The organism is Paenibacillus oceani, from assembly GCF_014705615.1.
Lineage (GTDB): Bacteria > Bacillota > Bacilli > Paenibacillales > NBRC-103111 > Paenibacillus_AB > Paenibacillus_AB oceani.
In genome coordinates this window covers 1-45,774 of sequence record NZ_JACXJA010000012.1, presented here as the reverse complement: position 1 = coordinate 45,774, position 45,774 = coordinate 1, and the positions used below count along the sequence as shown (strand labels likewise).

General features: G+C 46.3%; 36 protein-coding genes and 1 pseudogene. 27 read left to right on the top strand and 10 right to left on the bottom strand.

What is annotated here, in order from left to right; genetic code table 11:
• The coding region (locus IDH45_RS10960) for a hypothetical protein (RefSeq protein WP_223836550.1) at positions 1–552 on the bottom strand (552 nt) is incomplete at its 3' end.
• Between the two features lie 713 nt (positions 553–1,265).
• Between IDH45_RS10960 and IDH45_RS10955 the strand changes: the two genes are divergently transcribed.
• From IDH45_RS10955 to IDH45_RS10925, 7 genes are all read left to right on the top strand, one after another.
• The gene (locus IDH45_RS10955) at positions 1,266–2,771 is read left to right on the top strand and encodes a TROVE domain-containing protein (protein ID WP_190927478.1); all 1,506 of its coding nucleotides are present in this window, start codon (positions 1,266–1,268) and stop codon (positions 2,769–2,771) included.
• Between the two features lie 60 nt (positions 2,772–2,831).
• Positions 2,832–4,058 carry an RtcB family protein gene (locus IDH45_RS10950; RefSeq protein ID WP_190927476.1) on the top strand — a complete coding sequence of 409 codons (1,227 nt, stop codon included), beginning with the start codon at positions 2,832–2,834 and terminating at the stop codon, positions 4,056–4,058.
• Positions 4,059–4,282: 224 nt separating this feature from the next.
• Positions 4,283–4,837 carry a sigma-70 family RNA polymerase sigma factor gene (locus IDH45_RS10945; RefSeq protein WP_190927475.1) on the top strand — a complete coding sequence of 185 codons (555 nt, stop codon included), beginning with the start codon at positions 4,283–4,285 and terminating at the stop codon, positions 4,835–4,837.
• The gene (locus IDH45_RS10940) at positions 4,830–5,888 is read left to right on the top strand and encodes a DUF4179 domain-containing protein (protein WP_190927473.1); all 1,059 of its coding nucleotides are present in this window, start codon (positions 4,830–4,832) and stop codon (positions 5,886–5,888) included. Before IDH45_RS10945 ends, IDH45_RS10940 begins: the two co-directional genes overlap by 8 nt.
• 300 nt (positions 5,889–6,188) lie before the next feature.
• A complete protein-coding gene (locus tag IDH45_RS10935) occupies positions 6,189–8,114 on the top strand; it encodes a 3'-5' exonuclease (protein ID WP_190927471.1) in 1,926 nt (641 codons plus the stop codon).
• Complete coding sequence (locus tag IDH45_RS10930; RefSeq protein WP_190927470.1) at positions 8,114–8,830, top strand: restriction endonuclease; 717 nt, start codon at positions 8,114–8,116, stop codon at positions 8,828–8,830. Before IDH45_RS10935 ends, IDH45_RS10930 begins: the two co-directional genes overlap by 1 nt.
• Positions 8,831–8,834: 4 nt before the next feature.
• The gene (locus tag IDH45_RS10925) at positions 8,835–9,215 is read left to right on the top strand and encodes a hypothetical protein (protein ID WP_190927469.1); all 381 of its coding nucleotides are present in this window, start codon (positions 8,835–8,837) and stop codon (positions 9,213–9,215) included.
• A 296-nt stretch (positions 9,216–9,511) separates the two neighbouring features.
• Here the strand turns inward: IDH45_RS10925 and IDH45_RS10920 are convergent, their stop codons facing one another.
• Complete coding sequence (locus tag IDH45_RS10920; protein ID WP_190927468.1) at positions 9,512–10,771, bottom strand: chymotrypsin family serine protease; 1,260 nt, start codon at positions 10,769–10,771, stop codon at positions 9,512–9,514.
• A gap of 452 nt (positions 10,772–11,223) precedes the next feature.
• On the opposite strand from IDH45_RS10920, the gene IDH45_RS10915 reads away from it, so the two are divergent.
• Together IDH45_RS10915 and IDH45_RS10910 are read left to right on the top strand one after the other, a co-directional pair.
• The gene (locus tag IDH45_RS10915) at positions 11,224–13,986 is read left to right on the top strand and encodes an MrcB family domain-containing protein (protein ID WP_223836555.1); all 2,763 of its coding nucleotides are present in this window, start codon (positions 11,224–11,226) and stop codon (positions 13,984–13,986) included.
• Positions 13,987–14,062: 76 nt separating this feature from the next.
• Positions 14,063–16,255 (top strand): restriction endonuclease-like protein, encoded by a 2,193-nt coding sequence (locus IDH45_RS10910; RefSeq protein WP_317891187.1) that lies wholly within the window; start codon positions 14,063–14,065, stop codon positions 16,253–16,255.
• A gap of 581 nt (positions 16,256–16,836) precedes the next feature.
• Here IDH45_RS10910 and IDH45_RS35250 read toward each other — a convergent pair.
• Positions 16,837–17,259, bottom strand: a complete 423-nt coding sequence (locus IDH45_RS35250) for a recombinase family protein (RefSeq protein ID WP_190927483.1) — start codon at positions 17,257–17,259, stop codon at positions 16,837–16,839.
• Between the two features lie 517 nt (positions 17,260–17,776).
• Between IDH45_RS35250 and IDH45_RS10900 the strand changes: the two genes are divergently transcribed.
• From IDH45_RS10900 to IDH45_RS10875, 6 genes and pseudogenes are all read left to right on the top strand, one after another.
• Entirely contained in the window at positions 17,777–20,965 is a 3,189-nt protein-coding gene (locus IDH45_RS10900) for a helicase-related protein (protein WP_190927465.1), read from the top strand.
• Positions 20,966–20,967: 2 nt separating this feature from the next.
• Positions 20,968–21,732: a DUF4391 domain-containing protein gene (locus tag IDH45_RS10895; protein WP_190927464.1), complete on the top strand. Its 765-nt coding sequence runs from the start codon at positions 20,968–20,970 to the stop codon at positions 21,730–21,732.
• 13 nt (positions 21,733–21,745) lie between these two features.
• Positions 21,746–23,824, top strand: coding sequence for a site-specific DNA-methyltransferase (locus tag IDH45_RS10890; RefSeq protein ID WP_190927463.1), 2,079 nt, complete (start codon positions 21,746–21,748; stop codon positions 23,822–23,824).
• Positions 23,825–23,836: 12 nt separating this feature from the next.
• Complete coding sequence (locus IDH45_RS10885; RefSeq protein ID WP_190927462.1) at positions 23,837–26,830, top strand: type III restriction-modification system endonuclease; 2,994 nt, start codon at positions 23,837–23,839, stop codon at positions 26,828–26,830.
• A 107-nt stretch (positions 26,831–26,937) separates the two neighbouring features.
• A pseudogene (locus IDH45_RS35245) lies at positions 26,938–27,057 on the top strand (hypothetical protein); the annotation flags it as partial.
• A gap of 98 nt (positions 27,058–27,155) precedes the next feature.
• Positions 27,156–27,407 (top strand): hypothetical protein, encoded by a 252-nt coding sequence (locus IDH45_RS10875; RefSeq protein ID WP_190927461.1) that lies wholly within the window; start codon positions 27,156–27,158, stop codon positions 27,405–27,407.
• A 1,887-nt stretch (positions 27,408–29,294) separates the two neighbouring features.
• On the opposite strand, the gene IDH45_RS10870 is transcribed toward IDH45_RS10875, so the two are convergent.
• The 4 genes from IDH45_RS10870 to IDH45_RS10855 form a co-directional block, all read right to left on the bottom strand.
• Positions 29,295–29,480, bottom strand: a complete 186-nt coding sequence (locus tag IDH45_RS10870; RefSeq protein WP_190927460.1) for a hypothetical protein — start codon at positions 29,478–29,480, stop codon at positions 29,295–29,297.
• Positions 29,481–29,528: 48 nt separating this feature from the next.
• A complete protein-coding gene (locus tag IDH45_RS10865; RefSeq protein ID WP_190927459.1) occupies positions 29,529–30,572 on the bottom strand; it encodes a serine/threonine-protein kinase in 1,044 nt (347 codons plus the stop codon).
• Between the two features lie 12 nt (positions 30,573–30,584).
• Positions 30,585–31,055 (bottom strand): hypothetical protein, encoded by a 471-nt coding sequence (locus tag IDH45_RS10860; protein ID WP_190927458.1) that lies wholly within the window; start codon positions 31,053–31,055, stop codon positions 30,585–30,587.
• An 876-nt stretch (positions 31,056–31,931) separates the two neighbouring features.
• The gene (locus IDH45_RS10855; RefSeq protein WP_190927457.1) at positions 31,932–32,276 is read right to left on the bottom strand and encodes a helix-turn-helix domain-containing protein; all 345 of its coding nucleotides are present in this window, start codon (positions 32,274–32,276) and stop codon (positions 31,932–31,934) included.
• Positions 32,277–32,467: 191 nt separating this feature from the next.
• Here IDH45_RS10855 and IDH45_RS10850 point away from each other — a divergent pair, with 191 nt between their 5' ends.
• The 6 genes from IDH45_RS10850 to IDH45_RS10825 all read left to right on the top strand — a co-directional run bounded on the left by IDH45_RS10850 (position 32,468) and on the right by IDH45_RS10825 (position 36,853).
• Positions 32,468–32,674: a hypothetical protein gene (locus IDH45_RS10850; RefSeq protein WP_190927456.1), complete on the top strand. Its 207-nt coding sequence runs from the start codon at positions 32,468–32,470 to the stop codon at positions 32,672–32,674.
• A 57-nt stretch (positions 32,675–32,731) separates the two neighbouring features.
• Positions 32,732–32,938: a hypothetical protein gene (locus tag IDH45_RS10845; protein WP_190927455.1), complete on the top strand. Its 207-nt coding sequence runs from the start codon at positions 32,732–32,734 to the stop codon at positions 32,936–32,938.
• A 266-nt stretch (positions 32,939–33,204) separates the two neighbouring features.
• Positions 33,205–34,566: an ABC transporter substrate-binding protein gene (locus IDH45_RS10840; protein WP_190927454.1), complete on the top strand. Its 1,362-nt coding sequence runs from the start codon at positions 33,205–33,207 to the stop codon at positions 34,564–34,566.
• A gap of 34 nt (positions 34,567–34,600) precedes the next feature.
• Complete coding sequence (locus tag IDH45_RS10835) at positions 34,601–35,935, top strand: ABC transporter substrate-binding protein (protein WP_190927453.1); 1,335 nt, start codon at positions 34,601–34,603, stop codon at positions 35,933–35,935.
• Between the two features lie 61 nt (positions 35,936–35,996).
• Complete coding sequence (locus tag IDH45_RS10830) at positions 35,997–36,251, top strand: hypothetical protein (RefSeq protein WP_190927452.1); 255 nt, start codon at positions 35,997–35,999, stop codon at positions 36,249–36,251.
• Positions 36,252–36,574: 323 nt separating this feature from the next.
• The gene (locus IDH45_RS10825; protein WP_190927451.1) at positions 36,575–36,853 is read left to right on the top strand and encodes a hypothetical protein; all 279 of its coding nucleotides are present in this window, start codon (positions 36,575–36,577) and stop codon (positions 36,851–36,853) included.
• Positions 36,854–37,208: 355 nt separating this feature from the next.
• Here the strand turns inward: IDH45_RS10825 and IDH45_RS10820 are convergent, their stop codons facing one another.
• On the bottom strand, positions 37,209–37,937 hold the full coding sequence (locus tag IDH45_RS10820) for a hypothetical protein (protein ID WP_190927450.1): 729 nt from the start codon (positions 37,935–37,937) through the stop codon (positions 37,209–37,211).
• An 802-nt stretch (positions 37,938–38,739) separates the two neighbouring features.
• A complete protein-coding gene (locus tag IDH45_RS10815) occupies positions 38,740–40,041 on the bottom strand; it encodes an IS1380 family transposase (RefSeq protein WP_190927448.1) in 1,302 nt (433 codons plus the stop codon).
• A 735-nt stretch (positions 40,042–40,776) separates the two neighbouring features.
• Between IDH45_RS10815 and IDH45_RS10810 the strand changes: the two genes are divergently transcribed.
• On the top strand, positions 40,777–42,924 hold the full coding sequence (locus IDH45_RS10810; RefSeq protein ID WP_190927446.1) for an ATP-binding protein: 2,148 nt from the start codon (positions 40,777–40,779) through the stop codon (positions 42,922–42,924).
• A 4-nt stretch (positions 42,925–42,928) separates the two neighbouring features.
• On the top strand, positions 42,929–43,636 hold the full coding sequence (locus tag IDH45_RS10805) for a response regulator transcription factor (RefSeq protein ID WP_317891186.1): 708 nt from the start codon (positions 42,929–42,931) through the stop codon (positions 43,634–43,636).
• Positions 43,637–43,709: 73 nt separating this feature from the next.
• On the opposite strand, the gene IDH45_RS10800 is transcribed toward IDH45_RS10805, so the two are convergent.
• On the bottom strand, positions 43,710–44,255 hold the full coding sequence (locus tag IDH45_RS10800) for an S-layer homology domain-containing protein (protein WP_190927444.1): 546 nt from the start codon (positions 44,253–44,255) through the stop codon (positions 43,710–43,712).
• A 220-nt stretch (positions 44,256–44,475) separates the two neighbouring features.
• Between IDH45_RS10800 and IDH45_RS10795 the strand changes: the two genes are divergently transcribed.
• From IDH45_RS10795 to IDH45_RS10780, 4 genes are all read left to right on the top strand, one after another.
• The gene (locus IDH45_RS10795; protein ID WP_190927442.1) at positions 44,476–44,907 is read left to right on the top strand and encodes a hypothetical protein; all 432 of its coding nucleotides are present in this window, start codon (positions 44,476–44,478) and stop codon (positions 44,905–44,907) included.
• A 78-nt stretch (positions 44,908–44,985) separates the two neighbouring features.
• Positions 44,986–45,174: a hypothetical protein gene (locus tag IDH45_RS10790; protein WP_190927440.1), complete on the top strand. Its 189-nt coding sequence runs from the start codon at positions 44,986–44,988 to the stop codon at positions 45,172–45,174.
• A gap of 107 nt (positions 45,175–45,281) precedes the next feature.
• Positions 45,282–45,446: an ATP-binding protein gene (locus tag IDH45_RS10785; RefSeq protein WP_317891188.1), complete on the top strand. Its 165-nt coding sequence runs from the start codon at positions 45,282–45,284 to the stop codon at positions 45,444–45,446.
• Between the two features lie 4 nt (positions 45,447–45,450).
• A partial coding sequence (locus tag IDH45_RS10780; RefSeq protein WP_317891185.1) for a response regulator occupies positions 45,451–45,774 on the top strand: 324 nt, incomplete at its 3' end.

Below are 45,774 nucleotides of genomic sequence, written 5' to 3'. Positions count from 1 at the left end.
ACGCAGCATGAGCAGCATTTGCTTGGCTAGATCGATTTTAGTTAGACCTTCTCCTTTCGTTTCGGGCTTGTGCCAGATCCGGTACAACAACGGATACTCCAATCCACTTTTCAGAACGGCCTGCAGGACCACTAGATTCGTTGCCCAAACATAGGCTTTGGTGGAGTGGTCATAGAGCCAGCTCAGAAACGGAAGCCGTTTGGCAAAAGGATGTGCGCTGTGGGTGTCATCGAGATTCACGACATCCCCACCGGCAAGCACAGTCAAAGGATCTTGCTGCAAGCGCTCGACACGTTTTTGGGCAAACGTCGTCCATGCAAAGCCCTTCGTAAAAAAGCGGCTTAAGGTGTACTGTGCAAGTTTCCAAGGCTGGAACATCGCCTTCAGCAAAGCGTCTTTGTCGGCCAACTGCGCCATCTGAACGACGGAGGAGCAATTGGAAACGAGACCGACAACATAGAGGAAGCAAAGTAACCATGAAGGAGTGCCATTGCGCTTCATAATGCCGGATTGAGTAAGCAGCAGAGAGAAGTCGAGCTCCGGCGCATTCACTGTGATTCAATTCTTTGAATCTCGGTTTTTGCAACGCTGACATTGGATAATCACCTATAATCTTGTAGATATACCCTATGAAAAGGTATTCTCGGCGATTATGGTGGTGTTTCGGAAAAGTGCATGACTATGATTACCAGTTACTGACTTGAACTGCATAAGTTATGCTGGGAATATCAACGGGGTAATTTGTGAAAGTGGCACAACGAGCCGCATGAGCAGAAACAGCACCAGACGGTCACGGAACCCGATCATATGCACCACAACCCGATCGGGATGTACAACGAGCGCAGATTCCCGAATTTCGGCCATCATGACTTGTATACCATCATGGAAACGATTCTTGTCGTTAAGGAAATTGGATCATACAAACAGGCTGGAAAGCCCAAGTAATTGTTGGGGGATTTCGTGAATAACCCCATCCACCTAAGCGGCTGCCATCAGGCAGTCGCTTTCTGCTCTGTTCGGGCAGGAAAAAATATGCCCGTCGTAATACTTCCGCCATGTTCGCGTGCCCCCAAATAAGCGATGATGGTACCAGAAGGCCGACGCCAACCGGCGAAAGCCGAAACGGAATCTTCGAGGCGCAGGGATGGGTTACTTCGAGCTAATCGACCAAAGTAAATACCCGGAGCAGTACGGCAGGTTCGACTCCTGCAGCAAACCTATCCCGCCTTTTCCTCGCCGGTGTTCGTTAAGGAGGTTTACAAAACATGAGTATCGCGAAAAAGCTTTTTGGTGGTTCCCAAGGAGCGAAGGTGTTCAACAAAGACCATTATCCGGCCTATACGCGCTCTGCCGAGGAGCAATATGTGCAGACGCTTCTGACGAATACGATGAGCCATACGTTTTATGCGAGTCAACACGAGCTGATGGACGAAGCGGCCCAGCTCCATCACGAGATGGCGGCCGCCCGGCCGGACTTTATGGCGAAGGCGATCGTGTTTGCCCGGGGAGAAGGCTTGATGAGACTGCAGCCGCTGTTTGGGCTGGCGATTCTGTCGATCTACCGTCCGGATCTGTTCGCGTTAATCTTCCTGCAGGTCGTGCGGATTCCTTCCGATCTGTCGGACTTCCTGACGATCCTGAAGGGACTGGGGCGCGGGGAGGGAGGGCGTGCCGTCAAACGTCAGGTGAACCGGTTCCTTTCCGGGGTGTCCGAATATTGGGCCGTCAAATACAACGGGCGCGGACGCGGCTACAGTCTGGGCGATGCGATCGCTACGGCGCACCCGAAGCCGGAGGAGCTCAAGCAGCAAGCGCTGTTCCGCTATTTGCGGGGACAGGAGGCGAATCTGGCTTTGCTGCCGCAGGTGGAAGCTCTGGAGCAGTTGAAGGCGGCGCAAACTGAGGAGGAGCGAATTGCCTGCATCGAACGCGGCAAGCTGCCGTACGAGACCGTTACCGGGGCGATCAAACCATCGAAGGCGGTCTGGGAAGCGCTGTTGGTCCAGATGCCGACGTTTGCGCTGCTTCGTCATATGAACGCTTTGCATAGAGCCGGAGTGCTGGAGGAGAAGCGGAACCTGGAGTACGTCGTGAACCGGATGACCGACCAGCAGGCGCTGCGCAAGGCGAAAATCTTGCCGTTCCGTCTGGCGACGGCATTTCGTCAGGTCGATCATCCGGAGCTTCGCGACGCTTTGCGGGAAGCGGTGGAGCTTACGTTCGACAACCTGCCCGAGCTCGGGGAACGTACGGCGATCTTCCTCGATATATCCGGTTCGATGAACGGCTCGTATTTGGAGACCGGTGCCGTCTTTGCGCTGGCGTTATATAAAAAGACACAAGGAAGCTCGCTGTTCTGGCTGTTCGATACGAACGTCTACGATGCGAAGCCTTCCCGTCACGACAGCATCCTCACCCAAGCGGAGCGAATCCGCGCCGTCGGAGGAACCGATACGGGAGCCCCGGTACGCAAGCTGATCGAGGAACGGAAAGTCGTGGACCAGATCATCATCATCACCGATGAGCAGCAAAACAGCGGCAGCCCGTTCTACCAGCAGCTGAAGCGATACCGTTCGAAGGTGAATCGCGAAACGAAAGCATTCATCGTCGATCTGGCTCCTTACCGGCATGCGATGGTTCCGGATCAAGATCCGAGGTCCTTCTACATCTACGGCTGGAGCGACACCGTGCTTAGCTATATCGCGCAGTCGGTGCAAGGATATCGCTCGATGACGGAGCGGGTAGCCGGAATGGACTTGAACGCTTTATAATAAGGGAAAAATCCGGCCATAGACGCTCGGTCTGTGGCTGCTTACTGGAGTTGAACGAGAGTGGCTTATCAAACGATACAAGGCGTGCGCGTCTGGGGGAAGCCCGACGAAGGTGCGCTGTCGCAAGCAATCACATGCGCGGAGAACGGCAGCGTCGTCCAAACGCTGCTGATGGCCGACCATCACAAAGGATACAGCCAGCCGATCGGCGGCGTCGTCGTGTACGACGGGCAAATCTCTCCATCCGGCGTAGGCTACGATATCGGATGCGGGAACAAGGCGGTACGGACGAATTTGCAGGCGGACGAGGTGCTGCCGAGACTTCCGGCGATCATGGACGAAATCGGGCGGAGAATCTCGTTCGGAGTGGGCCGTGTGAATAACCAGAAAGTCGATCATGAGCTGTTTGACGATCCGGACTGGGAGGTCTACAAGACGATCGGCACCCAGGAGCACGATAAATTGAAAGCACTGGCCCGCGACCAGCTCGGCACCGTCGGCAGCGGCAACCATTTCGTCGATCTGTTCGTGGAAGCGGAGACGGGGCGGCTGTGGATCGGCAACCATTTCGGAAGCCGCGGCTTCGGGCACAAGACGGCCAGCGGCTTCATGAACCTGCAGGCGAACCGGGCCTTCCTGGCGAACGCCCCGGGCGAGAAGATGGAGCAGCCTCCGATCCTGTTCGATCTGAGCAGCGAGCTCGGCGACATGTACTACCGCGCCATGAATCTCGCCGGCCGTTATGCCTACGCCGGACGCGATTATGTGATCCAGCAAGTGTTGTCCATCCTGGGAGCGGAAGCGGACCTCGAAGTGCATAACCACCACAACTACGCGTGGAAAGAGACGCATGGCGGCAAAGAGGTCATCGTCGTCCGAAAAGGAGCGACCCCATCCGCGCCGGGCCAGATCGGTTTTATCGGGGGCAGCATGGGCGACATCTCCGTCATCGTGAGAGGCAAAGATACGGCGGAGAACCGCGACGCCTACTACAGCACCGTCCACGGAGCCGGACGCATCATGAGCCGCACCCAAGCCGCCGGCAAAATGAACTGGAAGACGCGTACGCGGAGCGGGGGGTTAATTACCGCCAAGCAGATGCAGGAAGCCGTGAGGACTTTCGGCGTCGAGCTCCGCGGCGCCGGAACGGACGAAAGCCCGTTTGTGTATCGCAAGCTACAAGAAGTGCTGGATGCGCACTCGGAGACGGTTGAGGTGCTGCATGTGTTGAAGCCGATCGGGGTTTGTATGGCGGGGGCGGATGAGTTTGATCCTTATAAGGATTGATTTTGGAAAATAAGAACTGAATAAATAAGGTTAGAAATTCAGGCCAACTCCGTGTTATGTGAGTTGGCTTTTGTTTTGTCAGAACATGTTCGGGATGCTGCTGCTGCATTTCGCTCGAAGTTTCAAGATTCTGGTAGTATCGAATAGCGATCGATCTCAAAAATTTAGTTCCCAAATGACCCCTTTTGCCGTACTTAAAGCGTATTAGATAGGGAGGTGAGGGGATGTTCCATTCCAAGCTGGCCATAGATGCAAAAATGAAATCCGCAGAGCGCGGAGGCGATGCCTTGATCGAGCATTTAATATCGGAGTATCAAAGCGAGCTGCTTCACCTGGCTATGTCTTATTTAAATGATTACCAGCTTGCGCAAGACTGTGTTCAGGAGATTTTTGTGACGGCTTATCATAAAGTCGATCCCGATAAGGATCAGTCTGCTCTGCGCAAATGGCTCAAAGTATGTACAGTTAACCGCTGCAAAAGCATGCTCAGGTCTGCCTTTTGGCGAAGAATTGTGCTCTGGGAGCACGATCGGATGAAATCCGTATTGGCAGCAACAAAGGATGAGTATTCCAAACTGGATGATACCGGAGTTCTTGACAAGGTGATGCGGCTGCCTGTTAAGTACCGCGAGATGATTGTGCTTCACTACTATCAGGATATGACTTTGCAGGACATTTCCGCTGTGTTGAAAATAAGCCATGAAGCCGTTAAATCGCGTCTCCGCCGGGCTAAGGAACAGTTGAAGGTCATGCTGGAAGGAGAGGATGGTCATGAGTAACCAGCTTGATGAGCTTTTGAAACAAAGTGCCGGTAGATTGAACCGACACAGGCTCGTATTGGAGGAAAAGCCGCGAACCCTAGCACCTGTAGGGAGACGTTACCCAAAACGGATGGTCATGACTTGCATGTTGCTGTTCATTTGTTTCGCAACGTTGATGCTCCCTTTATCATCCAAAGTGTTGGCTTATGTAGTCAATCTGTTGCGAATAGAGGGGTTTCAGCAGGTCGTGGAAAAGGGTTTAAGCACCCCTGTCGGACAAGAGTCGCTTCAACAAGGCATCAAACTCAGTGTGGAAAACATATATGCGGATCAAGGCGAACTTGTTTTCGATATGGTGCAGTCGTTTACAAAAGATGCGGCTTCTAGATCCATGTTGAACACGAACGACGTTCAATTGTTTATCGACGGAAAAAAACTGGCCTTTCACTCCGGAGGCGAATTTCAGGATCTCCAGGATGGCCGGTACGGGGGGATTATTTATTATCACAGTAACTATGGATATGAGGAGGGGCCGGGTGGCCTGCTGCCTGAGCAATTTCGGTTAACGATTAAGGTAAGTCGGGTTGGAGACATCCAAGGAAATTGGTCCCTCGAGCTGCCGGTGTCCCGTGAACTTTCGGATCAGGCGACCCGAACCTTTGAACCTGGGATCTCTCATGAGGTAAACGGGATTATCATCAACGTAGCACGCGTTGTGATGACACCGCTCAGTACGACGATCGACTACGAAATGACCGTGCCCGAGAATTACTCGTTTACTGACCCGTCTGCTATCAGCAGTATTCAAGTGCAGGATGAAAAGGGCTATATTATGGGGATGGGCTTTGTTGGCGGCGAAGGCGAAGCGGTTGAAGGTGATCGAAAGAAATATCGGTTTACAGACGAACATTTACGCACGCCAAAGGAAACGCCGGAGGAACTCGTTATAATCCCTCAGCGCAGAGTAATGGAAAGACAGGATGAATGGGGTACCTATTTCCGGGGAGAAGCGCTTGAGCCATACGTGTTTCGTGTTCCTTTATTAAGCGGTGCAGAAAAGCGGGAGTAACTAGTGTCTTTTCCTTTGGCTGCTTTCATTTATACGGATATCCGAAGAAGAAAGGCGTGGAAAACCACGCACAACGTCTCGGAGAGAAAGTTCTCCCGACAGCGGCTAGTGTGGAGGCAAAAATACCGCGGAGAACCACGACGTGTACTATAATAACAGAAGCATTGAGACTGGCTCTAGGTAGGGCTGGTCTTTTTTTGTTTTGCATAATCTATCGAAATTTGTCAAATTCCTATGTCTAACGGAAGGGATTGGAAGTATAATGAGGGAGTAGGAAAATAGAACCAGGAGAGATGGACTATGGCTTATATGGTGCCGGAAAGCATCCCGCGCCTGGCGACAACCGGGGAGCGGCTGCTCTTCCACACGCTACGGGATCATTTGCCGGACGACTACGTTGTTTACTACGAGCCGGAAATTCACGGACGCAGGCCCGATTTCGTTGTGATAGGGCCGGATTTAGGACTGGTTGTGCTGGAAGTCAAGGATTACACACGCAATACGCTTCATGCGCTGAACAAAGACGAATGGGTCCTGCATACGGCAGCGGGTCAACTGGAAACGGTAAAAAATCCGTTTAAACAAGCCCGTGATAATGTCCGCAGGATCGCGGATCAATTAAAGAAGGACAAGCAGCTGATTTTACATGACGGTCCCTATCAAGGGAATCTGAAATTTCCGTACGGATTCGGCACCGTATTTACGCGATTAAAGCAGGAAGACTTCGTCCGCCATAACTTATATCATATTATCGAGCCGCAGTTTGTGCTTTGCAGGGATGAAATCGATCCCGAAGACGATAGTTTTACCGCTGATATTTTACTGGAGAAGATTCAAGGTATGTTTACCGTGTGGAGTCAGCGGAAGTATACGCTCTCCGATCAGGATATTAGTGCGATCCGCTTTCATCTGTTCCCTGAAGTTCGAATTAGTGCGGAGTTCCGGGCGCCGGTACTCGTCCAGGATCAGCTTCTTCTCTCCATGCACAACATCAAGACAATGGATCTTCATCAAGAGAACTTGGCTAAGCAATTGGGAGATAAGCACCGTCTCATACGCGGAGTAGCGGGCAGCGGGAAAACTTTGGTTCTGGCCAGTCGTGCCAAGATGCTGGCGCGATCCCACCCGGAGTGGCGCATACTCGTCCTTTGTTACGGTATACCGTTGTCGAGAAGTTTGAAGCAGATGATTATTCGGATGATGGAAGAGCCGGAAGATTTATTCGATCTTATTCAAGATACGGAACAACAGAAAATGTGCCCCACTGGCAACGTGGAGATTTATAACTTCCATGAGTGGCTGCGCCATTCGATTGGTATGAAGGATCAGGACATCCCGGCTTTACTTGATAAGCTGGAGGCCAAGGAAGCGATCGTGCCTCATTATGACGCCATATTAATAGACGAAGGTCAGGATTTCGAGCCGGAGTGGCTTAAGCTGCTCAGTTATTGCCTGAATCCGGATACGCAGTCGCTCTTGCTCGTAGAGGATCGCGCTCAATCGATTTTTAAACGAAAAGCCAGTCTCATGCAAGACACCGGGCTCGACTTCCGCGGACGATCCAAGATTATGAGCATCAACTACCGGAATACGGCCCAGATTGTTCAATTTGCCTGGGACTTCTACCGGAAGCATTCCGAGCTGCAAGATAAAGTAAAGCAAGGCTCGTTCGAAGGAATTGATATTATTCCGCCTCAAAGCACGAAAAGAAAAGGGCCGCATCCCGTTATCCGAAGATGTTCCGGCCTGGAGGAAGAAATGGCTTTCGTTGCTGAGCAGATTTTCCGGCTTCAAGCGGAGCATCGCATTCCGCTGTCCGAAATTGCCGTTTTATACCGTGTGAAAAGCCGGTTCGATACCTCGTACATAGACATTATTCGCAAAGGACTTGAAAGCCGACAGTTATCCTATACCTGGGTAACCGAAAACTTTGAAACCAAACGAAGCTTCGACCGCAGTGACGAGTCTATCAAAATCTCTACGATTGATAGTGCGAAAGGGCTCGATTTCCGCGCCGTCTTCCTAGTAAATATAGAGAGCATGCCGCATCCGCTCGAGGAAATGGAAGAACGTGAAGTGTCGCTGTTCTACATCGGGATGACGAGGGCGCTGGAATGGCTGTTTTTATCGTATAGCGGTGACTCCAAGTACACGCGTTATTTGGACGAAGTAGACGAGGAGAAGACCAATGCGCCTATGGAACGCAAGAGGATGGGGGGAGCATAATGGCTAGAACGTACACGGCAGAAGGAAGACAAGTCGCTTATTTTTTCAGAGGGATTTTTATTTTGTCAGGACTTTCTCTTTTCTTCTTTACAGAGCTGAAACAGATCTGGTGGCTCTTCTTTGTTATTTTATTTGGCAGTGTTATTGTGGCGGAAATACTAGGAACGATGTGGGTCCGTAAAAGAAGAAACGACAAAAAGGGGCAAAAAAGCAGCGCTCCAGCCAAAACGACGAAAGCGACAGTGCAAAAAGCGTCAAAGGAAAGCACAGGCAAGCCAAAGATAATGACAGAGCAAGAGCTGCTAGAGGCCGATGTGCGGACATTATCGGGAACGGACTTTGAGAAGCTGATGGAGCTGTACTATCGGGAGCAAGGGTATCAGGTTGAACGTATCGGCGGTTCCGGGGACCATGAGGTGGATCTGGTCCTGAAAGGGAAGGAAGGCTACAAGATAGCTGTCCAGTGCAAGCGATGGAAGCAGGATGTCGGCAATGATATCGTCCTCCGGCTGAAAGCTGGCAAGCAGGTGCATGGATGCTACGACGCCTGGATCGTAACCACAAGCAACTTTACAAAGGCGGCCCGTGAGGCGGCGGAACGGCTTAATATTAAGCTGATTAATGGTCTGATTCTTGAAGATAAGTTGAAGAAGTGGAAAAAGGAGCGGGGTGGCAAAATGCGGACACGGTCAAGTACGTCAAGGTCGGGAGGATAATTGAATGGCACGGAGACAAAAGCAGTCTATCTCTATGTTCTTGGTAAGTGCACTTGGGTTAATGGCAGGAATAAAGGCGTTTCTATGGGTGCTAGAAACCCAGTATTTTAAATTTAAAGTTGATGTTCCTTACCTTAATGCGGCCATAGGTGTTGCTATTGCGCTATTGGTGATTCGGGTAACTTGGGTTCTTTGGAGGGCGAGAGCGAAAAAGAAAGCGCTGCAGGGGGAAGTGGCGGCGACCTCTGAAGTGTCCTCGCCTGAGGCAGATACTTATCGTTGTGCCCAGTGTGGTAAAGGGGTTAGCGAGAAGGTTCGGAACTATTGTCTGGGGCGACCGGAACGGTTTCAGAATCGGGTTTATTGTTATGAACATCAACGATGAAAGAATCAAACGATTTCGAATAAGCTCTATATATAATAAGAAGAATAAGCCATGCGAGTTTATGCTACTGACGAAATGATAGAAATCGGTGGGCTGAAAAAGATAAATTTAATTGATGGAATTATATACAAGAGGAATATAGCGTATGTTAAAAGATTACCGCTGGAGTGATTTCCAGCGGTTTTCTCTTCTCAAGTAAGATGTACATTCCCCAGTCGTCTACTGGAATTAATATATACCCAGGCAGAAACTTCTTCTTCTAGCATTTTCTATCAAAGGGATGCAGATGTTAGTATTTAGTAGTTAGGATCGACAAAAACTCCATTTAACCCCAATCCATTATATACATTGGCAAATTTGCTGAAAGAAGCGCCAACAATTTGACCATTGTTTTGGTCTCTCACCGTGCCCGTATGAATTCCTTCAATTACCGCATAGTTTTTTCCATCCTTATTAATAATTCGATACCAAAGTCCTCCGCTATCTCCTTCAACGTTGCCAACGTGGCTAGTCAAGACCAGATCTGTTTCTTCGCCTGGAACAGAGATACTGCTATTCTGAATAGTGCTAGAGCCTAAACTTGTTCCACCTCCACTTCTAGCATGTAGATAGACGGTAGTACCTTGGGCTTGTCCTGAGCCGTTCCAATCGAATGTACCTATTGTTAATGTGTTGCCACTCAGATAAGGGCTGGTTAGTGCAGAACTATTTAATACAATAAAACCTGCATCATAGTTGAAACCGAAACCAAATGTTGCATTGCTCATCGTACCAATAGACCCAGTTTGATCTGACAAATCGTAGTATGTATTGTTGCCACAGTGACCAGCGGTAACAGTTACTTTGCTATTATTACTTGTTGAAGCATTAAAACCTACGCTGCAGGTTAAAGGTTCCGACCCCTCGGTGAAGTTAATTTCCTCACCTGGATACAAATACGCAGTTTCTTTGACATATTTAAATTCACCGACTTCCCAATGAATTAGACTCTCATCAACACTCTCTATAATTTTTTCTTTATTTTTTTCAAGTTCATTTGCTGAAATATATACTTTAACTTTATTAAGCTTGGTATCCGTTGCTAATAATACAATTCCCATGTCAGTCATCGTATACAGTTTGTTATGTGCATCATTTAGCTGTTTTTCAGTGTGGCTTACAGTCTGAATTCTGACCTTATCAGCCCGTGAACTGCTCTCTTTGAGTTTCTTCTCTATTTCTGGATTATGGTCAGTTAGTAAAATGACGTTGTTACCTGAATCATCGGTGTAAATTCCCCCATACATTTCCGGGAAAAGATTATTTACTGTTTTTTTGAGGTTTTCTCGGTCATCAATTATTTTCATCTCCTCAATAATTTGCAGTTGATCATATTGTTGTTCAATGGCATTGTTATCTGGAACTGTCTGTTCAGAAGGAATTGCCCGATATTCTTTACCTTCGTGTATGAAAACTTGACTAGCTTTACCACTAGCTGCATGAGCATTAAAAAGTGGAACCATGATTAGCGTAGCAACTGCAAGGGTAGTAAGAATTGATTTACTTTTCTTTTTCAAACAGAACACACCTTTCTTTTAGGAAAATTTGTATTACGTAAATAATGTAAATTGACTAATGTTCCTCCATTTTCACGAATTTCCTCCTCGAATTAATGAACCAAATGTGTCCGTCACTTTTTTAACTTCTCACCCCCAATCCGATATTCAAATAATAATAAAATTTCCCATAATATTCAATAAGTCTTAGATACTATTCCAAATATTAGTAGAAGTAACTTGAATTCTATCCATTCGACGTTTTTTTTGATACCGAATTGAAAGAACCTAGTGATCTGGAATAAGCAGGGATTGAATGAGTATCGGCACGTTACATACAGAAAAATTGACGAACTTCGGAAAACCGAGTTCGTTTTTTATCAATCCTCCTTCCAAAGAAGGAATCCATTGGTAAACGTCGAACCATGTAGGAGTACGTCGAAAGTCCCATCAAGACGAACCGGGTGATCGAAATGACGACTCTTCCTTCTTCATTAACGGGCATATTCGCCCATAAGCAGAAATCATATAAAATGGTCCTCACCCTCGCGATACTCGACATCATGGAAGAGCAGAAGAAACAGGAAGTGCCCGTAAACTTAGTGCGGGTACGTTTCTTAAAACTGCTTCAATCCCGAGAGTCGCAAGGGCAACCTGTCGATGCCCCGCCTGAAAGTGTAGGCCAGCGCTGGAGCCAAGTCCAGGGCTTTCAAATCAACGGGCTCCTCCAAACACCGATCAAAGCTTTAAAGGCCATCCTCGTTCACGACTCTGGCAAACAAACGTTGCGTTTCACCGACGAGCTTCAAGCGATATGGTCGGAGTCTCTAGTCCAGCAACTGCGGGAATACGCCAATCGGGAGCTGGAATCCTACTATCAAAATCAGCAGCCAATCACCACCTCCCTCCGGGAACATCTGGCCAAGGTCATGTCGGATTATGTTGCCGCGAAGCGAGAGCCTTTTACCAGTCACCCGTTAGGCACCTTGGTTCGCAATACGATACCACAGGAAATTCATAGACTTCCGTTTATCGACCAAAATCTTCGTATCCAAGGCTCGGTTGGTATGGGAAACTGGGCAACCGTACCGTGGGTGGCCATCATGGATCGGCGGATCACCGAGACGACCCAGCGAGGAGAGTACATTGTCTACCTGTTTGCCCACGATATGAGTGCGGTATATCTCGCTTTTCACCAAGGGGTCACCGTACCGACCAAAGAACTGGGCAAGACCGAGGGCTACAAGTACCTCCGGCAAAAAGCAGAGCAAATCCAGAGCCTAGTCCCCCTGGAAGAGATGCATAAAGACCAAAACATCCAACTAACCGCCTCCGGTCTCGGGCAAGACTACCAGGTCTCGACCGTAGCTTACTACCGTTACGACAAGGACAGTCTTCCAAGCGAGGAGCAGTTATTGGCCGACCTTCGTAATGTGATGGAGAATTATAAAAAATACGTGGAGTTTTCAACCATGCAACAAGATGAGGTTGAGCGAGGAAACTTCCCTTTTACGATCGCACATCTGTATCTGGGACAAGGCATCTTGTATTACCTCTATCAAAATCATCCGTCCGAAGTACCTGTACAGACTCTTTCCTCCAATCCATCGTCGGTACTCATCTCCGGTGAGCAGGTGAAACATCCGTTGGAACGAGTTCGGCATATTGGGCGGGCCTTGCAAGAGCTTAAACTTCTTACTATTGAAAACAATGTGTTTTCTCTAACGGATCTAGGCTTGCAGTACGGTCATTGTTTTCAAAATGATTCTACGATATGGCGTATCAATGATCTTCAGGTCCAACTATTAAGAAGTATTATCGAGAAGGATCAAAAGTCTACATCTCTTATTGGAGTCCTGAGGCAGACTATTGGGTTAGTTCAAGAATTGCAGACATTTACGCTAGAGCAATTTATTGCTCCTTTTATGCAGCTGTTAGGGATGGGGGACAGTTGGGGAGAAGTAACGCAAAGGAATCGAGCTATCTTTATGTTGAACTGGCTGGGAGAGTTGCGTTACGTCGATAAGAACGGAGACTCTTTTTCATATATCAACTATGAGGAGCAACCGCAAGTGGAACCCTTATCCGTACCGGAGCAGCTTCAAGCGATCCAAGCGTTCATTAAGCGGAAAGGCTTCATGTACCCGGATCATCTGATTGAGAACCTTTATCTGTCGTTGAAAACAAAACCGTTCGTCATCCTTGCTGGAGTATCCGGTACAGGGAAGACGAAGCTGGTCAAGCTATTTGCCGAAGCGCTAGGAGCGACTAGCTCCAACCAGCAATTTACGCTGATCCCGGTACGACCGGATTGGAGCGATCCTTCCGATCTGCTCGGCTACAAGGATTTGTCCAATCAGTTCCGCCCTGGCAAGCTTACGGAGGTGCTCGCCGAAGCGACTCGGCTAGCCAATCGGAACAAGCCATATTTCATTTGTCTGGATGAGATGAACCTAGCCCGAGTCGAGCACTATTTCAGCGATCTGCTCAGCGTGCTGGAAACGCAGGAGTGGCAAGGGGAACGCATCGTGACAGCACCGCTGATTCATCGTCAGTCTCTCACTAGCGAAGAAGACCAGCGAGCTTACGGTGATCTGCATGTACCAGACAATGTGTATTTGATAGGCACAGTCAATATGGACGAGACCACGCATCCGTTTAGCAAGAAGGTACTGGATCGAGCCAATACGATTGAATTTAACTATATTAACCTTGGGCAATACCCGGGGGACGAAGAAGAGGATTCCGCCCCCGCGATCACACCTGTTCCAAACTCTTTCTTGCGTTCCGAGTACTTACAGCTCGTAGATATGTATCGGGACAACCGGGAGTTGGTCGAAGGGACGACCGAGAAGCTGGTGAAGATCAATGGCATATTAGAGGATATTCATGCTCATGTAGGGTTTCGGATACGTGACGCGGTTTGCTTCTATATGCTATATAATGAGCGCTTTCAGCTCCTAGAGCCGGATGCGGCGTTCGATCAGCAGTTGCTTCAGAAGATCCTGCCCCGGGTGCAAGGGAGTAGCACGGCGGTGAAGAAAGTACTGCTTCAACTGATGAAAGAGGCATTGGGTCGACGCATAGCGGTCCAAGAACTGTTGGACGATGCGTCCGAGCTATATACGCCCCGATCCGCGATAGACGGTGCAAAATACCCGCAAAGTGCAAGGAAAATCGCCTTTATGCTACGGAGGTTAGATGAAGATGGCTTCACCTCATACTGGCTATCCTAACCAACAGACCGAGCTGCTTCGGGTGGAGACGAACCTCTTTAATTTGTATATCCAGGGCAAGCCGTTTCATCCGACGGTGGAGACGCTGCAGTTGCATAGGCAGACTGGCGAGGAATGGACAGTGGCGCATTTTCAAGCTACGTCGCTGGGCCCTTCTGTGACGATCGAGTCCATCTCTATTTTCTCGCCGGAGCGCCGGGAGTTGATGCCTTGGACAGTAGATAGCCCGGCCCAGCCGATCTTTTACGAGACACAGTCCTATGAACTGGTGATTGAGAAAAAGCAGGAAATGCAGCTCATCTTCCATCACGACAACATGCATATAAGGAATGCCATTAAGCCGCTAGGCAAAATGATCCTGTCCGGAATCGTGAACTTCCAGAACGAAGTCGGCCATACGGAACTGGAGCTCCGATATAACGGGGAGGCAGCCTTCCGGCTACAGCTTGAAATCTTCCCATCGAAGATGGATTATAAGCGGGATTACCAGATGATCTTGAACGATGTGAACGAGCAAATCTATAACTTGTCCTTTGATTTCATGCGCAAAACGTATCATTTAACAGGATTAAAGGACACACAACACCAAAGCTTGACTGAGTTTTTCACGATCCTCCAGCACGTGTTCAATCAATTGGTCCAAGCCGTCGAGCGCATCCGCCAGTCGCCGCACTCCAAGCTGCAGGTGGGGAATCGAATCGTAGAAGCGGCAAAGGTTCGCAAAGCGGGGAAAGAGAACCTAACGTTTCTAGCAAAACGGCCTCACCTTCTTGTGGAGGATTCGAAGAATGGCTTGATCCCGAGGGGGGGACAGCGGTATACCCCAAGTCACGTCTTGGAGACGAAACGACATGTCGATTACGACACGGCCGAGAACCGTTTCATCCGTTGGGTGTTGCTGCGCATCCAGCAGAAGCTAAAGGATCTGAAGTTTCGTTTAGCTCAGAAGGGAAGACAACAAGACCCGCAGCTAGAGCGCAAAATGAACCTGATGCAGACCCACCTCCAACGGTTGCTGAAATACGATTTTCTGGCGGTCGGCGAGATACGTCAAATGTCCATAACACTGGTGCTGCAGATGGCGGTCGGCTACCGCGAAGTGTATCGGTACTACCTCATGCTCATGAAAGGACTCTCGATCCAAAGCGATCTGTTCCGCCTGTCGATGAAGGATCTGGCGCTGCTTTACGAGTATTGGTGCTTCCTCAAGATCCATCACTTGCTTAGTAAAAATTATGAGCTGCTCAAGCAAGACATCATCCGCGTCAATCGGAACGGCTTATTCGTCACTTTAGACCGAACGCAGAAAGCCAAGATGGTGTACCGGAACCCGAGGAATGGTGAAATCTTCACCTTGTACTACAACTCGCTACCCCAGGGAGACAAGACACCGACGCTTCCGCAGAAGCCAGATAACGTCTTAACGCTGAAGAAGAACAACACTTCAGTCGAATACAAATACATTTTCGATGCCAAATACCGTTTGAACCCAGCCTATGAAGGCACGCCCTACCATCGGGACTACAAGATGCCTGGGCCGGAGGAAGACGACATTAACACGATGCATCGTTACCGGGACGCGATCGTCTACTTAGACGATAAGGAGAAGGAATTGGAACGAAGCATGTTCGGAGCTTATGTGCTATTCCCGTATCATGACGAGGAGCGATTCCAGGAGCATCGCTTCTATCGAAGCATTGAGCAAATTAATGTGGGAGCGTTCCCCTTTTTGCCGAACTCAACCAGCTTGATGGAGAAATTTCTGGACGAAATCATCCTCGACAGCCCAGAGAAAGCCTACGAGCGCTCGACCCGTCCTCGTGGAACGAAGGAATATTACAAGAACAAGCTTTCCGGTAAAAATGTACTGATCGGGGCGCTCAGTCAAAAGGAGCAGCTAGCAGCCGCACTAGAGCATAAGTTTTATCACACACCGCTGAAGAATATTACGGATCACAAAGTTTTGACAGAGATTGAATACGTGGCGCTTTATCAGTCGATCCAGTTATTTGGCCGGGATGATGCGGGTATCCGTGTATATGGCAAGGTAGCGAACTGGAAAGTCGTGCAGCGTAAAGAGATTACGGAGATTCCATCGGGGCTCGGAGCATCGGATGAATTGTATGTGGTGTTCACCGTGGAGGAGTGGGAGAAGCGCGCTAGGCCGATCTTGCCTGGTGGGACGGGGGTTCAGCGGGTTATGTATGCTGCTAAGTATGTTTTTGATCGGGCTGGTGAGGTTGGGGAGTTGCGGTTTGGAGGGGGCTGAAACATCGTAGATATGTTTCCGTATACGGTGCACATTGAGTGCATGTCGCAATTAAAAAATAGCTGATGGCACCGAGAAATTTTAGTAAATGATCCGGTGCTTCAGCTCGAATTTCTATACGTTTTACCAGGCGGTGCAATATCTCAGGAGTTAGGGAACAGATTCCATGAAGATGCGGATCTGCTCCTTCATATAAGTGATCGATGCCGTTAAGTCTTCTTTTTGCATCGAAGATTCAAGTTCAGCTTGCTTAGACTTCAAGGTCGTATTTCAGCTTGAAGATCAAGTAGCTTTTTTGACATGTCTCTTCATCTATCGTCTCATTGATTAGCAAGTCAAGCAGCCGCTTCTTTTTTCATTTGCTTTGCGGATTGAATTTTGAAATGAATCCAATTTGTTTTGACTTTGCTTTGAAGCTTAGACAACTTGGAATCAATTAATGATCGGATTTCATGTCCGAACACCTTAGCTTTGTTGGCTATGTCGCTCGCGATGATCTCGCAAAGAAAAGCTCTCCTGACCTTGTGATTTGATTTACAAATCTTTTACAATATCGGCCGTGAGAATCGCAAATACATCATTTATATTCGCTTTGTACCACATACCAGCGCCGCAATCGGCACAATATGCGACATTGGTAATAGATGTTTTTTTGGAGCTGTGCTATCTCTTTTTCTTTGTGCTAATAATGATTGCACTTCGTTGAAGTCATCTCTGGATACTATCGGCTCATGAACATCACTGACAACAATCCACTTATCGGCAGAAATGACGTCTCTACGTTTGCTTGTTACACTCTTGCGCGTTTCTCTACCGTGTACCAAGTCGCCGACATAATTGGGGTTACGCAAGAACTTAAGAATTGTTGTCCCGTGCCATTTATCTAAACCATTACTCTTACAGGCGATCTGAGCCGGACTAGGCTGGCCTTCAGAATAAAGATATTTCGAAATGATGTCGACTCCAGTTCCAGATAAATATTCTTTGAATATCCTCTTAACGATACTGGTATATGATCATTTCGGACAATTAGCTTTTTGTCAACAACTTCATACCCATTTGGTGGGATTGAACCGCGTAAAATTCCTTTTCCGGCGCTATTGCGATAAGCTGCCTTCACGCGATCGCTTATTCGTTGTGATTCTTATCCAAGTATACAGACCAAACATATTTTCCCGATGGTCTTCCAGATTAATTCTTATTACGAAACCTCGTCCGCGCTGATTGAAGGTGATGTAATAATTGTAAGTCCGAAGCCGGTATTCCATCCAATCAGGCTAAAGTTGGTTACAGTATGTACTGGTGCTTGGCGAAATAGATACACCAAAGCATCCATTGAATCTTTGAATATCTTTAAATTCCGCAAAATTATTCAAATAACGTTAAGAGGACTATCTGATAATGAAAGTTACTTCCTACTTGGGAATCATAACTACCTTGGAATAGAGAAGGGAGTGGTTTTTTTGTGTCGAAATCAATAGAGTATAGTTGAAATCAGAAGAGAAAAGGGAGCTTCAATTTATGAAGATTATTCGTAATACGGGAACTGAACGTGTTGTTGATCTTCTTCGCCCATGGATCAGAGAGGGCAACCAGATCGACATCATGACCCCATATTTCTCATTGTTCGCATTCTCGGAGCTTCTTGAGGAAGTTTCAAAGATACGTAGAGTCCGTTCTCTTTTGCCGGCAGATGGGGCTGAATTAGCTTTATTGGGCACGGAAAATGACCGTGCTATGCGTAATAAATTGCAAAACCGGTGGTTGGCAACTCGTTGTGTGGAGTGGATTCAAAAAAAAGCTGAATTGCGTTGTGCAACTAGTGGTATACCGCAAGGAACAATTGTTATTCGTGATGCAGAAGGGTGCCCTAGACAAGCATTACTAGGCTCATTAGCATTTAGTACTGATGGACTTGGTATAACACCAGGGAACCCGCTTAGCCTCGTCCAAGTATCAGAGAATGCAGAAGAAAGTAATTTGCTTACCCAGTGGTTCGATAGGCAGTGGGAGGCTCTGCAAGCTCAACCAGAAGCCTTGGCAGGAATAATTACAGCGTTGCAATCTATTGCAGCCCCAAATGACCCTTACACCATTTACACGTTGATTCTCTATCATCTTTTTCGGGATAATGGGGAGGAGATGGATGAGGAGCGTATCATTAAATCAGCTACTGGAATCCGAAATACAGTCATTTGGAGTAGGCTCTATAAATTCCAGCTTGATGGTGTAATCGGAGCTATCGACAAGCTTAATCGATTTGGCGGATGTATTATTGCGGATAGTGTAGGCCTTGGTAAGACATTTGAAGCTCTTGCCATAATAAAATATCACGAATTACGGAACGATCGTGTTCTGGTACTCTGTCCGAAACGTCTGCGTGATAACTGGACATTGTACAAGTCTAACGATCGACGCAATATCCTTGCTGCGGATCGCTTCAATTATGATGTACTTAATCACACAGACCTGTCTCGTGAGGGGGGTATGACAGGGGATATTGACTTGTCTCATGTGAATTGGGGGAACTATGATCTTGTAGTCATCGATGAATCTCATAACTTTCGTAATAAGCAAACTCCGCGCCAAGGTGGAGAGACTCGGTACGATCGATTGATGCGCAAGATCATTAAAGAAGGGGTCAAAACACGGGTGTTAATGCTATCGGCTACACCCGTTAACAATAGATTAGCGGATCTGCGCAATCAGATTGTATTCGCTACTGAAGGGGACGATGCTGCCCTTTTTGAACATGGTATTACGAGCATCGACAATACTACGCGATTAGCACAAAAGCAGTTCAACCGTTGGTTGGAACTGGATGAGGATGAGAAAACACCGTCACGACTAATTGAAATGCTAGGTTTTGACTATTTTACATTATTGGATCATCTAACTATCGCCCGCTCACGAAAGCATATTGAAAAGTATTACGGAATTGCTGAAACAGGTCGCTTTCCGTCGCGTCTGAAGCCCATTAATATTAAGCCCGATGTAGACAGTGCTGGCCAATTCCAATCCATACGAGAAATCAATCAAGAAATTCGAAAGCTTAACTTGGCCTCTTATGCACCTTTGCGCTATATATTAGCAAATAAACAGGCAGCTTATGATGCCAAGTACAGCACTAGAATCCGTGGTGGCGAAGGCTTATTTCGTCAGGTAGACCGAGAGGAAAATCTGATCCACCTGTTACGTGTTAACTTGCTCAAACGAATGGAAAGCTCCGTATCTTCATTTGCTTTGACTATTCAGAGGCAGCTTAACGACGTTGAAACAACATTAACCAGGGTAGAGGCACACACAGAAGAAATTGAAGAGTTAGACATCACCGATGTGGACATTGATGATCCTGCTTTCGAGAGCCTGTTGGTAGGACGGAAAGTAAAGGTGCTACTTGGGGATGTTGACCTTATAAGATGGAAACAAGATCTAATTGAGGATCGGAATAGATTAGCAACATTGCTCTCAGCCGCAAGACAGGTTGATTCCACTCGTGATGCAAAGCTGGTTGCTCTAAGGGAGGTCATTATACACAAGTACAATAATCCTCTCAACTCCGGTAATCGTAAAGTGATAGTGTTTACGGCCTTCGCAGATACTGCCAAGTATCTTTATGAGCAATTGGGGGGATGGGCAAAAGGTGCACTTGGCATAAATGCTGCTCTCGTAACGGGATCTGGCGGTAATCAGGTTACTTTACCTGGAATGCGTAAAGATTTGGCTACAATTCTGGCTGCGTTCTCCCCACGCTCGAAAGAGCGTCCAGATGAACTTAATAACGAGGGTGAGATCGATCTATTAATCGCCACAGACTGTATTTCCGAAGGTCAAAACCTTCAAGATTGTGATTGGTTAATAAACTATGACATCCACTGGAATCCAGTACGCATCATCCAGCGTTTTGGGCGTATTGACCGACTTGGCTCACCTAATGAACAAATACAGCTAGTTAATTTTTGGCCTAACATGGAGTTGGAGGAATATATCAATCTTGAGCAACGCGTTAGTGGCCGTATGGTTCTACTCGACATTTCTGCCACCGGCGAGGAAAACCTAATTGAACAGCAGTCTGGCAATCAAATGAATGACCTGGAATATAGACGCAAACAATTACTTAAGTTGCAAGACGCGGTAATAGATTTAGAAGACCTCTCGTCGGGAGTTTCCATAACCGATCTCACACTCATGGGATTCCGCATTGATCTGGCACAGTATATAAAGATGCATCCTGGCAAGCTCGAATCGTTGCCACTAGGGACCTGTGCTATCACTACATCAATTGAGGTGGAGATTCCACCTGGTATTGTTTTTTGCTTACGTGCAGAAGGTGCAGCTTCAGAGATTATCGACCCCGGCTACCCACTATCACCGCACTATTTAGTTTATGTAGGTGATGAAGGACCAGTTCTTTTACCGCACACGCAAGTCAAGAGGATCCTCGATCAGATTAAACGCCAATGCATAGGACGTGATCTTCCGGACGCAGAGGCCTATGCTCGTTTCGATAAAGCAACACGATTTGGTGAGGATATGCGACATGCTCAACGTATGTTATCAGCGGCGGTGGCATCCATTGTCGGCAAGAGTGAGGAGCGAGCTGTAGCTAGCCTATTTTCACCTGGTGGTACCCACGCTATCAAAGGTGAGTTCGCTGGAATTAATGATTTTGAAGTAGTGGCATTTCTAGTAGTGTTACCGGGGGATTAGTCATGAATGTCTCAAACTTATTATCTGCAATTGGACTGCCTAATAGTACAAGTGTAAATCAGCGTGTTCCGAAGAAGATCTTCATTGAAAATGGTGCGAAAACTACTGCTGATAAACGCCAGATCAATGAGGGGATCGAAGAGATATATTGGTTGGCTACGATTAAACCGTCCACAGTAGGAGTGCCAGAATATCGAGACGAAATGCGGGAATATCTTGAGATCGCTATTCTTAACGTAACCTTGCGTTCAGGGGCTAATGCTAGGCGTATCGCTGAGCTTGTGCATCGTGCAATACCTTATCCTGTGTGGCTACTGCTTGTACAAGAGCGAGATATAAAGATTTCGCTTGCTCACAAACGTTGGGCTCAAAATGAGAAGAGTAAAGTAGTTCTGGAAGGTGAAATTGTAGAAATTGATTTAGGAAGTCATTCAAAGGCGACAATGGAGATAGAGAAACGTTTTCTGGATGGACTTTCATTGTCGAATCAGCGCCGATCAAACTTAATGGTCTTGTATCAGAACTGGATTGACTCCCTCGTTGCTTGGCAGGCCGCTCTCCTAACAGGAGAATTTACTCAGGCGACAACAACAGAACGAGCCATTATCCGTCGTGAATCATTAGTACAGTATATACAATTGACACACCATATTGAGACGCTTCGTTCACAGGCCATACGTGAGCAGCAAGTTAGTCGTCTCGTAGAGATAAACATGGAGATAAAGCGCCTTGAAATTAAGCTTGATGTAGTCAAAGCAAACATTTAACGGAGGATTCCCAATGAACAAATTTACTACAGATGATTCTGAGACGAAGTCTATCGATATCGTTTCTGAAAATATTGGACGATTGAAAGAATTGTTCCCGGAGGCATTCATTGAAGGGAAGATTAATTTCGAAGTTTTGAAACAATTATTGTCGGGTGAGGTAGAGGAACGAGAAGAGAAATACGGCTTGAATTGGCATGGTAAACGTCAAGCCCGACAACTAGCGCTCACTCCAAGTGCTGGAACGCTTCGCCCATGCCCAGAAGATAGTGTGGATTGGGAGAATACAAAAAACTTATTAATTGAAGGTGACAATTTAGAGGTCTTGAAGCTCTTGCAGAAAAGCTATGCAAATAAGGTGAAGCTCATATATATCGACCCACCGTACAATACCGGTAAGGATTTTGTTTATCCTGATGACTTCCGAGACAATATTAAGAATTATCAAGAAATAACAGGTCAATTAGACAGTGAGGGGAAGAAAATTAGCTCCAATTCGGAGGCCTCAGGTCGGTTTCATACAGATTGGCTTAATATGATATATCCGAGGATAAAGTTAGCGCGCAACTTACTGCGGGAAGACGGATTAATACTGATAAGCCTGGATGACAAAGAAATAAACAATATGCGGCATATATGTAATGAAGTGTTCGGTGAAGAAAATCTTGTGGCGTGTTTGATATGGGAAAAGGGTCGAAAAAATGATGCTAAGTTTTTTTCAATTGGTCATGAGTATATGCTTGTATTTGCGAAATCCCTTACCTATCTTCGAGAATTGAAAACTGTCTGGAGAGAGGAAAAGCCAGGTGCTCGGGAGATCTGGGAAAAATACATCGAACTTCGTGCAGTTCATGGAGCAGATGATCGATCTATTGAATCAGATTTGCAAGAATGGTATTCAGATCTACCTAACACCCATCCCTCTAAGAAATGGAGCCGCTATAAAAGGATTGATGAAAACGGTCCATGGCGCGATCGTGATATTTCTTGGCCGGGTGGTGGAGGCCCTCGTTACGACTTAATACATCCTGTAACGAAGTTACCATGCAAAGTTCCTGAGCGTGGTTGGATTTATTCTTCCCTGGAAGAAATGCAAAGGCAAATCAAACTTGGTCTTGTAGAATTTCGTCAGGATCATACCGAGCCACCGTTCCGTAAGGCGCATATCAAACCGATTTCAATTGAAGGGCTCGATGAGATGGAATTGGACGAGGAGGAGGAAGTAAGCGGCGGTGATGAGGAATTTGCTACGCAGGTTAGAGGTAGCTATTTCTATAAGCAATCACAGGTTGCAGTAAAGCACCTTAGGAAACTGATGGGTGCCAAGATATTCAACAATCCAAAGGATCACGTGGAGTTGGCCAAGTTATTTGATTACACATCAAATGCTGATAATGACGCAATTGTAATGGATTTCTTCGCAGGCAGTGGCACCACAGGCCATTCTGTGATGGAACTAAATGCTGCAGACATGGGTAACAGGCGATTTATTCTGGTTCAATTACCAGAGCCGCTTAATCCGTTAAAGAAAGAGCAGAAAGCATCAGCCAATTTCTGTGATAAACTTGTTATGCCTCGTACAATAGCTGAGTTAACTAAAGAACGTTTGAGGCGTGCAGCAAGTGAAATTAAAGCCGAAAAGCCAGAGTTCACTGGGGATTTGGGATTCCGTGTCTTCAAGCTGGATTCCTCGAATATCCGTACCTGGGAGCCAGATACAGAGAACCTTGGAAAGACATTGCTTGACCATCTTGAACATATTCGTTCGGATCGTAATGAAAATGATATCCTTTACGAAGTGCTGTTAAAGCTTGGCTTAGATCTCTGTGTACCCATTGAAACTCGTAGAATCGCTGGGAAGTTAGTACATGCAATAGGTGCGGGTGTGCTCCTAGTTTGCCTAGACATGCATATATCACAAGAAGAAGCTGAGCCACTGGCGACGGGCATCGTTAAATGGTACAGAGAACTGATCCCAGCCGGGAAGGTTACTTGTGTATTCCGTGATAGCGCTTTTGCCGACGATGTTACCAAAACCAATCTTGCCGCCATTCTCCAGCAAAATGGGCTGGACAAAGTGCGAAGTCTATAAGGGGGGCTGATTGTGAAACTACAGTTTGAATCCAACCTTGATTATCAGCTAGCGGCTATTGATTCGGTCTGTGACCTGTTTCGTGGGCAGGAGATTTGCCGTACTGAGTTCACCGTAACCAACGCCGTGTTAGATGATCAGCTATCCTTTGCTTTCGAAGAGAATGATCTTGGTATTGGTAACCGGTTGAGCCTTCTGGACGATGAAATCATAAGGAATCTTAATGACATTCAACTAAAGAACGGGCTGCCTCCCTCTGCAACGCTCACCTCTGGTGATTTCTCTGTGGAGATGGAAACAGGAACCGGAAAAACCTATGCGTATTTACGCACGATATTTGAGCTAAACAAACGATACGGCTTTACTAAGTTTGTCATTGTCGTACCGTCAGTGGCAATTAAGGAAGGAGTGTACAAATCCCTTCAGCTCACTGAGGATCATTTCCGTGGATTGTATGCAAACACACCATTTGAATATTTTATATATGACTCCGCAAAGCTTGGCCAAGTGCGTAACTTCGCGACTAGCCCGCATATTCAGATTATGATAGTGACAGTTGGGGCTATTAATAAAAAAGAGGTCAACAACCTATACAAAGATTCTGAAAAGACCGGTGGAGAGAAGCCGATAGATCTGATTAAAGCGACTCGTCCTATTATTATTGTAGATGAACCACAAAGCGTAGATGGAGGTTTAGAGGGACGGGGCAAAGAAGCACTCGGGGCAATGAATCCACTTTGTACCCTTCGCTATTCGGCTACTCATGTGGACAAACACCATATGGTATACCGTCTTGATGCGGTTGATGCTTATGAGAAAAGGCTGGTTAAACAAATCGAAGTAGCCTCAGCAACGATTGAGGAGGCGAATAACAAGCCGTATGTACGGTTATTATCAGTAGTTAACAAGCGTGGCATCATTAATGCCAGGGTAGAATTAGATGTGGACACTGCCAGTGGTGTACAGCGTCGCGAAGTAACCGTGCAGGACGGGGATGATCTCGAGCAAACCACTAGGAGAGCGATTTATCAAGGGTGTCGTATTGGTGAGATTCGCGTGGGGAAAGGCAATGAGTTAGTCGAGCTACGTGTGCCAGGTGACGAGCGCTATCTCAAACTCGGGGAAGCCTGGGGGAGTGTAGATACACTGGCAGTACAACGTCAGATGATTCGTCGTACCATAAAGGAACATCTTGATAAGGAGATACGTCTTAGACCACAAGGCATCAAAGTACTCTCATTATTCTTCATCGACGCAGTGGACAAGTACCGCAAATATGATGATAACGGCAACCCAATGAAAGGTGATTATGCTCGAATATTCGAAGAAGAGTATCGAAGGCTCGCTAATCATCCTGATTATCATACATTGTTTCAGGAGGTAGACCTGAGCCGCGACACTGCGCAGGTTCACGATGGATATTTCTCTATTGATAAAAAGGGCGGCTGGTCGGACACAGCCGAGAATAACCAAGCCAATCGTGATAATGCTGAGCGTGCTTATAACCTGATCATGAAGGAAAAGGAGAAGCTTCTAAGCTTCGAGACACCACTTAAATTTATTTTCTCACATTCCGCTCTTCGGGAAGGCTGGGATAACCCGAATGTGTTTCAGATTTGTACGCTTAGGGAAATCCAGACAGAGCGTGAGCGGCGGCAGACGATTGGTCGCGGACTACGGTTAGCCGTCAATCAGAACGGAGTGAGGGTGCGTGGATTCGATACGAATACCCTGACGGTTATTGCAACAGAGAGCTATAAGGACTTCGCGGAGAATCTGCAAAAAGAGATCGAAGCAGACACTGGTATCCGGTTTGGCATCGTGGAGGAACATCAATTTTCGGCGATTTCTGTGACCCAACCTGATGGGGAGAAGACACCACTAGGATTTGAGCGTTCCAAGATTTTGTGGGAGCATCTAAAGACTCATGACTACATTAATGCGCAAGGAAAGATTCAGGACAAGCTTAAAAAAGCGCTCAAGGAAGGGACGCTTATCCTGCCTACAGAGTTTGAACCACTAAGCAGCCAAGTTACAGAGATATTGCGCAAGCTCTCAGGGCGCCTAGAAATAAAAAACGCTGATGAACGTAAACAAGTTCGTGCTAGGCAAGCTGTCTTGCAAAGCGTTGAGTTCAAGGCACTGTGGGATCGCATTAAGTACAAGACCACCTACCGTGTAAATTTTGATAATGAAAAGCTAATTCAAGAATGTATACGCGCAGTTCAAAGTATGCCGCCAATTTCCAAGACGCGTCTTCAATGGCGAAAGGCTAATATCGTCATCGGTAAGGTAGGTGTAGAAGCAACTGAGAGAACTGGCGCAGCAACCGTAGTATTAGAGGAGTCCGATATTGCGCTACCGGACTTGCTTACTGACTTGCAAGATCGAACGCAGCTTACCAGACGTAGCATTCAGCGTATACTATCAGAAAGTCAGAGGCTAGACGACTTTAAGCGTAATCCGCAGCAATACATCGAGCTGGTTTCTGAAACAATTAACCGCCATAAACGCTTAGCGCTAGTGGATGGCATCAAGTATCAGCGATTAGGTGAAGAATACTATTATGCGCAAGAGCTAATTGAACAGGAAGAACTGACAGGGTATTTGAAAAATATGCTTAACGATACCGTGAAATCGGTCTATGAGCATGTGGTTTATGATTCGGACACTGAACTACATTTTGCAGACCAACTTGAGAAGAATAGCTCCGTCAAGTTGTATGCGAAACTGCCTGGGTGGTTTGTCGTGCCGACCCCACTTGGAGGCTACAACCCTGACTGGGCAGTGCTTATTAAGAAGGATGGAGCTGAATTGTTGTACTTTGTAGTTGAAACGAAGAGCAGTCTATTTGCCGATGATCTGAGAGATCGTGAAGGGGCTAAGATCGCTTGTGGTAAAGAGCATTTCAAATCGCTTTCTGTAGGGGAAGCTCCTGCCAAGTACGTTGTGGCTCGCGGTATTGATGATGTTATAAATTCGATCGATTTCATAGAGCCACATTGATTAATTGTAAGCAATGGGAAAGCAGTTGAAGGTATTGAAGCTTCTCAATGCCAACTACATGAACTTTTTTATAGCCAAGAGATCCCTGTGCCAAGTTTGATCAGCCGAGTCAAACTCGGTTCCCTGAAGATTCCGAGGAGGATTCGGAGAATGAGGAATTACAGGCAGTGAATAAAGTCTTTCAGGCATTATCTTCTGGTATTAAAAGAATAGATTGTTGCAAGTAATTGTAAGCGAACACGCAAGTCAGAGTGTTGTAGACGGTCTTGAGAACGTACACCTATGTTGAAAGATGGCGTAAAGATCGTAAGATTGGAGCAAGGAAATGGACTTCAAAATGATCAGTAAAAACGCGCAATATGCAGCTGAGGACGTATTAAAATCACACATTGAGACGGCTTATAGAGCAGCCGTCGGAGATGATGCTTGCGAGGTCAGTATCGCAAGTGCCATCTTTGATAAAGATGGTGTTTCATTTAAGGCAATAGCATTAATCTTTGATCAAGGAGGAACCATTGATTTTACAGGCCTCATTGACTTCGATTTGAATGTCATGTTGTTATTGCCGGAAGGCTGATACTGATACAAAGGGGCTGTCTCAAAAGTGTTCGTATGACATGGGGACGTCCCAATTTCCAAACAAAAGGACCTCAAATTCCACAGTAAAGTGGAGGCTGAGGTCCTTTTCTCGAGAAAAATCGGTTCTAAGTGGGGCTCAAAAAATTGCAAAATGAATTTTGAGGCAGCCCCTTAACTATCTAAATCTACCTGCCCACAGCACTCCGATCACAACACTCCAATTACGTATGCAAAAGCTACCAATTAAGTAAACAGACTTAAACTAACTATCGGAAGTGGAGTCGTGAACAAATTATGAGAGCCACCCAAGATTTCATCAAGCAATTGGAGCTACTGTATCAAGCCTAAGAGCAATAGGTAACTGAGAAGCTAAAAGTCGGTATTCTGAAGGACACGACCGCAAAGACGTACACTACCCATTCCTCCAATTTCGTCAGATGGTGCCGAAACGATTTTGTGCCAGAGGTAAGAAAGGCTAATCAATAAGTCAACAAGGAGTGAACTACCCAATGAGTAAGAAGATATTTAAAAACAAGTCCCGTGTCGGTCGGTCAAGATATTGTCAATTTAGGTTGGCGGCACAATGTTGAAAAGGAGTTACCTATAACCAACACTAAAATGGATCATGATCTATCCATGCTATGGGGGAAAGTCAGGAATGGGATAAAGAATGAAACCGATAAAGAACAGAGGCAATTCATCGATAAAGTAATTAAAGACTGGTGTATAAGGGTTTTTCAGAGCATTAATGATCCCATGGGGACGCCGTGGGGACGACGTAAAGCGTGAACTGGGTTACGGTGCAATAATTCGACTAGCTTTACCAGCAAGTAGGCGTGCTTCTTTACTAGTTTCATATCAATTGGTAATTGTTGGTTCGTATTATCCGATAGCTCCTTCCGGTCCAGCTGTTATGATGGGGGAGAAGGAGTTCTTGGAGGGCTAGGACCATGACCACCTTATCGTAATCACCCTTTTTGGGAAACTTGATAATTCTTTACTATCCATTGTTGCACCTTTGTAGAGGTGACTTGACTGTGTTTCATTAAGTCATAAAGTTTTTCCAATGTTCTTGCCATAACAACTAGCTCCTCAAAATAAATAGGTTCCACTAGTCTTTTTACTTTTCTATAAAGATCTTGTATGTTTCGACTTTTTGGAGATAATTAGGCGTCACTAGTAATCCATTCTTTCCAGTGTTTATTTCCTTTGGATTGATTACATTTTCCAGATGAGGGGACTAAATTATATATTCTGATAAATAGGTTTTTTTATTCTTCACCAATGGGCGTAGGTGATCCCGTTCAGTTGACTTATCACCACAGTAAGCACATCGTAAGTCTTTAGCTTCAAGCTCGAGTATTTTTAGACATTCTTCTAGTTCACTTTCGGTCATAGGAATGCAGGAAATTATTGCGCTAACAAATGAATTAGTAATGCTTGATGTACTGACCATGACATTACTGGTTTAGGAATTTGAAAGATTGACAATAGATTCAAAAACAGCTGCCCTGGTTGTTGGAATATCGCCTGTATAATCGGTCGGCGCGTCATCCAGATGGTGGCGAATCAACATAAGAACGCTTAACGGATTTGCCAAGTGGTTACTTTACGTATATGGCCCCGTAGGCGGTTATTCCAGATTGGGAGTACATGGAGAGATATATTAAGTCGTTACCTTTTAGCAAAGCAATCGAAAGTAATATTTAATAAGGCGTAGAGTTCCACGTCTTTTTGTGTTCCCTGATCTTTATTTTTTATTTTTAGTCAAAATATGCCCTGTACTAAAGGTCTCGAATTGTATCGGGCTTTTTTGCTATAGGTCGAACGAAAAAAAGGATGTGTAAATTAGCAGCACATCCTTCGGTCAAGTCAAGAATAGATATTAGTATCGCTTAGTGGGATCGATCGGTAGTATAGATACGTAACCATCTTTATTTTTTTTCTGAACGAAATTGCCACGCATATCAACAACCTTTGCATTTGTATATCTGTCGTCGATATTCTGATCAAGAAAGGGATTGGCTAGTCGGTCACGTGTCAAATTTCTTTTTCCTTGAAATTTTTTCATGTCGTCAACCTCCCTTAAATAAATTATAACACAAAAAAGCAATAGGAACTAGCGTTCGTATAATATTGTTTCGATTTTTGTATATGCTTCTTCTAGAGTACGACTAGTGGAAAACCATTTGTTTATCCTATTAGTATTACCGGACGATTTTGTAAACTTATAGCCTTCGGTTTTCCATTCCCCATTTAATTCATAAAGATTAAGTGAGCGAACGCTATTTTCATTATCCTCTGTCCATTTCTGAATGTTAGTACCGAGGTCGATTTCATATAACCAATCTAGATTTTCACAAACATCACTCAAATCATTCATCATATGAAGTATGGCCTTATATCGATCATCTGGATTAATTTTTAATGCATTCTTTATTATTTTTCTTAATGAGTTTGGTATATGTGGCAAATATTTATTGCGATCCGGAAAAGTGCCAGCTAACACTTCTTCAGGAGTGACTCCACTTTTGAACTTCTCCACAAATTCCTTATTCCCGTTGCACATTCTATACAAAGTTAAGCCTGCTTGGAAAATGTCGTATTGTGATGTATAAGAACCTGCCATAAATAACTCAGGTGTTAAGTGTGTAGGGTAAACAAGTGATGTTTTAGCAAAACCATAGCTATCGGTTAGTTTTGCCAAACCGAAATCAGTTAATACGGCTTTTCCAGCATCGTTTATGATAATATTGCTGGGTTTAATATCAAAATGTATTAATCCTTTTGTGTGGATATAGTGTATTGCACTTAAAAAATCTAAACCATATTGGACAATTTCACGGACACTTAAGAATTTTCGATCTATAAGTGCATTGAGGGACCCATTCTTCAAATATGGCATAGCAAGGTATATGTATTTATCATCTTGACTTCCATACTGTATTTCCATAACATTTGGATGTTTCGAAAGATAAAGTAATCTGGCTTCGTTAAAATAAGTTGAATCAGCTGGGATCCTCTGCTTTTCAACTTGTTTAATAACAAGTGTTGCATCTAACTGAAGGTCTTGAGCAATAAAAGTATTCGAATTAAGTCCTTCTGCTCCAATATTTTCGATCAATTTAAAGGATAGTTCAGTTACTTTTAAATCTGTAAGCATTAGTTTCTCCTCCTATTGTTCTAACGATGCTAGGGCTGTTAAGATGCTTTCCCGTTTTTCGGAGTGAGATCTAGCAATATCAGGGATGCCGACAAAATCGTTTTGTCCATCTATATAGCCAGTAATGATTTGTGTTGATTGGCCTAAACATCTCGCCAATTTCGTTTTTGTGGCAAGAAAATATTTCTCGACGGAACTGTTAGCAAAGAGTTCCTGAATTACTCCCTCTAAATAAATCCTAAAGTTACTTACAGATTGAGCTGTTCCTTCGGCAATTCTAACTCCGGCTATAGTTATATCGAATTCCATGATTATGGATAATAAAGTAGTTCTTAGATAGGATAGTTTTCGTGGATCATCCAAAGCTTCTGGAATCTTTATTTTATCAATAGCTTTTACTTCGAAATTATCATCAGGTAAACCTTCTATAATTGTGTAATAAATAACTTTTGGTGCTACCCGTATCCCTATTGCAACTGACATGAATTTTCCCCTCATTTTATATTTTTGAAATACTTTTCCATTATATCGATTATTTTTGAGAAGGAATACTCTTTCCTAATTACTAAATTTATTTTATAAAGAAGACTATCCTCGACTTCTATAGGACATATTTGATGCCAGAGGGCCAAAAAAAGGACCACTCATTTTTTATTTGCGCTGATTAAGGCAGAAGAACCCATTCCACGCCTGCTTTCTTCGCTAGTGACAACATCTCATGAGCTACTGCATGGGGACGACGAGGGGACAAAAACTCTGTTCATGTCCCCATATTGAGCAAAATTGAACAATATACGATTTTAAAACTACTTATTTTACAAAGGAAGAGCTAATTTTACTGAACTACATAAACAATACCCATATTCCCGCATACGGTAAATATAGTCTAGCAGCATAAAAGGAAGGGAACAGGAATAATCCTGCGCCCTTCTTAATCTGTAACTATACAGAGTTTGAGATGTTAATGTATGGCGAAGTGAATAATTCTTATTTGGATAGAAATAAACCTTCAAAGTACTGCCGAAAAGGTACACTGCCTCGTTATCACTCAATATTTCTTTTTTGAACCAAAGCATGCCACATTATTGCTGAGTTTCTTTAGCATCTTCTCTATTAATAACCCTCTCCGAACTCCTACCCAGTAAATGATCCGTTGAAATCTGGAAAAAGTCCGCTATTTTAATCAACGTAGCAAAGTCGGGTTCTATTGTACCTCGCTCATTGCTTACGATCTATCCATGTGAAATTTGAGTTTATCGGCCAGCTGATTTCTATGTAACTCCATTTGAGTGAGCATACAAAAAAATAGCTTTTCAATGCTTGCACAGTGTGCCTTATCTCATTATTTGTAGAATTATCCTATAAAAATACTCTCGCTAGCTCTTTGTTAACCCTCATAAAAGATTCGATTTGATCGACAGATAAGCTATTGATGACAGCAGTTAGTTCATCAATGGCTTTTCGTTGTGCCGCAGCTGTCTCGTTCAAGCTACCCTCGAAATAAAATAATTCCATTGGCTGAATTTCAAGGGCACTAATAACCTTCTCTAATGTATCTACAGAAAAGTTACGTTCTCCTCGCTCCATTGACCCAATATAGGCATCGTCTAAGTTAGAACGTTCTGCAAGTTGCTGCTGCGTAAGACCTCTGGCTTTTCTAATGGCTCTGATTCGTTCCCCGACTAATTTGCGTAAGTCTGACATGTTACCACCTCTATTAAAGATTAGGGAAGTTTGTCAGTAAATATTAGGGTTATATAGTAATTAAAAATCATTGAAAAAGCTTCTTTTAAGTAGTATATTAATATTAATTCCAATATTTTCTTTATTTATACTGGTTAAGCATATGATAATGAATAATGCAGTTACTAATTTTGAAAGGAACTATCAACCCCATGAACATACAATGGCAACTCCCCGACAATTCGACTTGGGAAACCAACGTCCCCAGTATCAATCAACTGCTCTTCGCCCTGGAAGTGGTCGATGCCGTGTCTATACAAGGTGTCTCCTATCAGACGGTGCAAAAGCAGTTGGTCGTGCAGGACGATCATATTTATGTAGCGGTTTCTTTGGTTCATCGGATGGCCGAAGGCCACTAAAAGCTAAGTTAGCCTTTTCTTGGCTGATAAACAACTACGAGTAAAGGAGCCGTGAGCATGGTCATCCCTACAGAAGCGTCGATTGGTTGGTTTATTGGATCGTTTGTCTTGCTGTTCGTTCTGTGCACGGTCCTGGAGGTCCGTTTCCGGAAGAAGATCCGGCTGGGGCTTGTGGATGAAAGTAAGTTCTCACCGGAGCGGCGAGCGGAGATTAAGCGGATCCGTGAGCGCATGGAGAAGAAGACCAAGGACAACGTGAATTAGATTGAGATGGAGTAACTTAACTCGCGCGGAGCGAAACTGGGGCTAACTGTCGGTCGGAAGACATCGAATTGAAACAGCCTCCATGAATAACCACAAAATCAGCTTGCTAACCTATAACTCTCCAAGCCTGCTAGAGGGAAATGCTTCTGGTGGGCTTTTTCGTGTTGTTAGCTGCCTTTGCATTTCTCTTTCAATTCAAAGGTAATTTATTACAATTGTCGAATAAAACAAGTTAAGTGAAAACGTACCTTATCTAGGAGAATACAATGCCAAATCAAAAGTTAAAGAAAAATAGGCTCGTTGGTGGAACCGTGTTCACCATTTTGTCGATAGCCATTGTCTTGTTTATCTACTACATGATGGGCAGTCCGAAGCAGAAGGTTGATGAGGGGATCGATGAGAACCGCTCTGTTCGGCTAAAGGTCGCTTATGAACATGCGGATGGGTTTATGAGCAATTATGGGAAGGCCTTCTCGCTGCGCTATCCGAACATCTCTTTCGAGGTGGTTACTGCGGCCCCGGGGGAGAATCTGCTGTCGATCTTGGAGCCGGAAGGTGCCGCCCGCATGCTTGAAGAGGAGCAGGTGGATCTTCTATGGATGAACGCGAAATCGTATGAGCAGGCTTCGCTGGACGGGCGTCTCGCTATGTTGGATGGCTGGATGGCTCAAGATCGCTTGGATCTGGAGGGAATCGATTCCGCCATCCTTACCGATTTGCGTCAACGAAGCGGGGGGCATCTGTATGGTCTTCCTCTGGAAGTGGACCGGATGGCCTTGTACTACAATACGGAGCTGTTCGAAGCGTATGGAATCCCGTTCCCGACGGATCGGATGAGCTGGGAAGATATCCTTCAGTTAGCTGCTCGTTTCCCGGCGACGGATGGGGAGGGCCGGCCATTGTATGGACTGAGCGTGTCCTATCCTTCTTCACCGGGAACTTTAATCGACTTGATGGGGCGTACCAACCAATTGCAGATGCTAGACCCGGTTCGCAAGGCGTTTACGCTGGAATCGGCAAGTTGGCAGCATGTATGGGAATTGGTTTTGGATCGCTTCAAACGCAGGACGGTTTTATGGGAAGACCAACCGGGCCGTAAAGATTTGTTTTTGCAAAAGCAAGTGGCCATGACGCTCCAATCCTCCGGTTTCCTGAATCGCTTGCTCCAGCCCGGCACTAATCTGGCATGGGATGTGGTTACAGAGCCTGTTCATCCGGAGTTCCCTGATATTTCCTCAACTTTCGATATACCCAGGATCGTCGCCATCCGCGCACAATCACCTAACCAGCGAGAAGCGTGGGAGTTTCTGAAAATGCTGTACAGCAAAGCCATGCTGCAGAAGCAAGTATGGACGACTGATTTGCGGCTTTTGCCTCAGAAGGAACTTTTGTTGAACCGGGTAAAAGCTTCGGGTACCCAGGCCAACGTCGGCGTGTTCTATACACTCAAACCGGGAACTCCGGTCGTTGATCCGCTTGATACGGTATCCGGTGAGCTCAAACGAATGGTTATTCAACTGATGGACGAGGCGGCTGCCGAAGTGATGGAGGGGACCATGCCGTTGCAAGAAGCGCTTCAGGTGCTGCAGCGCAAGGTAAATGAGGAGTATGCGCGTAAACAGCGATAACAAAGGAATGCAAGAGTGAATAGGAGTCTAACCCATGAAGAAAATAGGGATGGCCTTGTGTACCCTTGGTGTAAGTCTGTTAGCGACAGGATGCTTTCAAGATGCGAAAGAAAACGAAGATCCTACTCTGAAAGTTATGTTTGGTTCGGAACAAAGCTTTTATCGTTTATACGGCGATACCTTCGCAGCCAAATTTCCGAATCTGGATGTTGAGATTGTAGTGCCGGAGTCAAGCGCGTGGGCGAATGTCAAGGATTACTCGCGGTTTGTGGAAACGGAGCGACCTGATTTACTTATTCTAAATCCGAGTGATTATGATTTCTTGGCTTCTAATAAGCTCCTGCTAGATCTGTCAACACACATCAAGCGAAGCGGATTTGATCTGGACTCGATCTCTCCGGTGGTCGTGACCTATTTGAAGTCGGCGACAAACGACGTGGGGCTGTATGGGTTGACTCGCAGTTTTACGAGCAATGTGCTGGTATACAATAAAGAGTTGTTTGAGCGTTATGGCTTAGCGGAACCGACAGGTTCGATGAGTTGGGAGCAGTTGTACAAGCTGATGGACCATTTTAACCGAACCGCCCTCGCTGGTGAACGGATCTATGGTTATGAGGCTCTGAATAACATGCATCCTTTTCATTTCGTTCAAACGATCGCGTCCAGTGGCGGACTCAGCTTTGTTCATGTGGAGACGCGGCAAGTGACATTGAATACAACGGGCTGGAGAAATGCCATTCAACTGGTAACGGACGCTATATCCAGCGGGGCCCTAGGTGGAAAGCGGGCACAAGAAGGCGCTAGAAACTATATGACGGAAGCGAACCTGTTTGCGAGAGGGAAGGCTGCGTTAAAAGACGGCAACTTTCAGACGGTTAGCGAATGGATCAACAATCCGCCTCCATTTCGTTGGGGGATAACGGGAGCGGTTGCGTATAACCCATCCGAAGAAGCCACGGCGAGCCTGTTTAGTTCCGATGAGATCTTTGCCATTTCCGCGAAAGCCGACCATAAGGAAAACGCATGGCGTGTGATCCAATACTTGAACAGCGATGAACTTGCACGTGCCGAGTCGGGTATGCGGAACGGAATGCTTCCCGCACGGCAGGATTATGCTCCGGAAATCGCCGGACACGATGTCGGTCTGTTTTACCGAATTGCGAGTCCTGGGCCGAGTGTAAAGAGAGACCCGCTATTTGATTATTTGGCTTTGCCAGAGGCGTTTACCAAAGTAATGGCCTCCATCATACTGGAGGAATTCGACAGTGTGCTGGATGGGAAGAGCACGGTGGAGGAGGCACTCGAGCGCATGCAGCTGCGGGAGCAGGCGGCGCTTGATGAAGCTGTGGTGGAAGAAAGCAAAAGATAGGGCTATTCAGATAAATGTATGTTATACAAAATAAAACTATTGTTGGAAGGGGATATGTACTATGAAATGGTCTGAAATTTGTAGCCATTCCCCCAGTCGATTTGTTTTAGTAGAAGCAATTAAAGCGGTATCCAAGAATCGCTTGCGTACGATTGAAGAAATGACAGTTGTAGAAGAATATGATAACCCGATGAATGCTTGGGTAGGTTATAAGCTCCACCATAAGGAAAACCCTGAGCGTGAATTTTACGTTTTTCATACCAGTAAACGAGAAATTGAAGTTATTGAGGAATATTTTACAGGAATTCGAAAATGAAACTTAGACTTGAGATTCGGATTTAGTGGCCGACATTGGGTTATACCTCGATATGATAAATGGGACTGCCAAAAGAATGTATGGTGTCGGTGGTGCAAGTGAGTTATGTTATGAACAAATGGTAGAAGGCTTGCAAATTGGAACCATAATTCTATCTTCGTTTAAACTTCAATTGGGTATGACAAGGGAGCCTTAAAACGTATTCCCGTTTCTGACGGATCGAACCTTGATCGATTTGATGGGGCGTACCAACCAATTGCAGATGCTTGACCCGGTTTCCAAGACGTTTACGCTGGAATCGGCAAGTTGGCGGCATGTATGGGATGGTTTTGGATCGTTTCAAACGCAGAACGGTTTTGTGGGAAGACCAACCGAGACGTAAAGATTTGTTTTTGCAAAAGCAAGTGGCAATGACGCTCCAGTCCTCTAGTTTCTTGAATCGCTTGCTCCAGCCCGGTACTAATCTGGCGTGGGACGTTGTCACAGAGCCTGTTCATCTGGAGTTCCCTGATAGTTCTTCCACATTCAATATACCCAGGATCGTCGCCATCCGCGAAGCGTGGGAGTTTCTGGAAATGATAAACAGCAAATCCATGCTGTAAAAGCAAGAATGGACGACTGATTTGCGGCTTTTGCCTCAATCGATCGGATCAGCGACCGGAATTCCCGGTTTGGGTGTATAAAACGCGCTGACGTTGGCTCTTGGATGGACGAGGCGGGTGCCGAAGTGATGGAGGGACAATGCTGTTGTCAAGAAGCGCTTCAGGTGCTGCGAAGATCCTACACTGAAAGTCGCAGCGCAGACAGGAATCGTAAGTTCGTATATAAAGAGAGTGGCATGACGATGAAGGCATGGTGTGCCGAAAATAGACAACCTTTGTCAACTGAAATACTGGCTCTGCAAAATACTTCTGCATAAGGAAAAGGCGCCCACTGGACGCCTTCGACTTTTATATCTTATGAACTAAGGATATTATAATTTCCATTCACATCCATGATGATTCTAGTTATAAAAGATAGTGTTCCACCACCGCCGGCTAGAAACGTAAGCTGTGTATTACCACCAACATGTCCTGCACTTTTCGATGGTTCAACCAAAAGTGTAAAAGGAGCAGGAGTTCCTGCGGTGCAGGACGGGGCACAACTTACTGAAACTGGAGCTGTATGACTTGGAGTTTTCATACTACCCGTGACTCCGAAGCCAGTAGTTGTATTGCGTTGGTACTCCCATTTCCCATAAACGGTTTGAGCATAGTATATTAAATTTGATCTATTTCCGGATGTTGAACCATTCTGATAAGTTATCACATCTTCAATAGCGAGCAACGAAGCATCCGTGGTATTCTCTGTCAACGGAGCTAAAAGACTATATGTGCCGTCTGAATTGACTCTCACTTTATCTTCATCTTGTTTTCTTACCGTAATTGAGTTCAGGTTAACCGACGTTACACTTCCATCCTCATGTGTATAGGAATACGTTTCGGTTTTCGCTTGATTTAGAACAATTTTCCCTGCTCTTTTTTCATTTTCTTTGTTTATTTCACTATTGAGGTAAGCAAAGGCTTTTGATCTTTCCGATTGCTCGAGAGCCTTGGGAACATCAACTTGTTGGGCATACACCGATGTTGACAAAAATACCATCAAACACACTAAAAAAGATAGCGACAACAACTTTTTTGGATTCATTACCAATTTCCTCCTTTTTATTGACTTCACTTAAACAATAGACTACTATCCAAGTATGGTCAATACCTTTTCAGGAAAAAGGAGGCAATAATGCTAGATTATTTTATTTTTTTCCTATATCCTCCACTAATCTTCTTTTTATTTTCTGCTTTGCGTTTTCACAAACGTACTTTAGCTAAAATGGAAGAAATGATTAAAAATCAGCAGGAAATGATTCAATTACTCAAAGACGAGATATCAAACTTACGTAAGTGAAATAAGCATTCACAATTACACATAAAATTATGGTTTTGTTCGTTCTGTCTAACAACCGTTGCGATCTGCTGATATTTGGGTAATTGCTATTATCGAGCAGACTGCGCAGCCGTCGTGGACGTTGCAACCTTGCGCTGGCAAGTCGTCCGAGCCTTTGAGGGATCGTGCTGAACGAAGCGGATGAGCTGGTACTGCTTTAGCTGCGGGATCGCCGGGAGGTAGGCGTACGGCTCCAGCTGTCCGTTCTCGATCGCCGTAGGCTGACCGCCATATCCTTCAATCGATCCCTAGAGGTTGATCGGCTAAGATAACCTTTACGGAATTGGATATTCATTCAATATTTTGGTGGTTTAAGTGTACAACAGTAATTTAACCTGAATTTCGAAAGCCCATAGAATCAAGGTTCGTGAAAGAGAGAGCCAGTTCAAACGATGTAAAAAGAAGGGGATTTCCCCGCGGAATGGAGTCCTTCTGCTGAATACAGGCAGTTCTTCCCCCTCCCCACGAAAGAGGCTTTAGACTTTTCCATGTTAAGTTGTGGAAGAACTCATTCCAACTGGGCCACTCGGGTTTCGATCCGCTTCCAGACGTAGCGTCCGGCGAAGTCTTGGATCAGCTTGAGTACCACGGAACGGCTGTGTCGAATGAGGATCGCCGCGCAATGAAAGAATTCCTGACGGAATCGGGCAATCGTATAGCGTTGATGCACCGGTTCACAGCAATCGCGTTTGAAGCGTTCGAATAGATTGTAAGCGAGCAGCTTGATGAGCAGATCCAATTCATTCGCTTGAAAATCGCCGGTGGCAATGCGATCGATGGAAAATCCTTTTTTGGCTTCCTTGATGTAGTTCTCCATGCAGCAGCGTTGGTTGTAGAACCGCCAACAATCGATTGGCTCCCAGGCCAGGGTCGTCACGATCGCTTCGTACTGCCAGTCGGTATCGAACACGATGCGGCCCTGACCGTCTTCGAATACGTGCGCCTTGCGGATTATCGCTACTCGGCGCGCTTTTTTCCAGGAGGTCGCTTTGTAGATCAAGGTGATGCCTTCGATGATCCAGTCTTCGTCGACATAGCGCGTCCAATAGCGGCAAGCCTGGACTTCCTTGGCCAGTCGCTGTGTCCACTTCAGTTTACCGACATAGCCGATGCCTTTGCTCTCCCACAAGCTGTAGAAGTCTTCACCGCCGAAGCCTTTGTCAAATCGAGCGTACTTGACCTTTCGGTCGCCGAGCAGGGCAAAAGTCTGTTGCAGGAAGTCGACGGCCTTGGTAGAGGAGTGCGTATTGCCGGACCGGAGAACGGCATTCACATTCAAACGGGTTTGTCCTTCAAAAGCCAGCAACGGATGATAGCTCTTTCGCCCGGGCTTGTGTGGATTTGTTCCTTTTTCGGCGCCGTCCTGATCGCCATATACGGTTTCCACGGTGGAATCCAGATCGAGAATGAGGTCGCACGGCAAGCAAGGCTGGATGATCTCCTGATTCAACTGCCGCAGTTCGGTCGGAAGCTGTGGACACGACCGCCCGAGCCGAACCAATTCCTTGTACAACAAGCTGTGATGCGGGCAGCGACCGCCCAGAAACCGAAGCAGCAGGGCGTCGTGCTGCAACGTACGGAAATGAAAAATGCGCTGGCAGCCGAGCATCCAGCCGACCAGGAGATAGATCAGAATGCGATGGACGGGAAAGATCGCGTTGTGCGCTTTGCCCCCGGAGAGGCCGCGCATGGCTTGCACGAGTTTGATTTTTTCGAGATAGGCCAGAAAGATTTTAATGCCGCCGAAGCTTGTGGCGTTTTGCAACGAAAATTCGCTCTTGATTTTGCTGACGGATGTGGTAGACTTCACCTACAAGGTGCTCCTCTCTTTGGGTGATGTGTTCTGGTAAACACCATTCTACCAAAGATTTGGGGCACTTTTTACGTTTTCATAGAGTTCTACTTTCGAAATTCAGGTTTAATATAATTTTTTTAAAAGGATATTTTTACTAACAAGGGTTCCCTTCCAACATCGGAAGGCTAGCGTATACGGGGTTTGAGTGAGTAGAAAAGGTGTTTGGGGACGAATTGGGGACGTGCGATGCGCATGTCCCCTTTAGGTGCTATTTGGAGTTTGCCGGATACATCTGCATCTGAGGGAGGTCAATGATCATATTGACGCTTTTCAGTTTTTCATTAATCCATCTGAAGAAGCCACGGCGAACCTGTTTAGTTCCAATGAGATCTTTGCCATTTCCGCGAAAGCCGACCATAAGGACAACGCCTGGCGTGTTATCCAATACTTGAACAGCGATGAACTTGCCCGTACCGAATCGGGTATACGGAACGGAATGCTTCCTGCACGGCAGGAATATGCTCCGGAAATCGCCGGACACGATGTCGGTCTGTTTTACCGAATTGCGAGTCCTGGGCCGAGTGTAAAGAGAGACCCGCTGTTTGATTTTTTGGCTTTGCCTGAGGCGTTTACCAGTGTATGTGTTCACCGCCTCGTAGATAATTGTAGGGCACATTTTCCTTTAATGATGATATGATTTAGATAATTAACTTTCTTATTGCGCTCTTGTAGATTGGGGTTGGGTTTCTAATGAGGGGTATTCTCCGATTCGGTTCTCGTACGATCTTGCTTCATATAGCTGCTGCCGTTGTTCTTGGTTTGGCTGTAAGCTATGCCGTCATCTCTGTACCGGATTCCCCTAAGTTCCAAAGTGAAGAAGGCATTCTGGATGTAACGCAAGTTCATGTCAGTGAGAATCCGCTAAAGATAAAAGGGGAGTGGGCGTTCTACTGGCAAGAACTGCTGTCGCCTGAGGACATACAGAATCGCTTCGCAAGGGACGGAAATCATGACCGCTGGATCAGCATCCCGGGCTCTTGGCTAGGCTATCGGCTAGATGGTCAGCAGCTGGACGGTACAGGCTTTGCAACCTTTCGGGTGGTTATCGAGCTTAGCGAGCAGGATCGAAATGAGCGGCTTGCTCTGCGGCTGCCTAGCATCTTTCATGCGTATAAATTATGGGTGAATGGTGAACTTCTGGCAGAAGTTGGTGCGGTTGGTCAGGACAAGAGCAGCGTGACGCCGCAATTGTCAACGAAGCTGGTGTTCTTCCAGCCCGAGAATGACAGAGTGGAGCTGGTTATGCAAGTAGCCAACTTCCATCATAAGCGAGGCGGCATCACCAAGTATATCGAGTTGGGCGGCAGTGATGTGTTAACGGTCCGGACAAATCTGAGAATCGCCGCTGAAATGTTCATCACCGCAAGCCTGCTGGTGATTGGCCTGTATCACCTGCTGTTGTTCGTCCTGCGACGCAAAGACAGGGCTCCATTGTATTTTGGTCTGTTCACCATGTCGCTTGGTATCCGATCCTTGCTGGTCGGCGAGCTATTGCTCACACAATGGTGGCCGACTTTTCCGTGGGAATTGCAGTTCAAGATCGAGTACCTGATTCTATGCAGCAGTGGATACATCATCACGATGTACTCGGAATGCATCTTTCCAAATTATGTGTCGCGATGGTTTCGCCTGGGCACCCGGATCGCAACCGGCGCACTCTGTCTAGTAGTTGCGGTGGCTCCTGCGCTTATATATACCAAATTATTACCGATAATCGGTGTGGTCGTTGTTCTCCATATGATGTATCTGATGGTTGGGCTGGTCCAAGCGGCTGTTCGGCGTATGGAGGGAGCGCTGATCTTCCTGCTGGTGTCGGTGGTTGCTTTAGTGACGGTCATCAACGATTTTTTATATTACAACGAATGGTCACGAATCGGAAATACATCTCCGCTTGGTCTGTTGGTGTTTACGATTGCACAGATGATGCTGCTTTCTTCCAGATTTACGAGAGCGGCATCGAACGAAGAGAGGATATCACGTGAGCTGCAAGATGCTAACAACAAGCTGACCGAAATGAATATGAATTTGGAACGGACCGTGCAGGAACGCACACAGGCCTTATCCGCAGCTCATGATGATCTCCGCACTTCGTATGACCGGTTGCTTCACTCCGAGCATGGGAGAAAAAAGCTTCTTGCCTATATTACGCATGATCTGCGTACGCCGCTGACCAGCATGCTTGGTTATGTAGAAGCTGTGCAGGACAGGGTCAAGCCGGAACGTAATGAACAGTACCTGAAGTATATCCGGGATAATACGATAAGGATTAACCGCATGATCGAGGAGCTGTCCTTCTTGTCGCATTTGGAGACGGGACAAGTCTCGTACCGAATGGAGCCGGTTCATGTGGTTCACTTCTTGGGTGTTTTTTTTGAACAATATGAGCTGGTTGTGCGTGACGCGGGGCTGGATTTCATACTGGATATCGGAGATGGGGAAGATCAACGATCGAACTTGCCTGTTGTCGAGATGGATGCGCAAAGATTAGAGCAGGCGTTGTTCAATCTCGTGTCAAACGCGATGAAGTTCACCTCCAGAGGCGGGGTGGTGCGTATTGCGCTAGCTGTGGACGAGGCGAATCCTGCCCGCTATGCGATCATTACCGTACAAGATTCTGGCACGGGTATTCCTCCGGATCAGCTCGAGCAAATCTTCAATCGCAATTACAGGTATGATCGGCCGGACGCGAAGACGGGGATCGAGGGCAGCGGGCTCGGGCTGGCGATTTGCAGGGAAATCGTACAAGCGCATGGAGGGACGGTTCGAGCGGAGAGCGACGGCAAGACGGGGTCGATCTTCTATGTATCGCTTCCTTGTATTGTAAATGAAGGAAGGTGACGGTGTGGTGGACACGCACAAAATCATGATCGTCGATGATGATCCTCATATATGTGAGATAGTTCAGGCGTATTGCGAGCGGGAGGGTTTCCTATCCTCCTACAGTCATAGCGGGACAGAAGCCATGAAGCTGCTTGAGTCTTTCGAGCCGGATTTGATTGTACTGGATATCATGCTGGCTAATGAAAATGGCATTGATTGGTGCATGAACGCACGTAGCTACACGAATGCGCCGATCGTGTTTCTGAGCAGCCGTGAGGAAGACGAGGTGAAGATCAGCGCATTATCCTATGGCGGCGACGATTATGTGACCAAGCCGTTCAGTCCAGGAGTCCTCATGGCCAAGATCAAGGCTCATCTTCGCAGAGTGTCGACAGGCAGAAGGGAACAACTGCTGGAGTTACCGGGTTTGACGCTGGATTTCTACGCACAGTCCGTCAACACGGGTAGTGAACCCATCTTTTTATCGAAAAAAGAGTTTAGTCTACTGTCCTATATGGCACAAAACGTGAATCGTGTCGTTAGTAGCGATGCGTTGTTTCAGCTCATCTGGGGAACGGAGAGTCTGGAGGATACGAGAACGGTCGCCGTACACATCAGTAATTTGCGCAAAAAAATCGAGGCTGACCCTGCCAATCCGGAGAGAATCATTACGATTCGAGGGGCCGGATATATGCTGGTTGCTAGAACTGCGTTGCAAGCGCGAACTTAGCGTTAAGGTTCGGGAAATCACCAAGCTAAAAAAATCCCGCTTGAATGGACTCAAGCGGGATTTGATCTGATCATTACTCCTTGTATCCGTCTATCCTATCAAACACTTGCAGCGTCCGAATCCATACAACAGCGGCCTGCGCGCGTGTTGTTTCACCTTTCAGACTGACCTCGTTCTCGCCCGTGCCTGTCATAATGTGAAGCTTAACCATCAGGCGAACGTCTTCCAAGTAGGCGGAATCCGCCTGGGCGATGTCCTTGTAGCCATCCAAGCTTACAAAATCCTTGGTAAGCGGCAGCTCCTCAAGTTTTACGACCGCCGCCAGCATATTTGCCATTTCTTCACGGGTCAGAGGTTGTTCTGGATTGAAGCTTGTACCGCTTACGAAGTCCAGCAGTCCAAGCTCCCTTGCTGTCGCTACCTCCTCGTAGTACCACGCTCCCGACTTCACATCGACATAAGACACTGCACTGCCGATCGATAGGCCGCGTCCGAGCGCCCGGACGAGCATGGCGGTGAACTCCGCTCTCGTAACGGTTTTGTCGGGTGCAAACCGTCCGTCCCCAACGCCTTCGACAAGTCCCTTCGTCGCCGCCAGTTCAACAAACGATTTGCCCAATGCATGAGCAAAGCCAGCGGAAAGAACAAAAATGTGTCAGTGCGAACTTAAAGATTTCTTTATGTTTCCTATATAGAGCAATCTACTATGATAAATTAGAAGTACTATTTTGGGTTTTTGACGAAGAACAGCTAGCTGTCATGGGAGTGGTATATACAACCAGATACTTGGACCAAGGCATCGTTGCATGTGACGACATTTGTAATTAGGGGGGAATGGCGTGAATGTAAAATCCGTGCAGCCGGTCAGTGATTATTTCAAAGCGATGCAGCAATGCAAGGACGCACGTGCGACGAAGGATCAGTCGCGTTTGGCGTCTATTCGAAATATACTCATGCTGGGCAAGAAGCTACACACCGACGAAATGGACTACTTGCAGCGACATGATCCCCATCTACATGATCAAGCAATAAGCCTCTCGATGGAACGCCAAGCGTATGAGGATGCATTGCAGCATAGCCGTAGCAAAGCGGATGCGAACTATTACAACACGTTCAAGCTGATGCAGATTGCCGGACAACTGAAGCATGGTGGTTCCGAGGAGCTGCTGATGCGCGCGAACGCGATTCAGGAAGCCCATCGCGAGTTCGTGCGATCGAGCAAGTATGCCTCACTAAGGTCAGAAGGATACGCACCCCGTAAATTACGATGATGAAACCATAGCAAATTTAATTGATCCACTAGGAGCAAGCCTTATGAGCAATATATCAAGACAGCAGCGACCGGGATTGTGGATTTTTTGAAATCTGCGAGGGATATACAAGCATCGGCGCAAAAATTAATGCAGAAGGATCATTCATCTTTACAAGCAAGGACGGCGGAATCATCGGACAGCAAGAAGGTTACTGCAACTGATGCAAATGGCTATGCCGACACAGGCAAGCGGGTGGGTCGTGAATTTGCTTTATTAACTAGTTAACTAGATACAGGCAATGAACAACAATTTACAAATAAAGGATATAATGGTTCAAAACCCGCTTGAGTAGATAAAAATCTATTCAGGCGGGTTTGTCCATGTAGTTGGTAGTGAAACCGACTCAGGCGGTAGCTGTGCAGGGCAGCGGGCTCGGGCTGGCGATTTGCAGGGAAATCGTACAAGCGCATGGAGGGGCGGTTCGAGCGGAGAGCGACGGCAAGACGGGGTCGATCTTCTATGTATCGCTTCCTTGTATTGTAAATAGAGGAAGGTGACGGCGTGGTGGACGCGCACAAAATCATGATCATCGATGATGACCCCCATATATGCGAGATTGTTCAGGCGTATTGCGAGCGGGAGGGTTTCCTATCCTCCTACAGTCATAGCGGGACAGAAGCCATGAAGCTGCTTGAGTCTTTCGAGCCGGATTTGATTGTACTGGATATCATGCTGGCTAATGAAAACGGTATGGATTGGTGCATGAACGCACGTACCTACACGAATGCGCCGATCGTGTTTCTGAGCAGCCGTGAGGAAGACGAGGTGAAAATCAGCGCGTTATCCTATGGCGGCGACGATTATGTGACCAAGCCGTTCAGTCCG

Bases quoted from the DNA above. Each gene is read 5' to 3' on its own strand.
- IDH45_RS10955 (WP_190927478.1), top strand. From the start codon at position 1,266: ATGAGTATCGCGAAAAAGCTTTTTGGTGGTTCCCAAGGAGCGAAGGTG.
- IDH45_RS10945 (WP_190927475.1), top strand. From the start codon at position 4,283: ATGTTCCATTCCAAGCTGGCCATAGATGCAAAAATGAAATCCGCAGAG.
- IDH45_RS10940 (WP_190927473.1), top strand. From the start codon at position 4,830: ATGAGTAACCAGCTTGATGAGCTTTTGAAACAAAGTGCCGGTAGATTG.
- IDH45_RS10935 (WP_190927471.1), top strand. From the start codon at position 6,189: ATGGCTTATATGGTGCCGGAAAGCATCCCGCGCCTGGCGACAACCGGG.
- IDH45_RS10930 (WP_190927470.1), top strand. From the start codon at position 8,114: ATGGCTAGAACGTACACGGCAGAAGGAAGACAAGTCGCTTATTTTTTC.
- IDH45_RS10925 (WP_190927469.1), top strand. From the start codon at position 8,835: ATGGCACGGAGACAAAAGCAGTCTATCTCTATGTTCTTGGTAAGTGCA.
- IDH45_RS10915 (WP_223836555.1), top strand. From the start codon at position 11,224: ATGACGACTCTTCCTTCTTCATTAACGGGCATATTCGCCCATAAGCAG.
- IDH45_RS10900 (WP_190927465.1), top strand. From the start codon at position 17,777: ATGAAGATTATTCGTAATACGGGAACTGAACGTGTTGTTGATCTTCTT.
- IDH45_RS10895 (WP_190927464.1), top strand. From the start codon at position 20,968: ATGAATGTCTCAAACTTATTATCTGCAATTGGACTGCCTAATAGTACA.
- IDH45_RS10890 (WP_190927463.1), top strand. From the start codon at position 21,746: ATGAACAAATTTACTACAGATGATTCTGAGACGAAGTCTATCGATATC.
- IDH45_RS10875 (WP_190927461.1), top strand. From the start codon at position 27,156: ATGGACTTCAAAATGATCAGTAAAAACGCGCAATATGCAGCTGAGGAC.
- IDH45_RS10870 (WP_190927460.1), bottom strand. From the start codon at position 29,480: ATGAAAAAATTTCAAGGAAAAAGAAATTTGACACGTGACCGACTAGCC.
- IDH45_RS10865 (WP_190927459.1), bottom strand. From the start codon at position 30,572: ATGCTTACAGATTTAAAAGTAACTGAACTATCCTTTAAATTGATCGAA.
- IDH45_RS10860 (WP_190927458.1), bottom strand. From the start codon at position 31,055: ATGTCAGTTGCAATAGGGATACGGGTAGCACCAAAAGTTATTTATTAC.
- IDH45_RS10855 (WP_190927457.1), bottom strand. From the start codon at position 32,276: ATGTCAGACTTACGCAAATTAGTCGGGGAACGAATCAGAGCCATTAGA.
- IDH45_RS10850 (WP_190927456.1), top strand. From the start codon at position 32,468: ATGAACATACAATGGCAACTCCCCGACAATTCGACTTGGGAAACCAAC.
- IDH45_RS10845 (WP_190927455.1), top strand. From the start codon at position 32,732: ATGGTCATCCCTACAGAAGCGTCGATTGGTTGGTTTATTGGATCGTTT.
- IDH45_RS10840 (WP_190927454.1), top strand. From the start codon at position 33,205: ATGCCAAATCAAAAGTTAAAGAAAAATAGGCTCGTTGGTGGAACCGTG.
- IDH45_RS10835 (WP_190927453.1), top strand. From the start codon at position 34,601: ATGAAGAAAATAGGGATGGCCTTGTGTACCCTTGGTGTAAGTCTGTTA.
- IDH45_RS10830 (WP_190927452.1), top strand. From the start codon at position 35,997: ATGAAATGGTCTGAAATTTGTAGCCATTCCCCCAGTCGATTTGTTTTA.
- IDH45_RS10825 (WP_190927451.1), top strand. From the start codon at position 36,575: ATGGTTTTGGATCGTTTCAAACGCAGAACGGTTTTGTGGGAAGACCAA.
- IDH45_RS10820 (WP_190927450.1), bottom strand. From the start codon at position 37,937: ATGAATCCAAAAAAGTTGTTGTCGCTATCTTTTTTAGTGTGTTTGATG.
- IDH45_RS10810 (WP_190927446.1), top strand. From the start codon at position 40,777: ATGAGGGGTATTCTCCGATTCGGTTCTCGTACGATCTTGCTTCATATA.